The 55662-nt window shown below is 66.4% G+C and carries 54 protein-coding genes and 6 tRNA genes (2 of these 60 only partly in view); 23 read left to right on the top strand and 37 right to left on the bottom strand.

Annotation, left to right across the window (positions count from 1 at the left end; translation table 11 throughout):
• Positions 1 to 695 carry the 3' portion of an exodeoxyribonuclease VII large subunit gene (gene xseA / locus BKE09_RS18680; RefSeq protein ID WP_075677199.1) on the top strand. It extends 637 nt beyond the left edge of the window, so only the last 695 of its 1332 coding nucleotides appear in the window; its start codon lies off the left edge, out of view; the stop codon is at positions 693 to 695.
• A gap of 531 nt (positions 696 to 1226) precedes the next feature.
• Here the strand turns inward: xseA and BKE09_RS18675 are convergent.
• Together BKE09_RS18675 and BKE09_RS18670 are read right to left on the bottom strand one after the other, a co-directional pair.
• The gene (locus tag BKE09_RS18675) at positions 1227 to 2123 is read right to left on the bottom strand and encodes a M48 family metallopeptidase (RefSeq protein ID WP_075677197.1); all 897 of its coding nucleotides are present in this window, start codon (positions 2121 to 2123) and stop codon (positions 1227 to 1229) included.
• An 88-nt stretch (positions 2124 to 2211) separates the two neighbouring features.
• Positions 2212 to 4104 (bottom strand): formylglycine-generating enzyme family protein, encoded by a 1893-nt coding sequence (locus BKE09_RS18670; RefSeq protein WP_075677195.1) that lies wholly within the window; start codon positions 4102 to 4104, stop codon positions 2212 to 2214.
• A gap of 84 nt (positions 4105 to 4188) precedes the next feature.
• Here BKE09_RS18670 and rnd point away from each other — a divergent pair, with 84 nt between their 5' ends.
• Together rnd and BKE09_RS18660 are read left to right on the top strand one after the other, a co-directional pair.
• Positions 4189 to 5268: a ribonuclease D gene (gene rnd, locus BKE09_RS18665; protein WP_075677193.1), complete on the top strand. Its 1080-nt coding sequence runs from the start codon at positions 4189 to 4191 to the stop codon at positions 5266 to 5268.
• Positions 5269 to 5390: 122 nt separating this feature from the next.
• On the top strand, positions 5391 to 7463 hold the full coding sequence (locus tag BKE09_RS18660; RefSeq protein WP_075677191.1) for a DUF4034 domain-containing protein: 2073 nt from the start codon (positions 5391 to 5393) through the stop codon (positions 7461 to 7463).
• Positions 7464 to 7551: 88 nt separating this feature from the next.
• Here the strand turns inward: BKE09_RS18660 and BKE09_RS18655 are convergent, their stop codons facing one another.
• Entirely contained in the window at positions 7552 to 9882 is a 2331-nt protein-coding gene (locus tag BKE09_RS18655) for a TonB-dependent receptor (protein WP_075677189.1), read from the bottom strand.
• A gap of 231 nt (positions 9883 to 10113) precedes the next feature.
• Between BKE09_RS18655 and BKE09_RS18650 the strand changes: the two genes are divergently transcribed.
• Positions 10114 to 10189: transfer RNA gene (locus tag BKE09_RS18650), tRNA-Ala, on the top strand.
• A 61-nt stretch (positions 10190 to 10250) separates the two neighbouring features.
• Here BKE09_RS18650 and BKE09_RS23555 read toward each other — a convergent pair.
• Positions 10251 to 10424: a hypothetical protein gene (locus BKE09_RS23555; protein WP_006457496.1), complete on the bottom strand. Its 174-nt coding sequence runs from the start codon at positions 10422 to 10424 to the stop codon at positions 10251 to 10253.
• Between the two features lie 158 nt (positions 10425 to 10582).
• Between BKE09_RS23555 and BKE09_RS18645 the strand changes: the two genes are divergently transcribed.
• A complete protein-coding gene (locus BKE09_RS18645; RefSeq protein WP_075677373.1) occupies positions 10583 to 11068 on the top strand; it encodes a hypothetical protein in 486 nt (161 codons plus the stop codon).
• Between the two features lie 6 nt (positions 11069 to 11074).
• Here BKE09_RS18645 and BKE09_RS18640 read toward each other — a convergent pair whose 3' ends face one another.
• On the bottom strand, positions 11075 to 11836 hold the full coding sequence (locus BKE09_RS18640) for an SDR family oxidoreductase (protein WP_075677187.1): 762 nt from the start codon (positions 11834 to 11836) through the stop codon (positions 11075 to 11077).
• Positions 11837 to 11968: 132 nt separating this feature from the next.
• Here BKE09_RS18640 and BKE09_RS18635 point away from each other — a divergent pair, with 132 nt between their 5' ends.
• A complete protein-coding gene (locus BKE09_RS18635; protein ID WP_075677185.1) occupies positions 11969 to 12811 on the top strand; it encodes a methylated-DNA--[protein]-cysteine S-methyltransferase in 843 nt (280 codons plus the stop codon).
• Between the two features lie 37 nt (positions 12812 to 12848).
• Here the strand turns inward: BKE09_RS18635 and BKE09_RS18630 are convergent, their stop codons facing one another.
• Positions 12849 to 13874, bottom strand: coding sequence for an NADP-dependent oxidoreductase (locus tag BKE09_RS18630; protein WP_075677183.1), 1026 nt, complete (start codon positions 13872 to 13874; stop codon positions 12849 to 12851).
• 334 nt (positions 13875 to 14208) lie between these two features.
• Here BKE09_RS18630 and BKE09_RS18625 point away from each other — a divergent pair.
• The 7 genes from BKE09_RS18625 to dxs all read left to right on the top strand — a co-directional run bounded on the left by BKE09_RS18625 (position 14209) and on the right by dxs (position 20881).
• A tRNA-Phe gene (locus tag BKE09_RS18625) sits at positions 14209 to 14284 on the top strand.
• A gap of 72 nt (positions 14285 to 14356) precedes the next feature.
• Positions 14357 to 14432, top strand: a tRNA-Phe gene (locus BKE09_RS18620).
• Between the two features lie 141 nt (positions 14433 to 14573).
• Entirely contained in the window at positions 14574 to 15125 is a 552-nt protein-coding gene (locus tag BKE09_RS18615; protein WP_075677181.1) for a lipocalin family protein, read from the top strand.
• 164 nt (positions 15126 to 15289) lie between these two features.
• A complete protein-coding gene (locus BKE09_RS18610; RefSeq protein WP_014037905.1) occupies positions 15290 to 15766 on the top strand; it encodes an LEA type 2 family protein in 477 nt (158 codons plus the stop codon).
• 64 nt (positions 15767 to 15830) lie between these two features.
• Positions 15831 to 17621, top strand: coding sequence for an acyl-CoA dehydrogenase C-terminal domain-containing protein (locus BKE09_RS18605; protein WP_075677179.1), 1791 nt, complete (start codon positions 15831 to 15833; stop codon positions 17619 to 17621).
• Positions 17622 to 18202: 581 nt separating this feature from the next.
• On the top strand, positions 18203 to 18868 hold the full coding sequence (locus tag BKE09_RS18595; RefSeq protein WP_032956174.1) for an HNH endonuclease: 666 nt from the start codon (positions 18203 to 18205) through the stop codon (positions 18866 to 18868).
• 105 nt (positions 18869 to 18973) lie between these two features.
• A complete protein-coding gene (dxs, locus tag BKE09_RS18590; protein ID WP_075677371.1) occupies positions 18974 to 20881 on the top strand; it encodes a 1-deoxy-D-xylulose-5-phosphate synthase in 1908 nt (635 codons plus the stop codon).
• 139 nt (positions 20882 to 21020) lie between these two features.
• Here dxs and BKE09_RS18585 read toward each other — a convergent pair whose 3' ends face one another.
• The 3 genes from BKE09_RS18585 to BKE09_RS18575 form a co-directional block, all read right to left on the bottom strand.
• A complete protein-coding gene (locus BKE09_RS18585) occupies positions 21021 to 21224 on the bottom strand; it encodes a hypothetical protein (protein ID WP_005417823.1) in 204 nt (67 codons plus the stop codon).
• 177 nt (positions 21225 to 21401) lie between these two features.
• The gene (locus BKE09_RS18580; RefSeq protein ID WP_032956176.1) at positions 21402 to 21965 is read right to left on the bottom strand and encodes a DUF3011 domain-containing protein; all 564 of its coding nucleotides are present in this window, start codon (positions 21963 to 21965) and stop codon (positions 21402 to 21404) included.
• Between the two features lie 131 nt (positions 21966 to 22096).
• Positions 22097 to 22303, bottom strand: coding sequence for a hypothetical protein (locus BKE09_RS18575; RefSeq protein ID WP_075677175.1), 207 nt, complete (start codon positions 22301 to 22303; stop codon positions 22097 to 22099).
• Positions 22304 to 22706: 403 nt separating this feature from the next.
• On the opposite strand from BKE09_RS18575, the gene BKE09_RS18570 reads away from it, so the two are divergent.
• The 4 genes from BKE09_RS18570 (at position 22707) to BKE09_RS18555 (ending at position 24243) form a co-directional block, all read left to right on the top strand.
• Positions 22707 to 22994, top strand: a complete 288-nt coding sequence (locus tag BKE09_RS18570; RefSeq protein WP_075677173.1) for a hypothetical protein — start codon at positions 22707 to 22709, stop codon at positions 22992 to 22994.
• Between the two features lie 12 nt (positions 22995 to 23006).
• Positions 23007 to 23240, top strand: a complete 234-nt coding sequence (locus BKE09_RS18565; protein WP_014037922.1) for a DUF1653 domain-containing protein — start codon at positions 23007 to 23009, stop codon at positions 23238 to 23240.
• 87 nt (positions 23241 to 23327) lie between these two features.
• A complete protein-coding gene (locus BKE09_RS18560; RefSeq protein WP_075677171.1) occupies positions 23328 to 23897 on the top strand; it encodes a TetR/AcrR family transcriptional regulator in 570 nt (189 codons plus the stop codon).
• A 13-nt stretch (positions 23898 to 23910) separates the two neighbouring features.
• Positions 23911 to 24243 carry an SMR family transporter gene (locus BKE09_RS18555; protein ID WP_075677169.1) on the top strand — a complete coding sequence of 111 codons (333 nt, stop codon included), beginning with the start codon at positions 23911 to 23913 and terminating at the stop codon, positions 24241 to 24243.
• Positions 24244 to 24265: 22 nt separating this feature from the next.
• Here the strand turns inward: BKE09_RS18555 and BKE09_RS18550 are convergent, their stop codons facing one another.
• Together BKE09_RS18550 and BKE09_RS18545 are read right to left on the bottom strand one after the other, a co-directional pair.
• Positions 24266 to 24439, bottom strand: a complete 174-nt coding sequence (locus tag BKE09_RS18550) for a DUF1328 domain-containing protein (RefSeq protein ID WP_005417836.1) — start codon at positions 24437 to 24439, stop codon at positions 24266 to 24268.
• 94 nt (positions 24440 to 24533) lie between these two features.
• Complete coding sequence (locus BKE09_RS18545) at positions 24534 to 25175, bottom strand: LysE family translocator (protein WP_075677369.1); 642 nt, start codon at positions 25173 to 25175, stop codon at positions 24534 to 24536.
• Between the two features lie 161 nt (positions 25176 to 25336).
• Here BKE09_RS18545 and BKE09_RS18540 point away from each other — a divergent pair, with 161 nt between their 5' ends.
• Entirely contained in the window at positions 25337 to 26029 is a 693-nt protein-coding gene (locus BKE09_RS18540; protein ID WP_075677167.1) for an aspartate/glutamate racemase family protein, read from the top strand.
• Between the two features lie 12 nt (positions 26030 to 26041).
• Here the strand turns inward: BKE09_RS18540 and BKE09_RS18535 are convergent, their stop codons facing one another.
• A complete protein-coding gene (locus BKE09_RS18535) occupies positions 26042 to 26404 on the bottom strand; it encodes a hypothetical protein (protein WP_170871775.1) in 363 nt (120 codons plus the stop codon).
• A gap of 274 nt (positions 26405 to 26678) precedes the next feature.
• Here BKE09_RS18535 and BKE09_RS18530 point away from each other — a divergent pair, with 274 nt between their 5' ends.
• Both BKE09_RS18530 and BKE09_RS18525 read left to right on the top strand, forming a co-directional pair.
• Entirely contained in the window at positions 26679 to 27194 is a 516-nt protein-coding gene (locus BKE09_RS18530) for a DUF3011 domain-containing protein (RefSeq protein WP_075677165.1), read from the top strand.
• Between the two features lie 86 nt (positions 27195 to 27280).
• A complete protein-coding gene (locus tag BKE09_RS18525) occupies positions 27281 to 27730 on the top strand; it encodes a GNAT family N-acetyltransferase (RefSeq protein WP_075677163.1) in 450 nt (149 codons plus the stop codon).
• Here the strand turns inward: BKE09_RS18525 and BKE09_RS18520 are convergent.
• From BKE09_RS18520 to thrS, 11 genes are all read right to left on the bottom strand, one after another.
• Complete coding sequence (locus BKE09_RS18520) at positions 27709 to 28050, bottom strand: phosphotyrosine protein phosphatase (protein WP_075677161.1); 342 nt, start codon at positions 28048 to 28050, stop codon at positions 27709 to 27711. The two genes, BKE09_RS18525 and BKE09_RS18520, sit on opposite strands and share 22 nt — an antisense overlap.
• Complete coding sequence (locus BKE09_RS18515) at positions 28047 to 28247, bottom strand: hypothetical protein (protein ID WP_075677159.1); 201 nt, start codon at positions 28245 to 28247, stop codon at positions 28047 to 28049. The genes BKE09_RS18520 and BKE09_RS18515 overlap by 4 nt, the downstream gene beginning before the upstream one ends.
• Positions 28248 to 28364: 117 nt before the next feature.
• Positions 28365 to 28441: transfer RNA gene (locus BKE09_RS18510), tRNA-Pro, on the bottom strand.
• A gap of 68 nt (positions 28442 to 28509) precedes the next feature.
• Positions 28510 to 28866 carry a MerR family transcriptional regulator gene (locus BKE09_RS18505; RefSeq protein WP_005410431.1) on the bottom strand — a complete coding sequence of 119 codons (357 nt, stop codon included), beginning with the start codon at positions 28864 to 28866 and terminating at the stop codon, positions 28510 to 28512.
• On the bottom strand, positions 28847 to 29146 hold the full coding sequence (locus tag BKE09_RS18500) for an integration host factor subunit alpha (RefSeq protein ID WP_005410432.1): 300 nt from the start codon (positions 29144 to 29146) through the stop codon (positions 28847 to 28849). Before BKE09_RS18500 ends, BKE09_RS18505 begins: the two co-directional genes overlap by 20 nt.
• A gap of 27 nt (positions 29147 to 29173) precedes the next feature.
• On the bottom strand, positions 29174 to 31555 hold the full coding sequence (pheT, locus tag BKE09_RS18495) for a phenylalanine--tRNA ligase subunit beta (RefSeq protein WP_075677157.1): 2382 nt from the start codon (positions 31553 to 31555) through the stop codon (positions 29174 to 29176).
• A gap of 121 nt (positions 31556 to 31676) precedes the next feature.
• Positions 31677 to 32672, bottom strand: a complete 996-nt coding sequence (locus tag BKE09_RS18490) for a phenylalanine--tRNA ligase subunit alpha (protein ID WP_014037935.1) — start codon at positions 32670 to 32672, stop codon at positions 31677 to 31679.
• Positions 32673 to 32865: 193 nt separating this feature from the next.
• The gene (gene rplT, locus BKE09_RS18485) at positions 32866 to 33225 is read right to left on the bottom strand and encodes a 50S ribosomal protein L20 (RefSeq protein WP_005410435.1); all 360 of its coding nucleotides are present in this window, start codon (positions 33223 to 33225) and stop codon (positions 32866 to 32868) included.
• 11 nt (positions 33226 to 33236) lie between these two features.
• Positions 33237 to 33434, bottom strand: a complete 198-nt coding sequence (gene rpmI / locus BKE09_RS18480; RefSeq protein WP_005410436.1) for a 50S ribosomal protein L35 — start codon at positions 33432 to 33434, stop codon at positions 33237 to 33239.
• 266 nt (positions 33435 to 33700) lie between these two features.
• Positions 33701 to 34228 (bottom strand): translation initiation factor IF-3, encoded by a 528-nt coding sequence (gene infC, locus BKE09_RS18475; RefSeq protein WP_074725076.1) that lies wholly within the window; start codon positions 34226 to 34228, stop codon positions 33701 to 33703.
• Between the two features lie 63 nt (positions 34229 to 34291).
• On the bottom strand, positions 34292 to 36193 hold the full coding sequence (gene thrS, locus BKE09_RS18470; RefSeq protein WP_075677155.1) for a threonine--tRNA ligase: 1902 nt from the start codon (positions 36191 to 36193) through the stop codon (positions 34292 to 34294).
• Between the two features lie 429 nt (positions 36194 to 36622).
• On the opposite strand from thrS, the gene BKE09_RS18465 reads away from it, so the two are divergent.
• From BKE09_RS18465 to BKE09_RS18455, 3 genes are read left to right on the top strand one after another with little or no spacing between them, the layout of a single operon-like run.
• A complete protein-coding gene (locus tag BKE09_RS18465) occupies positions 36623 to 36919 on the top strand; it encodes a hypothetical protein (RefSeq protein WP_014037937.1) in 297 nt (98 codons plus the stop codon).
• Entirely contained in the window at positions 36919 to 37182 is a 264-nt protein-coding gene (locus tag BKE09_RS18460; protein WP_075677153.1) for a hypothetical protein, read from the top strand. Before BKE09_RS18465 ends, BKE09_RS18460 begins: the two co-directional genes overlap by 1 nt.
• A gap of 10 nt (positions 37183 to 37192) precedes the next feature.
• Positions 37193 to 38752: a PepSY-associated TM helix domain-containing protein gene (locus BKE09_RS18455; RefSeq protein WP_075677151.1), complete on the top strand. Its 1560-nt coding sequence runs from the start codon at positions 37193 to 37195 to the stop codon at positions 38750 to 38752.
• 24 nt (positions 38753 to 38776) lie between these two features.
• On the opposite strand, the gene BKE09_RS18450 is transcribed toward BKE09_RS18455, so the two are convergent.
• The 14 genes from BKE09_RS18450 to nuoL form a co-directional block, all read right to left on the bottom strand.
• A complete protein-coding gene (locus BKE09_RS18450; RefSeq protein WP_075677149.1) occupies positions 38777 to 39181 on the bottom strand; it encodes a VOC family protein in 405 nt (134 codons plus the stop codon).
• A 90-nt stretch (positions 39182 to 39271) separates the two neighbouring features.
• Complete coding sequence (locus tag BKE09_RS18445; protein ID WP_075677147.1) at positions 39272 to 40462, bottom strand: glycoside hydrolase family 18 protein; 1191 nt, start codon at positions 40460 to 40462, stop codon at positions 39272 to 39274.
• A gap of 280 nt (positions 40463 to 40742) precedes the next feature.
• Entirely contained in the window at positions 40743 to 42851 is a 2109-nt protein-coding gene (gene pnp, locus BKE09_RS18440) for a polyribonucleotide nucleotidyltransferase (protein WP_014037942.1), read from the bottom strand.
• A gap of 151 nt (positions 42852 to 43002) precedes the next feature.
• Positions 43003 to 43263 (bottom strand): 30S ribosomal protein S15, encoded by a 261-nt coding sequence (gene rpsO / locus BKE09_RS18435; RefSeq protein ID WP_005410445.1) that lies wholly within the window; start codon positions 43261 to 43263, stop codon positions 43003 to 43005.
• Between the two features lie 173 nt (positions 43264 to 43436).
• Positions 43437 to 44345, bottom strand: a complete 909-nt coding sequence (truB, locus tag BKE09_RS18430) for a tRNA pseudouridine(55) synthase TruB (RefSeq protein ID WP_075677145.1) — start codon at positions 44343 to 44345, stop codon at positions 43437 to 43439.
• Positions 44346 to 44450: 105 nt separating this feature from the next.
• Positions 44451 to 44834: a 30S ribosome-binding factor RbfA gene (rbfA, locus tag BKE09_RS18425; protein ID WP_005410447.1), complete on the bottom strand. Its 384-nt coding sequence runs from the start codon at positions 44832 to 44834 to the stop codon at positions 44451 to 44453.
• A 147-nt stretch (positions 44835 to 44981) separates the two neighbouring features.
• Positions 44982 to 47627: a translation initiation factor IF-2 gene (gene infB, locus BKE09_RS18420; RefSeq protein ID WP_075677143.1), complete on the bottom strand. Its 2646-nt coding sequence runs from the start codon at positions 47625 to 47627 to the stop codon at positions 44982 to 44984.
• 92 nt (positions 47628 to 47719) lie between these two features.
• A complete protein-coding gene (gene nusA, locus BKE09_RS18415; RefSeq protein ID WP_005410449.1) occupies positions 47720 to 49231 on the bottom strand; it encodes a transcription termination factor NusA in 1512 nt (503 codons plus the stop codon).
• Between the two features lie 4 nt (positions 49232 to 49235).
• Positions 49236 to 49826 (bottom strand): ribosome maturation factor RimP, encoded by a 591-nt coding sequence (gene rimP / locus BKE09_RS18410; RefSeq protein WP_014037945.1) that lies wholly within the window; start codon positions 49824 to 49826, stop codon positions 49236 to 49238.
• Between the two features lie 367 nt (positions 49827 to 50193).
• Positions 50194 to 50270: transfer RNA gene (locus BKE09_RS18405), tRNA-Met, on the bottom strand.
• A gap of 82 nt (positions 50271 to 50352) precedes the next feature.
• Positions 50353 to 50429: transfer RNA gene (locus tag BKE09_RS18400), tRNA-Met, on the bottom strand.
• Positions 50430 to 50556: 127 nt separating this feature from the next.
• Positions 50557 to 52017 (bottom strand): NADH-quinone oxidoreductase subunit NuoN, encoded by a 1461-nt coding sequence (gene nuoN / locus BKE09_RS18395; protein ID WP_075677141.1) that lies wholly within the window; start codon positions 52015 to 52017, stop codon positions 50557 to 50559.
• Between the two features lie 15 nt (positions 52018 to 52032).
• Entirely contained in the window at positions 52033 to 53541 is a 1509-nt protein-coding gene (locus tag BKE09_RS18390) for an NADH-quinone oxidoreductase subunit M (RefSeq protein ID WP_075677139.1), read from the bottom strand.
• A gap of 23 nt (positions 53542 to 53564) precedes the next feature.
• A protein-coding gene (nuoL, locus tag BKE09_RS18385) for an NADH-quinone oxidoreductase subunit L (protein ID WP_075677137.1) crosses the window boundary here: on the bottom strand, positions 53565 to 55662 show its 3' portion. 65 nt of this gene lie beyond the right edge of the window; only the last 2098 of its 2163 coding nucleotides appear in the window; its start codon lies beyond the right edge, outside the window — the gene reads right to left on this strand; its stop codon occupies positions 53565 to 53567.

Below are 55662 nucleotides of genomic sequence, written 5' to 3'. Positions count from 1 at the left end.
GGGCCTTCAACGACGAAGCCCTGGCCCGTGCGATCGCCGCCAGCCGCACCCCGGTGGTCTCGGCGGTCGGCCACGAAACCGACTTCAGCCTCAGCGACTTCGCCGCCGACCTGCGCGCGCCGACGCCGTCGGTGGCCGCTGAACTGCTGGTGCCCGACCAGCGCGAACTGGCGCTGCGCCTGCGCCGCACGGCCGCGCGCATGGTGCAGCTGCAACGGCATGCGATGCAGCAGGCCATGCAGCGTGCCGACCGCGCCCTGCTGCGCCTGAACGCCCAGAGCCCGCAGGCGCGGCTGGACCTGCTGCGCCGACGCCAGCTGGACCTGGGCCGGCGCCTGCATGCCGCGTTCAACCAGCAACAGGAACGCCGTGCCGCGCGCCTGCGCCATGCCGCGGCGGTGCTGCGCGGGCACCATCCGCAGCGCCAGCTCGATGCGATGCAGCGTCGTCTGGCTGCCCTACGCGGGCGGCCGCAGGCAGCGATGCAGCGCCTGCTGGAGCGCGATGCACTGCGCCTGCGAGGGCTGGCGCGTTCACTTGAAGCAGTCAGCCCGCTGGCGACCGTGGCGCGTGGCTACAGCATCCTGACCCGCAGCGATGACGGTACGCTGGTGCGGAAGCTCGATCAGGTACAACCGGGTGACGCCCTGCAGGCCCGCGTCGGCGACGGCGTGATCGACGTGCAGGTCAAGTAAAGGGGTGTTCGGCAGGGCTGCGCCCTGCACCCGCTGAGGCCTCAAGCCAAGGCAACGTCAACGTCAAAAGCAGGCATTCCGTGAGATGGCGGGGCGGTGTCGGAGTGCGGGGACGCCGTGAACCCGTCCATGGGGGCTTGGCAGCCGCATCCATGCGGCTGACACTCCGCACTCCGACACCGCCCCACCTCTGACAGTTTTCCGCGATCGGGTAGATCCACGCCATGCGTGGATGAATCTCCATCGAAATCGAATATTTCGAATCGAGATCGAAAAGCATCCACGCATGGCGTGGATCTACCGTGTCGACCAAGGTCGACACCTACCAACAGCAGCAGAAATCTGTCGAAGGCGGGGTGGGTCCGGTTGCGGGGGCGTGAGCCGCATGGATGCGGCGACCGAGCTTACATGGACGTACTTGCAGCGCCCCCCGCAACCGGACCCACCCCGCCATCCCGCGGAATGCACGCTGTTGCTGTTGCTGTTGCTCTGGCTTCGGCAGGTGCAGGGCGCAGCCCTGCCGAACACCCCCTACTTTGCCTGCTCGCAGAATTTCTGCCGGTACTCGAGCGCCTTCGGCATCAGCGCCTGCAGGTTCTGGATGCGGGTGCCCGGGTTCGGATGGGTGGAGGCGAACTCCGGCGGCGACTGCCCCCCACTGGCCTGGCCCATGCGCTGCCACAGCGGCACCGCCTCGCGGGGATCGAAGCACGCCGCTGCGGCCAGCATCAGTCCCACTTCATCGGCCTGCGTCTCGTGGCTGCGCGCGTAGGGCAGCAGGTAGCCGTAACCCATCGCCGACATCATCATCTGTTGCTGCTGCGCGTCCATGCCGCTGGCGGCGCCGGCCATCTGCCCGATCTGGGTCAGCTTCTGCTGCGCCATCCGCTGTGCACCATGGCGCAGCAGTGCATGGGCGATCTCGTGGCCCATCACCACCGCCATCGCATCACGCGTACGCGCCACCGGCACCAGGCCGGTGTAGACCGCCATCTTGCCCCCCGGCAGACAGAACGCATTGGCCTGTTCGGACGGAATCACGTTCACTTCCCACTGGAAATCCCGTGCGAAATGCGCCGGCTGCACGCCGTGCTCCTGCGCCAGCGCGGTCTCCACCACGTCAACCTTGGCAATCAGCCGCTGGGCGATATCGCGCACATCGCGCGCGATCGGTGCATTCGGATCCATCGGCCGTTCCTGCGACAGGATCTGCTGGTAGGCCTGCAGCCCCAGCGCGGTTTCCTGGCGCGCATCCAGGCTGCTGTCGATCATCACCTTCTCGCCGGTATACGGATCGACCGTGCGGTTGGAAAACCAGTAGAACACCGCATAGCCGGCCGCCAGCAGCAGCACCCACCAACGGATGTTGCCGAACAGGCCGCGCCGTTGCGGGCCTTGCGACGAGCGGGAGAAGGGATCGTTGCGCATCAGGCGGTCTTCCGGCAGGTCCCGCCGGCTGGCGGGCACGGCGCAATCTTAGTGCGCCGATGCCCGCAGCGGGTGAAGCCGGGGCCGCTCAGATGCCGCGCACCAAGCGGAAGCCGATGCGTGCGTTGGTGGTGTCCGAATCCTGCGATTGCCTCCAGGCCGCACGGGTCTGCTCGGGCGCGTTGGCCCAGTTGCCACCCCGGATCACCCGTGACCGGCAGCCCGGGTTGAACCAGGCGACACCATCGGAGGGCGCACGCCGGTAGCTGGCATGCCAGCAGTCGGCCACCCATTCGCTGAGATTGCCGGCCATGTCGTGCAGGCCGAAGGCATTGGCCTGGAAACTGGCCACCGGTGCCGGTCCCCACCAGCCATCGCCATAGCCGATGAAGGCGTTGTGCCAGTGCCGTCCCGAAGGCGAAACATCCTTGCTGCCGGTGAAGTTGCCGGTGCCGGGCGGCGGCGTGCCGGCGTCGCCCCATGGATAGCGGCCACTGCTGCCAGCGCGCAGCGCATATTCGAATTCGGCCTCACTGGGCAGCCGGTAGCTGCGTCCTGTCTGCTCGGACAGCCACGCCGCGTAGTTTTCGGCATCACGCACACTCACATGCATCACCGGCGCATTGCCCAGTGCGCGCGCGCCATCGTAATCGGAACGCCAGTCCACACCGCTGCGGCGGATGAAATTGCCGCTGCGCTCGTCATACACCACCGAGTGGCCGCGCCGGGTTGCCCGCGGCCGCGCATTGGTCGACTTCACATAGCGCTCGAAATCGCCGACGGTGACCTCGGTGATCGCCATCGCAAACCCGCGGTCGAAGCGCACGTAATGCGAGGGCCGCTCGGCGTCGGTGGCACCGGGCTCGGCATCACCCGCGCCCATCTGGAAGCCGCCATGCGGCACCACCACCATCTGCGGACCGCGCCCACCATCGCGCATGGCGTCGCTGAACACCTGCCCGGGACGGAAGCTGCCGTAATGGGTGGCCAGGTCGATGCGTTCGCGCAACTGGGCCACCACCGCATCCCCTGGCAAGGCGATGCGCAGGGCCTCGGCCAGCTTCTCGCGCGCCGGCTTCAGGCCCTGCGGCGTCGCCAGCTCGCGAAGGCCATCATCGCGCAGCTGCAGCAGCGCGGCCGCGCGGATCTGTTCGATGCGTTCGAAGGCATCGGCAATGGTCGGTGACGAGTCACGGACCTTGCTGGCTTCGGCCAGCCAGGTGCCGGCGCTGGTGAAGTCACGCGCCCGCGCTGCGTCCTCGGCACGGCGGATCAGGCCACTCTCGGCCGCCGCCAGGCCCTGCCGTGCCCGGCTGTTGTGTTCATCCAGGGCCAGCGCTTCACGGAAGTTGCCGATCGCACCGTCACCGTCTTCACCGATCCGCCCCGAACGCAGGTCTTCCTCGCCGGCACGGTTGTAGGCCACCACGCGCTGGGCGAGCTCCACCCGGCCCTGCAGCGCGCGCACCTTCTCATCCTTCGGCGCCAGGGTCAGCAGCACCAGTGCCTGGCGGCTGGCCTCGGCCAGCGCCTCGCGCTGCTGCAGCGGCCGGACCAGCAGGGCGTCGGCCTGCTGCTGCAGGCGCTGGCGTGCGCGCTGCAGGCCGTTGCGGGCCTGGCGGTCATCCGGGTCTTCCTCCTGCACCGCCAGCCACAGCGGAACCGCCGCGTCGGCGTCTTCGTACAGGTGCCCTTCGCTGAATGCCTTCTCGGCCGCGCGACGCAGCTGGGCCAGGCTGCGCCCCTGCCGATCGACCCGCGGTGGCGTCCACCGCTGCACATCCTCGGCGGCATCCTCACCGGCAATGGTGACGCTGCCCTGCCCCGCCTCCGGCGTCGCGTCCGCCTGCGAACCTTCCTGCGGCCGTGCGTCTTCGCCAGCAGCCGGGCCCGGCTCCGGCGTCGCCGAGGGCGACGGCGTGCAGCCGGCCAGGGCCACGGCCAGGGCGGTGCACAGCGCGGACGACAGCGGAAAACGCAAGCAGGATCTCCTTCAGCACGGATGCGGACCGACGTTAGGCTATTCTCCCCTGCCTGAGCAAACCCGAGTAGTAGGCCCTGACCCGTGGCAACCTGGATCACCACCCCCGCCGAGCTGGATGCATACTTCCAGCAGCGCCCGGCCCGCATCGGCCTGGACACCGAATTCATCCGTGAACGCACCTTCTGGCCGCAGCTGGCCCTGGTGCAGATGGCGGTCGGGCAGGACATCTTGCTGATCGATCCGCTGATTCCCGGCATGACCGAGGCCCTGGCGCCCTGGCTGGCCGATGAATCGATCATCAAGGTGATGCACAGCGCCAGCGAAGACCTGGTCGCCTTCAAGTGGGCCTGCGGCGTGCTGCCACGGCCGCTGTTCGACACCCAGATCGGCGCGTCGCTGGCCGGCATCGGCGGCGGCATGGGCTACCAGAAGCTGGTCGCGGAAATCACCGGCGTGGCACTGGCCAAGGGCGAAACCCGCTCGGACTGGATGCGCCGCCCGCTGTCCGAGTCGCAGCTGCAGTACGCCGCCGACGACGTCGAGCACCTGTTCGCGCTGCACGACGCCATCGATGCCAGGCTGCAGGCGCTGGGCCGCCAGCAGTGGCTGCACGACGACGGCGAGCGCCTGCTGGCCAGCGTTGCCAACGACGAAGACCGTTGGCCGCACCTGGCGATGCGCTCGGCGCAGTTCCTCGACGCCGCCGCACAGCACCGCCTGCTGCGCCTGCTGCGTTGGCGCGATGTGCAGGCGCGCAGCAGCGACCGCCCGCGCAGCTGGATCCTGGACAACGAACTGGCCGCCACGTTGGCACGCACGCCACCGGCCGATGCCGCCGCACTGGGCAAGCTGTTCGAACAGTTCCCGAAGGCTCCGCGCAAGCTCGCGGGCGCTGTGTGGCAGGCGCTGGATACGCCGCTGGCCGATGAGGCCGAGGCACCGCTGGCGCTGCCGGCCAACGACAGCAGCAAGCAGGCACTGAAGAAACTGCAGGATGCGGTCGCCGAGCGCAGCCGCGAACTGGGCCTGCCGGATGGCGTGCTGGCCTCGCGCAAGCATCTGGAAAGTTATCTGGAACGCCGCCAGTGGCCGGCCGCACTGGCCGGCTGGCGCCAGCAGGAGCTGGAGTCGCGGTTGCAGGCCCTGCTGCCCGCGGCCTGATATCACAGCGCGCCGGGGCGTTGCCGCGGCGCCTGCGAACATCGGAATGAGCATCTGCCACGCTTGCCGACACGGGCGCGGGCCTGTCCAATAGCGGCCCCGCTACTGTTGGATGGCATCAGATGACAAATGGAATTGCGAAGGACGGCCTCTCCGTCGAGGACCTGGCCTGGCGCACGCGGGCGCGCACCGCGCTGCAGGAACACGACCATGCAGCGCTGGATGCACTGCTGGCGCCCCACGAACAAGCCTGGCTGGACGGGGCGCGGGCGCTGCCCGGCATCCGCTGGCGCCTGCGCAACCTGCAGGACAAGGTCCTGACGCTGGATGAGCGCCTGCAGCAGGCACAGTGCTGGGTCGCCGCCGCACCGCACAGCTACTACGCCTGGCTGCGCCTGGGTGCGTGCTGGCAGGACGCCGCCGGCGAACTGCGCAGCGCCGACGTGGCCGCGCTGGTGGAGGACAGCCAATGGCTGGCCGCGCAGCTGGCCAGCGACCACGCCGTGTACGCCTACCTGCAGGCCATCCCGCTGTCGCCGCGGCCGGCGTTGGCACTGGATGGCATCAAGCGCATCACCAGCTACCTGCGCGAGCCGAACTGGCTGCTCGCCCTGCAGGCCGGGCAGCCAGCGCAGTCCGACGATGCCGCATTGGCTGAACACTATCCGCAGGCGTGGCCGCAGGCACTGCAGCTTCTGTCGCGCTTCGGTGCACCGCTGCAGGACCTGCCCGACAGCCTGCCGCCGCTGCTGCGCGGTCGCAGCCAGGACGACTTCGACGCGCCGCTGGCCTACTGGATGCGCCTGGTGCTGGAACAGCGCCCCGACGACCTGAGCACGCTGGAAGACACTCTGTACTTCCTGTACCCGCGCTGGGGCGGCAGCCACGAGGCGATGGAAGACTTCATCGAAGGCAGCTGGTGCCGCGGCCTCGATCTGGCGCAGAGCAATGCGCTGCGCTGGCGCAAGGCACAGGACTGGCTGGCCGAGTCGCCACAGCGCGATGACAACGAAACCGTAGCCGCGCACGAGCGCGCATACGCACAGATTCTCGACTGGCACCTGGACCGCAACCTGCGCGCGGAGGTGCTGACCCAGCGTGCCGGACTGCGCTATCGGCTCGGCCGCATCGAAGAGGTCGAAGACGATGTGCAGTGGGATGCGCAGCACATGCAGGCGCTGTTCGAGGACCTGCAGCAGGCCTGGGCGCTGGACCGCGACATGGTCCTGCACGAAGGCCTCAGCAATCTCGAGGCCTGCACCTGGTTTGCCCACGTCGATGGTGCCGAAGCGCTGTTCGCCCAGGTGGTGGACTACGCCGCGCGCGAGGGCGATTCGGCGATCGGCCTGCTCTGGGCCGCGACGGCCATCGAGCATGGGCTGCTTGGCCAGAAAGCCGATCCGGTACGCGCTGCGCCCTTGCTGCAGCGCGCATTGAAGCTTGCGCAGCAGGACAACACCTCTGCGGTCACCTTCGCGGCCAACCTGTTCTGTGATGTCTCGCAGGCTGCCGGCCTGTCGCTGCTGCAGCGCATGGCTGAAGCGGGCGATGCAGGCGCAATGTCCGCACTGTGCGACCTGTACAAGGGCCGCCTCGGTGGCCGTGACCAGCCGCAGTTCGTTGATGCAGGGAAGGCCGCGTACTGGCAGGAGCGTGCGGTGGAGGGCGGCGACCTGATCGCCACCTACAACCTCGGCGTACGCCTGGTCGCTGCCGGTGGCGCAGAGAATGAAGCACGTGCGCGCGAGCTGTACCTGCGCTGCCTGGATGAAGCCGAGGCCGGTGAGCGCGTATGGGGTCCGACCTGCCGCAACCTGGCCTGCCTGGCACTGGATGGCCAGAACGATGCGCACAAGCGCGAAGCGGTCGAGCGCGCGTTGATCCCACTGTGGTGGCGCGGCGATGACGACGACAAGGTGTGGGCCGCCGGCTACCTGGCCGACATCTACCACGTCGGCAACGGCGTGCCGGCCAATGCATTCCTCGCCCTGACCTGGCTGCAGCGTGCCAGCGAGATCGATCCGGAGTACGTGGACGTGGTGCGCATGGCGCCGCTGATCAACGGCGAGGGTCGCTGGTTCGGTGCCAGTCGCGCACGCAAGCAGCAGGAACAGGACCGCCAGCAGGTGGACAGTGCGACCTGGGCCCTGACCTTCGGCCAGCGCAGCCAGGACAGCGACCTCACCGCGGTCTGAAGCAACGAAAAGGGCGGCCCGTTAATCCGGGCCGCCCTTTGCATTCCAGCAGCGCGATGGCGGGACGACCCGCCACCGCGTCAGCGCATTACCAGTTCATGTTCAGCGAGACACCGACGGTGCGCGGCTCGTTGTAGACCGCGGCCATGTAGTTCTCGATCACACCCTTGAGGTTCTTCTCGTTGGTGATGTTGCGCGCGAACAGCGCCACTTCGTAGGCACCGTAGTTGCCCGAGTAACCGATCTTCAGGCCGCCCTCGAAGTCACCCTTGGAGTTGAACTCCTTGCTGTCGTACAGCACGAAGCTGGTGTAGCCCTGCTTGTTCCAGTCGGTGGAGACGAACATGGTGCCGGCATCGCTGACCGGGAAGTCGTAGCGTGCTGCGAGGTTGACGTTGTACTTCGGCGCGTTCGGCAGCGGGTTGCCGTCGATCTGCGCGAAGGTGTTGGCACCGACCTTGATGGTCGGGTCATTCACGGTGCACACCACCTGGCCGTTGAGGCCGCAGACCTGCGCGTAGACGCGCTTGTCCTTGATCTCGCTGTGCAGCAGGCTCAGGCCGGCGCTCAGGGTCAGGTTCGGGATCGGGCGCAGTTCCATGTCCGCTTCGAAACCGTAGGCCTTGGCCTTGTCAGCGTTGAACAGCACGCCGTTGCCGTCCGAATCGTTGCCGTTGAGCTGGATGTCGTTGACGGTGTAGGTGAACGCGGTGGCGTTCAGGCGCAGGCGGTTGTCCCACAGGCTGCTCTTCACGCCTGCTTCCCAGGACAGGATGGTCTCGGAATCAGCGGTGGTGAAGTCGGCATTGAACACCGCCGAACGGCCCTGGATGGTCGGCCCACGGAAGCCGCGTGCGACCTTGGCGTAGACGCTCACGTCCGGCGTGATCTGATACATCGCGCTCAGATCCCAGCTCGGGGTGGTGTCGGACATCTTGACGTCGGTGCGGCCCTTGTAGGTGACCACGCCGGCGGCAGTGTCAGCCGTCTTCAGCAGGCGGGTGTGCTTCTCGTCCTTGGTCTGGCGCAGGCCAGCAGTAACGGTGAACTTGTCGGTGAAGGCGTAGCTGATCTGGCCGAAACCGGCCCACGAGGTGTTCTTGTTGCGCAGGCGCACCCAGTTGTTCGGGTTGCGGGCCGCGCCCTGCAGGAACCATGCGCGCTGGTAGAAGTCGGTGGTGTCGCTGCCGTTGAAGTAGAACGCACCGGCCTGCCACTGCAGGGCGCTGTCGTCATGGCTGGCCAGGCGGAATTCCTGGGTCCACTGGTCCAGATCACGGATGCGGCCCATCGACTGGCCGTAGCCATTCGGCACGCCGTTCACCGGGAAGTTCACCGCTGCACCACCGTCGGTGTCGCCGCGGCTGTAGCCGGAGGTGGTTTCGTAGGCGGTGATCGAGGTGAAGTCGATCGCACCGAAGTCGTAACGCGCCTTCACCGAACCGCCGTAGGTCTTGTAGGCCTGCGGGTTGTTGTCGGCTTCGTCGTAGGCGACCTTGTCGCGCGGCACGTCGGTCTTGTTCGAGCCCTTGGTCAGCGCACCGCGCAGGAACAGGGTCGAGGTGCCTTCGTAGTCACGGGCATGGGCCGAGGCCAGGATCGAGAACTGGTCGCTCGGGGTCAGCAGCAGCTGCGCGCGCACGTTGCGGTCATCGAAGCCGCCCATGGCGTTCTTCTTCGGGCTGACCGTGCCGTCGGCACTCGGGCCCTTGTAGGTGTTGTCTACATAGTCGTCGCGGTGCTGGTACAGGGCCGACACGCGGAACGAGGCGATGTCGTTGATCGGGCCGCCAAAGCCGCCGTCGATCGACACGCTGTTGTAGGTCGCGTAGCTGGCGCTGACGCGGCCGGTGTAGTCCTGGGTCGGCTTCAGGGTGTCGAACTTGATGATGCCGGCGGTGGTGTTGCGGCCGAACAGCGAGCCCTGCGGGCCGCGCAGCACTTCCACCTGGTCCACGTCATAGACCGGGTTGGACTTCAGCACCACGTGTTCCAGCACCACGTCGTCCTGGATGATCGACACCGGCTGCGAGGCACCCAGGTAGAAGTCGATGTTGCCCAGGCCGCGGATGTAGAAGCGCGGGAAGATGCGGCCGGTGGTGGTTTCCGCATACAGGCTCGGCACGCGGCCGGACAGCGCCAGCAGGGTGTCGTCGCCGCCGGCGGTGAAGTCGCGCATGCGCCCGCCCTGCACCACGCCGACCGAGACCGGCACTTCCTGCAGGTTCTGCTCGCGGTGCTCGGCGGTCACGGTGATGGTGTCCAGCCCGGTCGGGGTCGGCGCGCTGTCCTGCGCGGCGGCGCCGAAGCTGCCGACCAGGGCCAGGCCAGCACAGGCCAGGGCCAGCGGGTGGCGGCGGAAGGAAACGAAGGAAGACGACATACCCGACAGGCGGCGGGAATCGGAATGGGAGGGCATGGAATGCTCTGAGGAGGCGTCCGTGCGGCCTGCGCGAGCCGGGCGGCAAATAGGAGGAATACTGCGCAAGCCGCCATTATCCCCCAAATTGTTACGATTTCGTTGCGCGGCATCCGGGCCCGACAAACCGGACGGTTTCGGCACAGTGCACGCCTTCATGCCACGCCGTCCGGCACATCCTGGGTCGGCTTGGCAAGGCGCAGCCAGTTGGCTACACTGAAGCCCTGCCGTGGGGCCATAGCTCAGCTGGGAGAGCGCGTCGTTCGCAATGACGAGGTCAGGAGTTCGATCCTCCTTGGCTCCACCACTCATAAAGAAGACCCGCCGATCGTCGCGATCTGCGGGTTTTTTCTTGCATCGATCACGAGTCAGGCAGGTTCCTGATCCCCGTCCTTGCGGCGTGGACCACGCGAATGCGTATCACGCACCTGCTGATCGCGCTGCCCCGGCCGCTGCTTTGCCACGTCCTCCTGCGCCCTGTCCTGACGGCTTTCCTGTACGCCCTGTTTCGGATCGCCAGGGTCTTTGTCGCGCTCGCTCATCGAAGTCTCCTGTGCCGGCGAAGGCCGATCAGGACTTCACGCTAGAGGCTGCGCAGTGATCCGCAGGTCAGGCCCGCGCGAACAGCGTGTGCAGTTCCGCTTGCCGCCGCAGCTCACGGCTCTGCAGAATCCGGACCAACATGCCCAGCCAGTCCGCGATGTCACCTCCCGCCCAGCACGCCGCGCGCACGCTGCCAATGCGCCTCGATCCAGCGGACGGCAGCATCCAGCTCGGCCACCTGCCGACGCTGATCGGCCCCACCCTGTCTCGGGATGAAGCGCGTGTCGCCTTTGCCGCGCTGGTGCGTGACGAGCGCGATGTCGGCACCGGCTACCGCTGGCTGAGCCTGCACCGGCTCAGCCTGGGCGGTGCGCCCGCTGGCATCAGCCTGTGCTTCCACGGGCAACGGCTCGACATGGTGACGATGAACGTCGATCTGCCCGGTGCAACACTGGAAGACGGCTGGCCGACCCAGGCAGCAATCGATGCCGAAGTCGCTTTCATGCGCCGCACCTTGGCTACGGCACTCGGGCGCAAACTGGCCGGCGGCCACGCCCGCTTCGGCTGGGGCGAGGCCTGGGCCCGGTTCGACCCGAAAGGCTTCATGGCCAGCAGCGGCATCCGCTACTCGCCACGCACGTGACCGCACTCAGGTACGGGTGATCGACACCCCACCCTCCACGCGCATCGCGCTGCCGGTAACGAAACTGCTTTCATCGCTGGCCAGGAACAACGCCGCATTGGCGATCTCCTCCGGCTCGGCGAGGCGCTTGAGCGCATGCAGCGAGCGCACGAAGTCGCGGGCATCGCCGGTCGGTGCCGCTTGCCGGCCCATCTCGGTATCGGTACCACCGGGCAGCAGCACGTTGCTGCGCACGCCACGCGCCCCGTATTCGGCGGCGATCACCTGGCTCAGGCCGATCAGCCCGGCCTTGCTCGACGCATAGGCCGCCATGCCCGGGAATCCCACGGTATGGCCGACGAAGGTGCCGACGAACACCAGCGAGCCACCGCCGCGTGCCAGCAATGCCGGCAACTGCGCGCGTGCGGCATGGAAGGCGGCATCCAGATTGGTGGCCATCACTTCGCGCCAGGCGTCCACCGGGAACTCCGCTGTCGGCACGCCCGGGCCGAGCATGCCGGCGTTGTTGAGCGCGATGTCCAGGCCACCGAAGGACTGCTGGGCAAGATCGACCAGCACGTGCGCCGTGCCCGGGTCGGCCACGTCGGCGGCATGCACCACGGCTTCGCCACCGGCGGCGCGAATCTGCTCGGCCAGCGCCTGCAGCGGCTCCAGCCGCCGCGCGTTGAGCACCAGTTTTGCGCCTTCGGCGGCAAAGCGCAGCGCGCTGGCGCGGCCAATGCCGGCGCTGGCACCGGTGATGAGAGCAATCTTGTTATTCAGGCGCATGGTCGCGGTGCCGGTTGTGAAGTGGCCGCCACGATGCCGCGCCTTCGGCCCGCCAACACTCCGTTTCCGGGCCTCACAGATGGGTGCAGGAAACGGAGTTTCCGCAGCACCGGCACGTGCCAGAATCCGGCCATGGACAGTACCGCCACCACCGCCCTCGATGCCCGCGTCGAACGCGTCTGCCGCCACCTTCAGACCAGCCTCGACGAACCCTCGCTACAGGATCTGGCCGACATCGCCGGCTGCAGCCCGACGCGCCTGCATCGCCTGTTCAAGCAGGCGACCGGACTGACCCCAAAGCAGTACGCCGCCGCGCTGCGCGCCGACCGCCTGCGCACCGGCCTGGAACAACAGGAGCGCATCACCGATGCCTTCCACGATGCTGGCTTCGGTTCCAGCGGGCGCTTCTACGAGAACGCACCGAAGCTGCTGGGCATGACGCCCAAGCAATGGCGCGCAGGTGGCCGCGGCGAAGTCATCCACTTCGCCATCGCCGAAAGTTCACTGGGCAGCGTGCTGGTGGCCAGCAGCGAGACCGGCGTGGTCGCGATCCTGCTCGGCGATGATCCGGAGACGCTGTTGCAGTCACTTCAGCAGCGCTTCCGCCAGGCCGAACTGGTCGGCGCTGACCACGGCTATGAGCAACTGGTGGCACAGGTGGTGGGCCTGGTCGAGGATCCCTCGCGAGGCGCCACGCTCCCGCTGGATATCCGCGGCACCGCCTTCCAGCAACGGGTATGGCAGGCGCTGCAGCAGATTCCGCGCGGCCAGACGGCCTCGTATGCCGATATCGCCGCGCATATCGGCGCGCCGCGATCGAGCCGCGCGGTGGCACGCGCCTGTGCAAGCAATCCGCTGGCCGTGGCGGTGCCCTGCCACCGGGTGGTGCGCCGCGATGGCGACCTGTCCGGCTATGCGTGGGGCGTGGCACGCAAGCGCGAACTGCTGCGCCGGGAAAAGGCCTCGACTGCCTGACGTGGGTGCCGACCTTGGTCGGCACACCGCCAGGCCCTCAATCCAGCTTCACCACCAGCTTGCCGAAGTTGTGCCCCTTCAGCAGCCCGAAGAACGCCTCCGGCGCCTTCTCCAGCCCTTCCACCACATCCTCGCGGTACTGGATGCGGCCTTCGCGCAGCCATTGCGGCATCTCGCGTTCGAAGTCCGGCCACAGGTGGTTGAAGTCGTGCACGATGAAACCACGCACGGTCAGGCGCTGGCGCAGGATCTGGCTGAACAGTGCCGGCAACCGGTCCGGGCCAGGCTGCTCGACGCCGCGCTCGTTGTAGGTGGCGATGGTGCCGCACACCGGAATGCGGGCGAAGTCGTTGAGCAGCGGCAGCACTGCATCCAGCACGTGCCCGCCCACGTTCTCGAAATACACGTCGATACCCGTGGGCACCGCCGCGCGCAGCTGGGCGGCGAAATCAGCGGCGCGATGATCCAGCGCCACGTCCACGCCCAGCGTCTGCAGATAGGCACGCTTGGCCTCGCCACCGGCGATGGCGACCACGCGCGCGCCCTGCAGCTTGGCCAGTTGGGCCACGGTCGCGCCCACCGGCCCAGTCGCGGCAGCCACCACCAGCGTCTCGCCCGGCTTCAGGCGTGCGATTTCATGCAGGCTGGAATAGGCGGTGAAACCCGGCATGCCATACACCCCCAGCGCCGTACTCAGCGGCAGTCCGGCCGCATCCAGACGACGCCCCAGCGCCTTGGCCGGCAGCACCGCGTGGGTCTGCCAGCCACCCGGCGCCAGCACCAGCTCTCCCACCGTCACACCGTCGGCGTTGGATCGCAGCACTTCGGCCACGGTCTGGCCTTCCATCACCGCCCCTACCGCCACCGGCGCGGCATACGACGGGCCCTCGTCCATGCGTCCACGCATGTACGGGTCCAGCGACAGGTAGCGGTTGCGCAGCAGCACTTCGCCATCCGCCAATGCCGGCAACGCAACCTGCTCCAGGCGGAAGTTGGCTGCACTTGGCGCCCCCTGCGGACGCGACGCAAGCACGATGCGTGAGGTGGTGGAGGGATCGGACATGGCCAGGTCTCTGCTGTTGCCAGCATCAGGAAAGGACTGCCGACACTACGCCGCAGCCATCCCCGATGGCGGCCACGAAAACAGCGTTCCATTGCCCGGACCCGCGCGGGTCCGGCGCAACCGTTGCCCTTGCAGCTTTGCCGCTCACGATGGCCTGCTGTTTTCCGCCGCAGACGATGATCGACTGGCCACGCCCCGCCCCACAACGGAGGATCAAGCACTTGCGAGCGCGCAGACGGCAATGTGAAGAAATCTTGGCAAAACGCTTGCCGAAGGCAGCCGACCTCCGTAATATACGCGTCCTTGGCAGCGACCTCGCTGCAACGAAACATGTGGCCGAGTAGCTCAGTTGGTAGAGCAGGGGATTGAAAATCCCCGTGTCGGCGGTTCGATTCCGTCTTCGGCCACCATTTTCGAAGGCCTGCAGAAATGCGGGTCTTTTTTTTCCGGAAACCGCATTCACCGCGGTAGCCACACAATTTGGCCGAGTAGCTCAGTTGGTAGAGCAGGGGATTGAAAATCCCCGTGTCGGCGGTTCGATTCCGTCTTCGGCCACCATCTTCAGAGACCTGCAGAAATGCAGGTCTTTTTTTATTCGCGCTCCGCGCAAGCGGCGGCCACCGCCGCCCGGTTGACGAAACATTTACACCGGCATGCGCGGCGGCACCTACGCTCCAGACTCCTGCCTGGAGCCTGCCGATGCCTCTGCGCCCCGCCCTGCTCGCCTGCCTGCTGCTGGCCGCCTCCCCGGTGATCGCCGCCGAACCGGTGCGCGCAGTCGACACGCTGGACATCGACCGCTACGCAGGCCAGTGGCACGAAATCGCGCACCTGCCGGTGTCGTTCCAGAAGCAGTGCGTTGGCGAGATCACCGCCAACTACGGGCTGCGCCGCGACGGCCGCATCAGCGTCACCAATGCCTGCCGCAATGGCGAGGGCGAACGCGTGGTCGCCGAAGGCGTGGCACGCCCGGTGGCCGGACACCCCGGGCAGCTGCAGGTGCGCTTCGTGCCCGACTGGCTGAGCTGGGTCCCCCTGGTCTGGGCCGACTACTGGGTGCTGGCGCTGGACCCGGACTATCAATGGGCGCTGGTTGGTGAACCGGACCGCAAGTACCTGTGGATCCTCTCGCGGCTGCCGGAAATGGATCGCGCCCGGTTCGAACAGCTGAAAGCCAAGGCCGAGGCCATGGGCTACGACCTCGGCCCGCTGCGGCTGATGGCACCGTTGCGCGATACGCCCGCCGACTGAACCGCCCCGCATCGGGGGCATCCGGCGTGCCCGATCCAGCGTTGCGCACGCCCGGCCGCCATCTTCACGCGCTACCCTCTGCGACGGGTCGCCACAGGCGATCCACAAAACCATACGCCGTAGTATGCTTACCCCAACGCACCCCCTCCAGAGGACTTGCGCCCATGCTCCACCGTTTCCGCACCGCCTTGATCGTCCTGTGCACCCTCGCCCTTGTTGCCTGCAACAACGGCATCGTCAAGCGTGTTTCGGAACCGGCCGCCAGCCTGCAGCAGCTGACCGTGCGCGCCGACGGCAACTGGACCGTGGCCCTGCGCCTGCAGAACTTCAGCTCGATGCCGATGACCTTCGATGACGTCTCGCTGGCGCTGACCGTCGGCGACAACGACGCCGGCACCCTGCAGGTCAAGCCCGGCATCTCCATCGGCGGCACCTCCGCCGATGTCATCAATGTCGACCTCGTGCCCAGCTCGGCCGCGCGCCTGGTGGTGGCCGACGCACTGGCCAGCAACCGCACCCTGGCCTATGGCCTGAAGGGAACGGTGGCGGCCACGCCGCAGGAAAAGAAGCAGCGCAGCTTCGACATCAGCAGCCGCAGCACCCTCAACCAGGCCCCCGGCCTGCCCGGCGTGCTGCGCTGAACCCGCCTTTCGTCGCGGCGCCCGGCGCCGCTCTCCCCTGCCCTGATCAAATCGAGACGTACCGATGAGCAGCTACACCGCCCCGCTTTCCGACCTCCGTTTCGCCCTGCACGACGTGCTCAAGGTCGAACCCCTGTTCGCCCGCCTGGGCTTCACCGACGCCACCGCCGACGTGGTCGATGCCGTGCTGGAAGAAGCCGGCCGCTTCAGCGCCACCGTGCTGGCCCCGCTCAACAGCGTCGGCGACGAGATCGGCTGCGTGCTCGACCAGGCCACCGGTGAAGTGACCACCCCGCCCGGCTTCAAGCAGGCCTACGACCAGTTCGTCGATGGTGGCTGGACCGGCCTGACCGCCTCACCGGAGCTGGGCGGCCAGGGCCTGCCGCACACCCTGGGCGTGCCGCTCAACGAAATGATCAACGCCGCCAACCTGGCGTGGGGCAACTTCCCGCTACTCTCGCATGGCGCCATCGAAGCGCTGAAGCAGCACGGCGAGGCCTGGCAGCACGAGGCCTTCCTGAAGCCGCTGATCGAAGGCCGGTGGACCGGCACCATGTGCCTGACCGAACCGCACTGCGGCACCGACCTGGGCCTGCTCAAGACCAAGGCCGAGCCGAACGCCGATGGCAGCTATTCGATCACCGGCACCAAGATCTTCATCACCGCCGGCGAGCATGACCTGACCGGCAACATCGTGCACCTGGTGCTGGCCAAGCTGCCCGACGCCCCTCCGGGCGCCAAGGGCATCTCGCTGTTCGTCACCCCCAAGTTCAAGGTCGACCGCGAGGGCAACGTCGGCGAGCGCAACGCACTGCGCTGCGGCTCGATCGAGCACAAGATGGGCATCAAGGGGTCGGTCACCTGCGTGATGAACTTCGATGGTGCGCAGGGCTACCTCGTCGGCCAGCCGCACAAGGGCCTGCAGGCGATGTTCACCATGATGAACACCGCGCGCCTGGGCGTCGGCCTGCAGGGCATCGGCCTGTCCGAGCGCGCCTACCAGAACGCACTGAAGTACAGCCGTGAGCGCCTGCAGTCGCGCGCCCTGAGCGGCGCCAAGTTCCCGGACAAGCCGGCCGATCCGATCCTGGTCCACCCGGATGTGCGCCGCATGCTGCTGACGGTGAAGTCGCTGGTCGAAGGCAGCCGCCTGCTGGCCCTGCACGCGGCCACCCTGATCGACGTCGCCCACCACGCCGAGGATGCCGCCGAGCGCGAGCGCGCCGACACCCTGGTGAGCTTCCTGACCCCGATCTCCAAGGCCTGCCAGACCGAATGGGGCATCGAGAACACCTACAACGCCTTGCAGTGCTTCGGTGGCCACGGCTACATCCGCGAGCACGGCATGGAGCAGCTGGCCCGCGATGCACGCATCACCACGCTGTATGAAGGCACCACCGGCATCCAGGCGCTGGACCTGATCGGCCGCAAGACCGCGTCCAGCCAGGGCGCCGGCCTGAAGCTGATGCTGGCCGAGATCGAAGCCTTCGCCAAGGAACACGAGGGCAATGAAGCGCTGGCCGAGTTCATCGGCCCGCTGCGCGCCAAGGCCGCCGAATGGGGCAAGCTGACCCTGGACGTGCTGCAGCGCGCGGCCGGCAATCCGGACGAACTGGGCGCAGCCAGCTACGACTACCTGTTCTATTCGGGTTACGTGGTGCTGGCCTACTGGTGGGCCCGCAGCGTGGCCGCCGCCGACGCCAGCGCGCACGGTGCCGCCTTCGCCCAGGGCAAGCGCGAAACCGCACGCTTCTACTTCGCCCGTGTGCTGCCGCGCACGCTCAGCCACGCCGCCGCGATCCAGTCCGGTGCCGCCCCGCTGATGACGATGGACGACGAGCGCTTCGGCGCCTGAGCCGGGCTGCGGCCGGCACCCGCGGTAGTGCCGGCCGCTGGCCGGCAACCGCAACAGCCGGCTTCCTGCGGGATGGCGAGGTGGGTCCAATTGCGGGGGACGGCGCAAGTACGTCCCTGTAGCCTCGGTCGCCGCTTGCTCGTGTGCGCTGTCCTGCGCACACGGCAGGACCGGGGTTGGGCGTCCTGCCCAACCCGCCCGAGGCATGCCTCGAGCCCATGCGGCTCACGCCCCCGCAACCGGCCCCACCCCGCCTTCGACAGATTTCTGCTGCTGTTGGTAGGTGTCGACCTTGGTCGACACAGTAGATCCACGCCACGCGTGGATAAGGGGTCAGAGCCCTTTCCTGCGGAAAGGGATCCGACCCCGGCCTGACAGCCTCGATCACCTCTCTGGAGAAAAGCCCCCTTTTGTTAAAGGGGGCGCGCCGAAGGCGCGGGGAATAGGAAGAATGCGTGGGCATCCCAGCCCGCCGACGGCGGGCTGGGATGCCGAATGCGCGGACCTGAATGTTGACGATTTGTGTATCGCCTGTCGGCGATACACAAATCGTCAACATTCAGGTATAAGCTGTTCTCCCGATGGAGACAGACACTACACGCTTGGGTCTGATCGAAGCCGGAGCTCCGTTTTCTGCTCCGGGCGCCGAAGCATCGCCCAACGCCACGACGCTGCATCGCCCCGGTTCGGTCCGGCTGCTCTCGCTTGATGCCCACGGACGCGTACTGGACTGGATCACCTGGCAGGATGCGGCCTGCCTCTACGCCCGCGAGGCGGTGGCCTGGACGCTCGGCGATCCCTGCCTGCACATCCACGGCGGCACCAACCGCTTCAGCGGCCTGCAGAGCGGCATGGACCTGCACCCGATCATCGCCGCCCGCGGCCACGCCCGCTCCCGCGCGATCGACCCGACGCCGAACCTGACCAACCAGGCCCTGTTCGCCCGCGACGCCCATCTGTGCATGTATTGCGGCCAGCAGTTCAGCCGCCCCACGCTCACCCGCGACCACGTCATGCCGCTGTCCAAGGGCGGCCTGGACTGCTGGGAAAACGTGGTCACCGCCTGCTTCCACTGCAATTCGCGCAAGAGCGACCGCACCCCGCAGCAGGCCGGCATGCCCCTGCTGGCGGTGCCCTACCGACCCAGCTGGATCGAGCACCTGATCCTGTCCAACCGCAACATCCTGGCCGACCAGATGGCCTTCCTGAAGGCGCAATTGCCCAAGCGCTCGAAACTGAGCACCTGAACGCCCGAAAATGCAACCCTCACCGTCCTGTCACGGACGGCGGCGTTTGCTTGCCCCACCCCCGTTTGAGGGCGAAAATGGGCGTTCAGAAAAAGTGCGAACATGATGATCGACTCTGCCCGCTATCCCCGCCTCGCGCGCATCCAGACACCGGATGACCTGCGCACGTTCGACGAATCCGAATTGAGGGCGGTTGTCGACGAACTGCGCGCCTACCTGATCGAATCGGTGGGCAAGAGCGGCGGCCACTTCGCCGCCGGCCTGGGCGTGATCGAACTCACCGTGGCCCTGCACTACCTGTACCAGACGCCGCACGACCAGCTGGTCTGGGACGTCGGCCATCAGACCTACCCGCACAAGATCCTCACCGGCCGCCGCGACGAGATCCACACCGTCAAGCAGAAGGACGGCGTCGCGCCGTTCCCGAAGCGCGAGGAAAGCGAGTACGACACCTTCGGCGTCGGCCACTCCTCGACCTCGATCTCGGCCGCACTCGGCATGGCCATCGCCCGCCAGTCCGAAGGCGACGACCGCAAGGTCGTGGCGGTGATCGGCGACGGCGCGATGACCGCCGGCATGGCGTTCGAAGCACTGATGCATGCCGGCGGCATGGAGCCGGAACCGAACCTGCTGGTGATCCTCAACGACAACAACATGTCGATCTCCGAGGCCGTGGGCGGCCTGACCAAGATGCTGGGACGCGCCACCGGCAGCCGCACGCTCAACGCACTGCGCGAAGGCGGCAAGAAGATCCTCGGTGACAAGAAGAACAACCCCGCGCGCTTCGTAAAGCGCTGGGAAGAACACTGGAAGGGCATGTTCGTGCCCTCCACGATGTTCGAGGAAATGGGCTTCCACTACACCGGCCCGATCGACGGCCACGACATGCCTGCCCTGCTGTCCACGTTGAAGACGCTGCGCGCCTCCAAGGGCCCGAAGCTGCTGCATGTGATGACCACCAAGGGCAAGGGCTACGAGCCGGCCGAAGGCGACCAGATCGGTTACCACGCCGTGGGCCCGTTCGATCCGGACAAGGGCCTGGTGGCCAAGGCCGGGGCCAAGAAGCCGACCTATACCGATGTATTCAGCGACTGGCTGTGCGATGCCGCCGCCGCCGAGCCGCGCCTGTACGGCATCACCCCGGCAATGCGCGAAGGCTCCGGCCTGGTGCGCTTCAGCAAGGAATACCCGCAGCGTTACTTCGACGTGGCGATCGCCGAGCAGCACGCGGTCACCCTCGCCGCCGGCATGGCCACCCAGGGCGGCAAGCCGGTGGTGGCGATCTATTCCACCTTCCTGCAGCGCGCGTACGACCAGCTGGTGCACGACGTGGCGATCCAGGACCTGGACGTGCTGTTTGCGATCGATCGCGCCGGCGTGGTCGGCCCGGACGGCGCAACCCACGCCGGCAACCTCGACCTGAGCTTCCTGCGCTGCGTGCCGAACCTGGTGGTGATGGCACCGTCCAATGAAGCCGAGTGCCGGCAAATGCTCAGCACCGGCCTGCAGCACCCGGGCCCGGCCGCCGTGCGCTACCCGCGTGGCACCGGCACCGGCGTTGCGGCCGGTACCGACCTGTCGACCCTGCCGATCGGAAAGGGCGAGCTGCGCCTGCAGGGCAGCCGCATCGCCCTGCTCGCCTTCGGCAGCACCGTGGCCGCCGCTGAGCAGGTCGGCCGCGAACTGGGCCTGAGCGTGGTCAACATGCGCTTCATCAAGCCACTGGATCGCGAGCTGGTGCTGGCCATGGCCGCCCAGCACGAGGGCCTGGTGACGATCGAAGACAACGTGGTGGCCGGTGGTGCCGGGTCCGGTGTTGGTGAACTGCTCAATGCCGAAGGCGTGCTGCGCCCGATCCTGCACCTTGGGCTGCCCGACAGCTACCAGCACCACGCCAGCCGCGAGGACCTGCTGGCCGAAGCCGGCATCGACGCGGCCGGCATCCGCGCCGCTGTGCTCAAGCGCTGGCCGCAGCTGGCCGCGGGCACCCCGCCGCTCAGCGCGGCAGGCTGAGGCCGATCACCACCCGGTAGATCCACACAGGGCGCAATGGGTGCGGACAGGGTCCGCACCCTTCAGGATCGAAACGCGTAGATCCACGCCATGCGTGGATGGCGGAACTCCGGAGACCTGCCTCGGCAGGCACCCGCCCTCAGCCGTAACTTACCGCTTCGACGAATGCGCCGCTGGCTTCCACGCGCACGGCCGCACGCTGACCGGTGTCGACAAAGTGCAGGCGGGCCAGCGTCTCGGCGAAGTCATAGGCACGGGCGCCATCGCGGAACTCGATCGGCTCCGGCCGGTCCGGATGCAGCACGCGCCACTGGCGCTGTTCGCATTGCAGGCGGATCAACATGCAGCTCACTCCTTGAGGCAGCGTATCGATGGCGGCGGCGCGATGCGCATGCCGGCTAGGGCACACGACACCGCTGGGATTCAGGGCACGCAACGTGCCCTGATCGCAGACGATACGGCGTTCAAAATGTGAGCTGTATCAGATTATTCTGATTTTCACGGGTCAGACCCGTAATGCTCAGTTCACCTGGAACTGCGCCCGGCAGCCATCGCTGACCCAGATGCCACGGCGATCCCAGCCCCAGCTCTGGCCTTCGATGCAGGCGCTGCGCGAGTCCTGGCGGATCAGGCGGACACCCCGGCGGATGCGGGCATCGCAGTACTCCTGGCGATGACCATTGGAATGGCAGGTGACCACGTCGCCGCCGCCCCACCCATTGCCATTGCCATTGCCCCAGCCGCCGCCATTGCCGCCCCAGCCGCCACCGCGGCGGTACTCACCCACGAATTCGGCACGGCACCCCTGTGTGACCCAGACGCCATTGCGTGACTGGCCCCAGGTTTCGCCTTCCACACAGGGCGAACCGGACAGCTGGCGGATCAACCGCGCACGGCCGTCCAGGCGGCACTCATTGCTGCGGTTCTTGACCGACTCGCAGCGCACGATGCCACTGCCATCGCGGCCACCATAGCGGTCGTCGTCATAGCCGTAGCCATAGCTCTGCGCCTGAGCGCCACCGGCAGCCGCCAGCATCGGCAACAGGGTGCAGGCCAGGGTGCGCCAGGTGAGTGCCTTGCCCATCGAGATCTCCAGATGAATACGATGGCGCAAGCATCCGGGATTCACGGCCCGCCGCACAGAGGGGGGCGCAACGGCAGTTTTTCCCCATTCAAACAACGCAACCGTGGCTGACTGCGCCACGGCTGGTGGCGTCACTCTCCGACGTGGAGCGCGTCTACCGTGTTGCCAAGCGCCTCGACACGCACCGTACTACGCTGGCCAGTGCGGCGGTGATGCTCCACGGCGAGCGCTGCGGCGGCGTCAAAGGCGTCGGCACCACGGGCATAGCCAGCGGCGGCGCTCGCCTGCGGATGCAGCACGGACCAGCGCTGGGCAACGCATTGGACGGTAATGATCATCAGGAGGCTCCTGCAGATGGAAGGATGCAGTGGCAGGCAGACGGGCCGCTTGCCGGTACACCATCAGGCTAGCGACCGCCTCCGGGTTGGCCCATCAGACTTGTACGAAAATGCCGCGCCTTCGGGTCGGCTCTTTGCTCCCTCACATCCCTGAGTCCGTTTAGCCCGTTCATTCCGTGATCCTTGTCACGGAGTCAGCCTGGCTTCACACTATCGTCATCAACAGGGGCCCCTTCCACATGCGCACCTTCTTCTCACAGCAGCGCTGGACGTTGCTGAAGTTCTATTTCGTGGCCAGCTATCTGATCCTGATCGAAGAGCTGGTCCGCGCCGCCGTGCACTGAGCGCTTGCCGTCGGGAGGGCTGCGGCGGACACTGTTGCTTTAGGCACGGAGCCCGCCCGATGAAAGCGCTATTTCTGATTCCCGCCCTGCTGGTGCTGTCCGCCTGTGCCAGCCCGGACACGGCGGCGACCGCGCGTGCCGATGCCAGCGCGACGTCGACAGCCACACCCGTAGTCGGTGGTGATCGCGATGCGCATGGCTGCATTGGTTCGGCCGGCTACCAGTGGTGCGAGCACAGCCAGCGCTGCGAACGCCCATGGGAACTTGCACAGGCACAGGGCCTGGCCAACACCGCCGAGGCCATCGACGCATACTGCGCCACGCCGGCCAGCCCGGCGCGCAAGTGAGTCGCGCGCATCATGACTGAGCTGAGCCCGCTCCCCGTACTCGCCCTGGGGCGCTACCGCCATTTCAAGGGGGGCGAGTACGAAGTGATCGACATCGTCCGCAGCAGCGAGACGCTGGAACCGCTGGTGCTGTATCGCGCCCTGTATGGCGAAGGTGGCCTGTGGGTACGCCCTTACCCGATGTTCATCGAACAGGTGCCCGGCGAGCACGGCCCACAACCCCGCTTCGCACGCATCGACGGTTGAATCCGTGCTGCCGGCCCGGGTCGGCAGCCACGGCGCGGCGGCAGGCCTGCGCTACAATCGTACCGTCCAGTCGGTTTCTTCCCGCCCATGTCCGCTTCAACTTCCCGTTCGCGCCGCAAGGCGCCCGACAGCGTGCGCCAGTCATTGCTGCAGGCCACCATCACAGTGATCGGCCAGCATGGACTGGCGGCACTGACCGTACAGGATGTCGCGCGCGCGGCCGGGGTCAGCAAAGGCGCGTTGTTCCACCATTTCAGCAGCAAGCAGGCGCTGGTCGATGAAGCCATCGCCACACTCATCGCCGACTTCGAAGCGCAGGTGCGCGGCCTGATGGAAGGCAGCCCCCGCCATGGCTGCTTCAGCCGCGCCTACGTACGCGCCAACTTCGATCACCTGCTGCAGCAGGAGCGGGACAACGACATCGGCCTGACCCTGGGCAACATGCTCGAACCTGCCCTGCTTGCCCAGTGGGGCGCATGGCTGCGAGGCATGCTGGCCGAATTCCCGGACGAAGCCTCCGACCCGCGCCTGTATGCAGCGCGCTGCGTAGCCGACGGCTACTGGGCCACCGCCTACGGTCGTCCGCTGGATGAAGAAGAACGCCTCAATGCACTGGCCATGGCCGAGCAGGCCCTCAAGCTGTGCGACCCGCAGTGACCCGGAGCCCGCGATGAACCCCTATATCTACTTGGCTGCGGCCATCGTGCTGGAAGTGATTGCCACGTCGCTGCTGAAAGCCTCAGACGGCATGAGCCGGCTGTGGCCGACACTGGGCGCGCTGGTCGGCTACGGACTGTGCTTCTACCTGCTGTCAGTCACCATGAAATCGATACCGACCGGCATTGCCTACGCCATCTGGTCCGGCGTCGGCATCGTGTTGATTTCGCTGATCGGCTTGGTGGTATTCAAGCAGCGCCTGGATGCACCGGCGCTGATCGGCATCGGCCTGATCTGTGCCGGCGTGCTGGTGATCAACCTGTTCTCGCGCAGCAGCGCGCACTGAACCCGCTGCTGCGCGACAGGCGCTAGCTGACCTTCTTGGCCACGCTCATGCCGATCAGGAACAGCACCACGGCGATGATGATGCCGGCCCAGAACAGGAACTTGGCGATGCCCACGGCGGCACCGGCGATGCCGCCGAAGCCCAGCACGCCCGCGATGATGCCGATGATGGCAAAGATGATGGCCCACTTGATCATGTCAGTCCTTTCCCCGCAGGGAATGCAAACGGTGTGATCAGGCTAGGCCGCCGCCGATGCGGCAGTCGTGAACAGGCCGCGTGCGCGGCGTGAATCAGCGCGGCCGGAAGCGCAGCAGGGCCACCGCGAAGGCCAGGAACACGCTCCCCACCAGCCGCTCGAACCAGCGCCGTGCGAAGGGTTTGGCCAACCAACGGCGCAGGCCGTGGCCACCGGCCGCATACATCACGTACCAGAACAGTTCGCAGGTCGCGAAGGTCGCCACCAGCACGCTGTACTGCACGGCCTGGCTGCGCGACGGGTCGACGAACTGCGGCAGGAACGCTGCGGCGAACAACAACAACTTGGGGTTGCTCAAGCCAACCCACAGGCCGCCGCGGAACACCGTGCCCGCGCCGTGCACCGGCGCCAGCACGACCTCTGCATCGTTGGCCACCGGCGGTGCCGGCCGGGTGCTGTCACGCCACGCCTTGATGCCGAGCCAGGCCAGGTAGGCCACGCCGAGATAGCGCAGCACCTCGAACAGCATCGGCGAAGAATGCAGCAACGCGCTCAGGCCTGCAGCGGAAGCGGCCAGCACCAGCAGCATCGCCAGCAGGCAGCCGGCCATGGCCGGCACGCTGCCACGAAACCCCAACCCGACGCTGCGGCCAAGGATATGCAGCATGTTCGGCCCGGGCGTCCCGCACAGCACGAAGACCGTGGCCAGGAACCACCACCAGGTATGCAGGGCCATGCCGGTTTCCACTTCAGAAGACGGCACCAGCATACGGCGCTCGCCCGCGATGCGGCACATACAGCATGCGGTGGATGCGACGGTTACAGATGCCGGCAGCCGTGCACGGCATTGCCATGGCCATCTGTGCTGCAATGGCCCCCTCTGGCATGGAGCAGTGCATGAAGACCCTCGGCCTGATCGGCGGCATGAGCTGGGAAAGCTCGGCGCAGTACTACCGGCTCATCAACGAGGCGGTGCGGCATCGCCTCGGTGGCGCGCACTCGGCGCAGCTGCTGCTGTGGTCGGTGAACTTCGCCCCGATCAAGCAGTTGCAGCACGACGGCGACTGGGGTGCGCTGGGCGACCACATGCTCGATGGCGCACGTCGGCTGCAGGCCGGTGGCGCTGAGCTGCTGGTGATCTGCACCAACACCATGCACACGCTGGCCGCTCGGATCGAAGCCGAGTGCCCGTTGCCTCTGCTGCATATCGCCGACCCGACCGCCGCTGCGATCCTCCAGGCTGGCATCCGCAAGGTGGGGCTGCTCGGCACCGCCTTCACCATGGAACAGGACTTCTACCGCGATCGGCTGCAGGATCGCTTCGGATTGGAGGTACTGGTTCCCGAAGCCGATGATCGCCGTAGCGTGCACGACATCATCTACCAGGAACTGATCGCCGGCGTGGTCAGCGAACACTCACGACAGGTCTACGCCGGCGTGATCGCGAGACTGGTGGCGCGCGGTGCCGAGGCGATCATCCTCGGCTGTACCGAGATCATGCTGCTGGTGCGCCCCGAAGACAGTGCGGTGCCGCTGTTCGACACCACCACCCTGCACGCGCTTGCGGCGGTGGACGCAGCGCTGGCCTGACCCTGCGCGCGGTCAGCCCTCGCCCTGCACTTCCAGTGCGGTGATCAGCCAATCGACCACCGCCTGTGAATCACACAGGAAGAAGATGGCATCGCCCGAGCGCGCTTCGGTCAGCAGCCGATAGACGGTGATCGCCACCGCCGACTGGTTGGCGATGAACACTTCCGGGCTGCGCGGCCCCTCGCTGTGGCCGGCCACGGCATGCAGCGCCTTGCGCGCAGCCACGGTGGCGGCCGGGTCTGCGCTGCGGGTCAGTTCCGGCCCGCGCAGGCCCCACGCAATGAACACATGCTTGCCCTTGAACGTGGTGTCTAGGACACGCACCTGCCCGGCCTCTGCGCCAGCCGAGCGATGAATGACGGTACTGCTGATCAACGCAACCCCCTGTGGTCGTCGTGGTCCGCGCATCCTCCTCCACAAGCCGGCTGCACGCCAGTGACGGCAACCACAGGCGGTGCCGGCAAGCGTGGGAGACATGTAAGAAGGTGTAAGCCGATGCGATCGGATGTGCAGCGATGATAAGGGATGTAAGGCCCTGCATGGGCCTGTGCGCACTACTAAATCCCCACTGAGCCAGCGCCGGAACGATCCGTTCCGACAGCCTCGGGCTGGTCCATTCTTGCGGCCCGTTCCCCTGCCGAGGCTCTCCATGACCCATCGCCTGCTGCTGCCGATCGCCGCCTCTTCCCTGGCCCTGCTGCTGGCCGCCACCACGGTGGCCGCCCAGGATTACGACAGCGATCACATTCCGCCGCTGCGCTGCGAGTCGCAGTTCAACAAGACCCAGCAGTGCCCGATCGAAGGCCGCATGCGCCTGGCCAAGCAGCTGTCGGTCACCCGCTGCGTCGAGGACAGGAACTGGGGCCAGAGCCGCCGCATGCTCTGGGTCACCGACGGCTGTCGCGCCGAGTTCGTGGCCGACGAACATGGACGCGGCCGCTGGCCAGGGCGCGGCCGGGATCGTGACCGGGAGGACGACGGCGAGCGCCTGGTCTGCGAGTCCTACGAGCAGAAGGACAAGGAATGCCGCATCCGCGTGCGTCGCGAGGTGCGCCTGGTCAAGCAGAAATCGGTGACCCCCTGCATCGAGGACCGCAACTGGGGCTGGGACCGACGCGGCGTGTGGGTCAGCGATGGATGCCGCGCAGAGTTCCGTGTGTATTGACTGCCGTCCACACGCTGGCTGCGGCGGATCGGCAGGCGCCGCCGAGGTGATCGATAGACTGGGCGCACCCAGCCCAGGAGCCTTCGATGGTGCCGCCCGATCCCTCCGCGACAATGCTGCACATCCGCAAGGCAATGCTTGCCGACGTTCCGGCGTTGATCGCGCTCGACAGCGTTGCGGCCCGTGATCCACAACGCGCACGGCAGATCAGCGACTGGCAGGCCAACGGTGGCATGCACGTGGCCGAACGGGCCGGCCAGCTGGCCGGTTACCTGGTCATCCATCGTCACTTCTTCGGCGAAGCCTTCGTCGAGATGCTGATGGTGGCGCGCGAGCAACGCAGCCAGGGCGTCGGCGCCGCGCTGCTGCGCCATGCCATCGCGCTGCAGGGCCAGAGCAAGCTGTTCACTTCGACCAATGCCTCCAATACCGGCATGCAACGCCTGCTCGCCGCCTCGGGTTTCATCGACAGCGGCATCGTGCATGGCCTGGACGAAGGGGATCCGGAGCTGATCTACCGCTTTGCCGGCAGCTGATCCAGATACGTAGTTACCTTGGCATCCAGCAGGTCCATCAACAGCGGATCCATGCAGCGATAGTTGTCGGGGATGTCCAGGCAATGCAGGCGCTTGTGTTCCAGCAGGCGCGCGTACGCGGCCTGCAGGCGATGCTGGTGCTTGGCCTCCATCACGAAGATGACATCGGCCCAGCGGATGTCCGCCGGGCCGATGGGGCGTCGTGCATGCGGGCTGGTGCCGGCCGACAGCGCAGTGAAGCCGGGCCGCCGTCGCCACATGGCTTCGGCGGTCGGGCTGCGCAGCTGGTTGCGGCTGCAGACGAACAGCAGGTTGATCATTCCTGTTCCTGCAGTTGGCGGGCGCTGAGGACCGGATAGGTGAAGCCCAGCTGGCGTGCACGCGAGAGCTTGGCATCGCGCGTATACAACAGCTTCCAGTTCTTTTCAGGCTTGTAGCTGTAGGCGGTCGTGGCGCGGTCGCCACCGCGGGTGCGAGCCTGGCTGCGACGCCTGGCACGGTTTCTTGCAGATTCCATGATGTGTTCTCGTGAGTACCGGGTTCAGCAGCCGCGGTAGTACGAGTGGCGCGCAGCATACACCGCACGCACAAAAAAGCCCACGCATCGCTGCGCAGGCTTCTTGATTCATCACAGTGGTCGGGACGGCCGGATTCGAACCGACGACCCTCTGCCCCCCAGGCAGATGCGCTACCAGGCTGCGCTACGCCCCGACTGATGCTGCGATGTGCCCGCCAGTGCGGCGGGCCGTGAAGTATAGCGGATTACGATGGAAATGGGATCAGCGGCGCAGCAACTGCAGCACTTCTTCCAGCTCCATGCGCACCTGCTTGATGATCTGGTTGCTCAGCGCCGATTCCTCGCGGGCATCGGGACCGTCCAGACGCAGGCGTGCACCACCGATGGTGTAGCCCTGTTCGTACAGCAGGCTGCGGATCTGCCGCACCATCAGCACGTCATGGCGCTGGTAGTAGCGGCGGTTGCCTCGGCGCTTGGCCGGCTCAAGGCTGGGAAACTCGGTTTCCCAGTAGCGCAGGACGTGCGGCTTGACGTCGCACAGCTCGCTGACCTCACCAATGGTGAAGTAGCGCTTGGCCGGGATCGGCGGTAGTTCGCGGTTACTGCCCGGATCCAGCATAAGCTTCCACCCTCTCCTTGAGCTTCTGGCCCGGACGGAAGGTGACCACCGTACGGGCGGAAATCGGAATTTCCTCGCCGGTCTTGGGGTTGCGACCCGGGCGCTGGTTCTTGCGCCGCAGATCGAAATTACCGAAGCCCGACAGCTTCACCTGACGTCCCTGTTCCAATGCTTCACGCAGCACATCGAAAAACGCGTCGACGAATTCCTTGGCTTCCCGCTTGTTCAGACCGACTTCGTCGAACAGCTTTTCCGCCATCTCCGCCTTGGTCAATGCCATTGCCTGCTACCCCCGAGTGCTGCCCGCTCAGCCGCGGATCCGGGCGTGGTGTTCACGCTCGATGGCAGTGACCGCCTCGGCCACCACCGCATCCACGTCGCGGTCCGTCAGAGTGCGCGACTTGTCCTGCAAAATCAAGCCCATAGCGAGACTCTTGAATCCCGGCTCGACGCCCTGGCCGACATAGCGGTCGAACAGGTTCAGGTCGCGCAGCAGCGGGCCGGCGGCCTGGCGGACGGTGGCCGCCAGATCGGCCCAGGCCACCTGTTCAGGCACCAGGAACGCCAGGTCGCGGCGCACCGCCGGGAAGCGCGACAGTTCGCCGGCACGCGGCAGGCGGCGGGCGTTCAGCGGCTCCAGGTCCAGCTCGAAGGCATAGACGTCGGCTTCGATCTCCATCGCCTTGGCCAGGCGCGGGTGGATCTGGCCGATCCAGCCGATCGACACACCATCGCGGAACACTTCGGCCGAACGCGCCGGATGGCCGTAGGCACGGACCGACGGGCGGAACTCCAGCTGCGCGCCACTGGCTGCGGCCAGTGATTCCAGGTCGCCCTTCAGGTCATGGAAATCGACCTTGCGGGTCGGCAGGCCCCACTGCACCGCCTGCGCGTCACCGCAGACCGCAGCGGCCACGCGCGGGGTTTCCAGCGGCGCCGGTTGGCCGTCTCCGGCCTGCTGGGCGAACACGCGGCCCAGCTCGAACAGGCGCACGCGGCCGAGCTGGCGGGCGGCGTTGCGGCCCAACGTGGCAACCAGGCCCGGCAGCAGCGACGGGCGCATCACCGCCAGTTCGGCCGACAGCGGGTTGGCCAGCGGCACCAGGCCGTCGCGCAGCTGCCACTGGGTCAGCAGCGCGTCGTCGACGAAGGCGAAATTCACGGTTTCCTGCTGGTCACGGGCGATCAGCTGGCGACGCACGCTCAGCGCGTCCAGCTGGGTTTCGCTCGGCATCGCCACACGCGAGGCGCCGCCCGGCAGCGTGGTCGGGATCTGCTCGTAACCGTGGATGCGGGCCAGCTCCTCGATCAGGTCTTCTTCGATGGCGATGTCGAAGCGGCGGCTCGGCGCGGCCACCTGCCAGCCATCGGCGGTGGCAACCACGTCCATGCCCAGCGCGCGCAGGATGCGCTCGACTTCCGCATCATCGATGGTGATGCCGAGCACGCGGGTGATGCGGGCGCGCCGCAGCACGATGGTTGCAGGCTGCGGCAGATCGGCTTCACGCACGGCCTCGGTAACCGGCGCCGGGGTACCGCCGGCCAGGTCCAGCACCAGGCGGGTGGCGTACTCGATCGCGGTACGCGGCAGCGCCGGATCGACGCCGCGCTCGAAGCGGTGGCCGGCATCGGTGTGCAGGCCCAGCTTGCGGCCACGGCCCATGATCGCGGCCGGCGCGAAATGCGCGGCTTCCAGGAACACGGCAGTAGTGGCGTCGGTAACACGGGTGTCGAAGCCGCCCATCAGGCCGGCCAGGCCGACCGCACGATCGGCGTCGGTGACCACCAGGAAGCTGTCGTCCAGCGCGGCATCGCGGCCGTCCAGCAGCTTCAGGCTCTCGCCAGCGCGCGAACGGCGCACGGCGATGCTGCCCTGCAGGGTGCCGAGGTCGTAGGCGTGCATCGGCTGGCCCAGTTCCAACATCACATACTGGGTGATGTCGACCAGCAGCGAGACCGGGCGCACGCCGCTGCGGCGCAGACGTTCGGCCATCCACAACGGGGTCCTGGCAGCGGCGTTGACGCCTTCGATGACACGGCCCAGGTAACGCGGCGCTTCGGCGCCGGCGTCGAGCTGGATGCTCAGCTCACGGCTGCCGGCCGCCGGAATGGCGTCGGCGGCGAACGCCAGCACTTCGCTGCGGGTGGCGGCGGCGACGTCGTAGGCGATGCCGCGCAGGCTGAAGCAGTCGGCGCGGTTCGGGGTCAGCTTGATCTCGATGCTGGCGTCCGGCAGGCCCAGGCAGTCGACCAGGGCCTGGCCGACCGGGGCGTCATCGGGCAGTTCCAGCAGGCCGGAGGCATCGTTGTCCAGGCCCAGCTCCTTGGCCGAGCACAGCATGCCGTTGGACTCGACGCCGCGCAGCTTGGCCGGCTTGATCTTCAGTTCGCCAATCTGCGCACCGACCATCGCCAGCGGCGCCACCAGGCCCGGGCGCGCGTTCGGGGCGCCGCAGACGATCTGCAGCAGTTCGCCCTGCCCGGCATCGACCCTGCATACCTGCAGGCGGTCGGCTTCCGGATGGCGTACAGCTTCGACGATGCGTGCCACGACCACGTGCTCGAGGCCCTCGCCCAGCGCGGTCACTTCTTCCACTTCCAGGCCAATGGCGGTCAGCACCGCACTCAGTTCATCGCGCGAGGCGCCGGTCGGGACGTGGCTGCGCAGCCAGTTTTCGGAGAATTTCATGGTGTCACCCTGGTGGGAGGCGCGCCTCCCGTTGCGGTTTTTGTGGTCGCCCAGCGCATGCGCAAGGAGGCGTCCATCCAGAAAAGCAGCCGAGCATGGCTCGGCTCTACACGGTTGCGGCTTACGCGAACTGTTTCAGGAACCGCACGTCGTTCTCGAAGAACGCGCGCAGGTCGTTGACGCCGTAGCGCAGCATCGCGAAGCGCTCCACGCCCATGCCGAAGGCGAAGCCGGTGTAGCGCTCCGGATCGATGCCGACGTTGCGCAGCACGTTCGGATGGACCATGCCGCAGCCGAGCACTTCCAGCCAGCGGGTGCTGCCATCGGGCTGCTGCCAGGCGATGTCCACTTCCGCGCCCGGTTCAACGAACGGGAAATAGCTGGGGCGGAAGCGCATCTCGAAGTCGCGCTCGAAGAACGCACGCACGAACTCGGCCAGCGTGCCCTTCAGGTCGGCGAAGGTCGAATGCTCGTCCACCAGCAGGCCTTCCACCTGGTGGAACATCGGCGAATGGGTCTGGTCGCTGTCGCTGCGGTACACCTTGCCGGCGGCGATCATGCGCAGCGGCGGCGCGTGGTCGCCCATGTAGCGCACCTGCACGCCCGAGGTGTGCGTGCGCAGCAGGCGGCCGTCGCCGAAGTAGAAGGTATCGTGCATGGCGCGCGCCGGATGGTGCGGCGGGAAGTTCAGCGCCTCGAAGTTGTGCCAGTCGTCCTCGATCTCCGGACCTTCCGACAGCTCGTAGCCCAGCCGGCCGAAGATGCCGGTGATGCGCTCCAGGGTGCGCGTGATCGGATGCAGGCCGGCACGATCGCCATTGCGGCCCGGCAGGGTGATGTCGATGGTTTCGGCGGCCAGGCGTGCATCCAGTGCCGCATCTTCCAGCAGCGCCTTGCGCTCGCCCAGCGCGCGGGTCAGCGCGTCGCGGGCCTGGTTGATCGCTTCACCGGCAGCCTTGCGCTCGTCGGCCGGCAGGGCGCCGAGCTGCTTGAGCTGCGAGGTGATGCTGCCACTCTTGCCAAGCAGGGCCACGCGCAGCTGTTCCAGCACGTCGGGGCTCTGTGCGGCGGCCACATCGGCCAGCGCCTGGGTGGTGAGGGATTGGATGTCGCTCATGGGGGGCCGGAACTCCAGTCGATCTGCCATCGCGATGCGCGAAGGGCCGACCCCTGTCGCCACCGCCGTCCCCGCGCTGCCGCTGTGGCCGCGCCGGGACCCAAAAAAGAATGGGGAAGGACTTGCGCCCTTCCCCATGCATTGCCTTGACCTGACACCGTTCCGAGTGAACGGTTACGGCATCGGGAAGGACTTATGCCGCCAGCGCGCCCTTGGCCTTTTCGGCCAGCGCAGCAAAACCAGCTGCGTCGTGCACGGCGATGTCAGCCAGGACCTTGCGATCCAGGGTGATGCCGGCCTTCAGCAGACCGTTCATGAAGCGGCTGTAGCTCAGGCCGTTGATGCGGGCAGCCGCATTGATACGGGTGATCCACAGCGAACGGAAGTTGCGCTTCTTCTGCTTACGGCCGATGTAGGCGTACTGCTGTGCCTTGATGACCGCCTGCTTGGCGACGCGGAAGACCTTGCGACGGGCGTTGTAATAGCCCTTGGCGAGATCCAGAATTTTCTTGTGGCGGCGACGCGCCTGTACGCCACGCTTAACTCGTGCCATTTTTCAGTTCCTCAGAGGTAAGGGAGCATGCGGTCCAGACGGCCTGCGTCTTCTGCACGGACATGGCCCGTCTGACGCAGATTACGCTTACGCTTGGTCGCTTTCTTCGTGAGGATGTGGCTACGGTTGGCGTGGCCGCACTTGTACTTGCCCGAGGCGGTCTTGCGGAAACGCTTGGCCGCTGCCCGGTTGGTCTTGATCTTGGGCATTGCAATGTCCTTGATGGGATATGACCCTGGTTTCTGACTGATCTGGCGGCGGCCTGGGCCGCTCTTTCCGTCCTGCCATGATCGGCGTACGACCCGTCCTGGGTGGGTCGAGCCGGGCATGATACAGGCAAAACCGCCCTGCCACCAGCCCCTGCAACCCTTTCGCCGGCAATTCACCGGCTTCCTGCAAAAGCAAAGGGACGCCCACGGCGTCCCTTTACCCTGAACCATTCAGCCAGGCGCCCCGGAAGGCGGCCCGTCAGGCCTCAGGTCTTCTTCTTCGGCGCGATCATCATGACCATCTGACGCCCTTCCAGGCGCGGACGGGATTCAATGACGATGTCCTCGCCCAGATCGGTCTCGATCCGGTTGGCCATTTCGCGGCCCAGTTCCTGGTGGCTCATTTCACGGCCACGGAAACGGATGTTGACCTTGATCTTGTCACCATCTTCGAGGAACCCGCGCATCTTGCGCAGCTTGATCTGGTAGTCGCCCTCGTCCGTGACCGGACGGAACTTCACTTCCTTGATCTCGACCTGCTTGGTCTTCTTCTTGGCCTCGCTGGCCTTCTTCTGCGCTTCGAACTTGAACTTGCCGAAGTCCATGATCTTGCAGACCGGCGGATCGGCCTGCGGCTGGATTTCGACCAGGTCCAGGCCTTCATCTTCGGCCATGGACAGCGCTTCGTCGCGCGACAACACGCCGATCATTTCTCCGTCACTGCCGATCACGCGGACGCGCGGCACACGGATTTCCTGATTCTTGCGGTTCTGTTTGTTGTCAGGGGTGCTGATATTACGTTCTCCCAAGGGTATCGAACCGGTCCGGGTGCCTGTGCCCCCGGACCGGACCTTTGCTTACGCGCCCTCGGCGTGGAGCCGCTCGATGAAGGCCTGCAGGCTCATGCTGCCCAGGTCTTCGCCAGAACGCGTACGCACCGCCACAGCCCCATTTTCCTTCTCGCGGTCACCAATGACCAGCAGGTAGGGCACGCGCTGCAACGTATGCTCGCGGATTTTATAGCCGATCTTCTCGTTACGCAAATCCGAGCTGACGCGGAAGCCTTGCTCCGCAAGGGTTTTGGTCACGCCCGAGACGTAGTCGGCCTGGGCGTCGGTGATGTTGGCCACCACCACCTGGGTCGGCGCCAGCCAGGCCGGGAACTGGCCGGCATGGTGCTCGATCAGGATGCCCAGGAAGCGCTCCATCGAGCCGACGATGGCGCGGTGCAGCATGACCGGGTGCTTCTTCTGGCTGTTCTCATCCACGTACTCGGCGCCCAGACGGCCCGGCATCATGAAGTCGACCTGCATGGTGCCCAGCTGCCAGGTACGGCCGATCGCGTCCTTCAGGTGGTACTCGATCTTCGGGCCATAGAAGGCGCCCTCGCCCGGCAGCTCCTGCCACTCCACCCCATTGCTGGACAGTGCCGAGCGCAGCGCGCCCTCGGCCTTGTCCCAGGTGGCGTCGTCGCCCAGGCGCGATTCCGGACGCAGCGCGATCTTGACCTGGATCTCATCGAAGCCGAAGTGCTGGTAAACCGCCAGCGCCTGCTGGTGGAACGCGGTCACTTCCGCCTCGACCTGGTTTTCGGTGCAGAACACGTGGCCGTCGTCCTGGGTGAAACCACGCACGCGCAGGATGCCGTGCAGCGCGCCGGACGGCTCGTTGCGGTGGCAGGCACCGAACTCACCGTAGCGGATCGGCAGGTCGCGGTAGCTGTGCAGGCCCTGGTTGAACACCTGCACGTGGCCCGGGCAGTTCATCGGCTTGAGCGCGTAGGTGCGCTTCTCCGATTCGGTGAAGAACATCGCGTCCTGGTAGTTGTCCCAGTGGCCGGATTTCTGCCACAGGCTCACGTCCAGGATCTGCGGGCAGCGCACTTCGCCGTAGCCGGTCTTGCGGTACACCTTGCGCATGTACTGCTCGACCACCTGCCACAGCGCCCAGCCCTTGGGGTGCCAGAACACCAGGCCCGGGGCCTCTTCCTGCAGGTGGAACAGGTCCTGCTGCTTGCCGATGCGGCGGTGGTCGCGCATCTCGGCTTCCTCGATGCGCTTGATGTACGCCTCGAGCTGCTTCTTGTCGGCCCAGGCGGTGCCGTAGATGCGCTGCAGCTGCTCGTTCTGCGCGTCGCCGCGCCAGTAGGCGCCGGAGATGCGGGTCAGCTTGAAGGCCTTCAGGAAGCGCGTGTTCGGCACGTGCGGGCCGCGGCACATGTCCACGTATTCCTGGTGGTAATACATGCCCATCGCCTGGATGTCGTCGGACATGTCTTCGATCAGGCGCAGCTTGTAGTCCTCGCCACGGGCCTTGAAGATCTCGATCACTTCGGCACGCGGCGTCACCTTCTTGATGACGTCGTAATCCTGGGCGATCAGCTCGCCCATGCGCTTCTCGATCGCGGCCATGTCATCCGGGGTGAACGGGCGCTCGGAGTAGATGTCGTAGTAGAAGCCCTCGGCGATCACCGGGCCGATCACCATCTTGACGTCCGGGTACAGCTGCTTGACGGCGTGGCCGACCAGGTGGGCGCAGGAGTGGCGGATGATCTCCACGCCCTCCTCGTCCTTGGCGGTGATGATGCGCAGGCTGGCATCGTGGTCGATGACGTCACTGGCATCGACCAGCACGCCATCGACCGAACCGGCGATGGTGGCCTTGGCCAGGCCGGCACCGATCGACTGGGCGACGTCCATGACGCTGACGGGGTTTTCGAACTCGCGGCGGCTGCCGTCGGGAAGGGTAATGTTGATCATCGCATTGGTTTCGTGCGGGGCCCGCGGGGCGGGCTGGAAAGCATTCCCGGGCCATTGCCCGGGCAATAAAAAAGCGCCGCGAGGGCGCCTGGAACACAGGGCCTTCGGGGGCAGGTCAACAGTGGGCGGTGGTAGTGCTCATGTCGCACGCTCGGCCGGCGCTGGGCGCGGGCCACCTTGTTCCAGTCAGGGTTCTGCGATGATCTTAAACCAGCGCACCGGAAAGCCCAAGGGCTACCGTACGGTCCGCTGAATGGCCAGCGCTGGCGGCGTGAAAACGCAATGATTACCATGTCCGCGCAGCCCGCCCCGTGCCAGCCTGCCCGCTTTCCCCCAGGACCTCGTGATGCGCCACCCGCTCCGACCGGCTCCCGCCGGCCCCGCCCGTGCCCCGCGTTCGCCGGCCCGCTGCCAAGGCGGCCGCCCGCAATGATCACCGTCGGCCTTTCCACGCTGGGCTTCTGCAGCCTGGGCATGCTGGCGGCGATGTTCTCGGTGCTGGCGTTCTATGCCGCCTCGCCGCACTGCCGCTGGCCGCGCCTGCGCCGCGCCGGCCGCCTCGGCCGCCAGATCGGCCTGGTCGCCGCCGCTGCCGCGTTGTGGCTGTGGATGGCCGAACTCGGCTTTGCTGCTGGCCTGGTGGCGATGCTGTGCACCTGGATGCTGGCCGCGATGCTGCTGCCAGCCCTGGCCGCCTGGCATCGCCCGGGCACGGAGTCGCCCTGATGTGGCCGCGCGCCTTCGCCGGCATCGTGGCCGGCTTCTTCCTGGCCGCTGCCGTGACCGGGCTGGTGACCTGGCTGCCGCCAGGACCCTGGCAGAACGCGCTGGTGCCCAGCCTGATCACGTTCATCCCGCTGTGGATGCTGGCTGCCCTGTGGGCGTTCAGCTTCCGCAGCGCACTGCGCGCCTGGGTGACACTGGCCGGCAGCGCTGCGGCAGGCTTCGCCGTGCTGACGCTGCTGCGCCTGACCGGCGCGGTGCAATGAGACCCACCCCATGAAGTTCAGCTCGCAGACCCTGCGTACGTTCACCACCCTGCACACCTGGGTCGGCCTGGTTGCCGGCTTCGGCCTGTTCGTGGCCTTCTACGCGGGTGCGCTGACCCTGTTCCACCACGACCTGCCGCTGTGGCAGACCCCGGGTGCAGCCACCGCATTGCCGGCGGGCCTGGACGACGCGCAGTACCTGCTGGAAGACGTGCTGGCGACACACCCGGAAGCCCGCCGCCACGTCGGCATGACCTTCCCCGGCGCCGAACATCCACAACCACTGGCCTACTGGCAGGCCGATGACGGCAGCTGGCGCTATGCCTGGCCGGGCCAGATCGCCGGCAGCCCGACGCCGCCACAGACCGGGCTGGCCGAACTGGTCAACGAACTGCATTACAGCCTCGGCCTGCCGGTGGCCGGCATCTACGTGATGGGCATCGTCAGCCTGCTGTATGGCATGGCGCTGCTGAGCGGCCTGGTGATCCACCTGCCAAAGCTGTTCGGCGACCTGTTCGCGCTGCGCCCGGGCCGCAACCTGAAGCAACTGTGGCAGGACGCGCACAACGTGATCGGCGTGCTCAGCCTGCCCTTCCACCTCATGTTCGCGGTCACTGGCGCCCTGCTCTGCCTGGTATTCGTGCAGATGGCCCTGCTCAATCCGTTGATCTACGACGGCAAGGCCCTGCAGGCGGTACCGACTGCAATGGACACCGCGCCGGTGCGCGACGCCAGCGGCATCCCGGCACCGCCGGGCAGCCTGCGCCTGCTGCATGCGCGTGCGCTTGAAGTGGCCCGCGCACAGGGCGTGGCCAACTTCGAGCCGGCCTACCTGAAGCTGGCCAACGCCGGCGATGCCAACGCCACGATCGAGATCACTGGTGAATCCACCGGCACACTCGGCCCGCTCGGCTCGGTGGCCCTGGACGTGGCCACCGGCAGCGTCCTGGCCTCCCAGCTGCCGGGCCAGCGCGATGCCAACCACGCCACGCTCAGCGCCGCCTATGCCCTGCACTTCGGCGAGTTCGGCAACGGCGTGGTGGTGTGGCTGTACTTCCTGCTCGGCCTCGGCGGTGCGTTCCTGTTCTACTCCGGCAACCTGTTGTGGATCGAGTCGCGACGCAAGCGTCGCCAGCCGCAACAGCCGCGTGCCGGGGTGAACATGGCGCGCGCCACGGTCGGCGTGTGCATCGGCCTGTGCGTGGCGATCTCGGTCGCGTTCGTCACCGCACTGGTGCTGGAGCGGCTGGCACCGTCGGCGGTCGACCACGGCATCCGCTGGGCCTGCTTCGGCAGCTGGGCAGCCTGTGCGCTGTGGGCTGCACTGCGCCGACCCGCGCAGGCCGCGCGCGAGCTGCTTTGGGCCGCAGCAATCAGCACTGCACTGGTGCCGGTCCTGCACGGTGCACTCAATGGTGACTGGCTGTGGCGCGCGGCGGCGCGTGGCCACTGGCCGCTGTTCTGGGTCGATGCCATCGCGCTGGCCATGGCCTTCGGCTTCGCCCGCCTGGCCGTCGCCAGCCAGCGCCGCGCCCGCAACGGGGATCCCAACAGCGTCTGGGCCGATTGAGCGTTCGCCGGGCATCGCCCGGCGCTACCGCTGCGGGTGTTCCTCGCCCGGGTAACGACTCACTTCGATCAGGTTGCCATCCGGGTCGCGGAAGTACACCGATTCGATCGGCCCCAGCGCACCGGTGCGTGCCACCGGCCCCTCCTCCACCGCAATGGCCTGCGCCTGCAGGTGCGCCAGCACATCGACCGTTGCCGTTCGCGTGACCAGGCACAGGTCGGCACTGCCCGGCGTGGGTCGCAGCGCATGCGGCTGCAGTGGCGCGCTGGCCGGATGCAGATTGATCTTCTGCTGGCCGAACTGCAGCGCGGTACGGCCCGCGCCGAAGCGCACGACCTGCATGCCGAGCACGCGCTGGTAGAAATCACAGCTGCGTTCGATGTCGGCGACGGTGAGGACTAGGTGGTCCAGGCGTTCGAGATGGATCATGCCCGCAGCGTAACGCTGCGGGCGTGGACATGCTGTACGGGGTTCGGCCGATGGCGTTGCGGCATTGCGCCGGACATCGCCTGATGCCGCTCAATCGCCGATGCGCGCCTTCTGCCACGGGCCGAGCATCGCGTTGAGCAGGCTGGCCTGCTCGTCGTCGCCGGTCAGCTCCCACATGAACACCCCGGCCAGGCCCTGCTCGCGGGCGAACTGCGCACGCAGGCCGATCGAGCGCGGGTCTTCATAGCTGATGAAAACCTTCTGCCCGGCGTTGTACAGCCACGGGCTCTGCGCCTGTGGTTGCCAGTGCTTCGTCCAACCCGGCTGGTCCAGATAGCGCGCCTTGATCACCCGCCAGTCGCCGGCGTCTGCCGGTGCGCTGTAGGGCTGATACAGGCCATCCGGTGCATTACCGGTGACCTTGAAGCCGCGCCCGTAGAACGGCACGCCCAGCACCAGCTTGCTGGCCGGCACCCCGTGCTCGCGGTAGTACTGCACTGCGCCGGCCACATTGTTCCAGCGTCGCAGCTCCGGTGCCAGCGGATCGGTCGATACTTCATGCAGGGGCGCATTGAAGGTCGATACCGATGAGAAGCCGGTGCCCATGTCGTAGCTCATCAGGTTGATGAAATCGAACACCTTGGCCAGCGCCGGCAGGTCGTAGCTCGCCGCCGGATCATAGGGACCGTCGGTCTGCAGGCGACCGGCGGCCAGCGCGGCGGTCAGCAGCATCGGCTGTCGCGCCTTGCGCCCGTGCGCGTCGAGCGCCACGCGGAACGCCTGTGCGAGCCTGGTCAGATTGGCGCGATCCTGCGGGCGATGCGCCAACTCCTTCGGGCCGCCACTGACCGGGAATTCCCAGTCGATATCCACGCCATCGAAGCTGCCGGCATGGCGATCGAAGAACAGTGCCATGCATGAGTCCACCAGGCGCTTGCGGCTGGCCTCGGTCAACGCTGCATCGGAGAACCCACCCGCACCCCAGCCACCGATCGAAATCAGCGTGCGCAGGTGCGGGTGCGCCTTCTTCAGCTCGGCCAGCGCCGCGAAATTCTTCGGCGCTTCCGCGCCGATCGTGCAGCGCCCGTCCTCGATGGTGGAGAACGCATAGAACAGATGGGTCAGGCGCTCGGCAGGAATGCTCGAGACTGGATAGCGCTCGGCCGAACCACCAGGGTAATAGGCGCCGAAGATCGGCGGCTGCGCGGGCGCGGCATGCGCGGCAATGGGCAAGGCACCGGCAATCAGCACGGCAAGGACGGCCACGGTCTGGCGGAACATGGGATCTCCCGGTTCGAAGGCGCAGCCACGTTAGCAAACCGATGTGCCTGTGGTACGGATGTCGCGGCATGTCGTCCCGTGGACAGGCGCGATCCGCGCAACCGTGACAGAACGATGGCCACCTGCTGGCGCTCACGCACTGCAGCAGGACATGCAGCGACCTGTATGAGCGGCTCCTGGTTGCGTCGAGGCAAAGAAAAAGCGGGCCGAAGCCCGCTTTTTCATTTGCGAAAGCGTGAGGACCAACGGTCCCCACCCACCGCACAATCAGCAGTACCGATTACTCGGCGCTGACGGCGTCGCCTTCTTCCACGGCCTTCATCGACAGGCGGATACGGCCCTGCTTGTCGACTTCCAGCACCTTGACCTTGACCACATCGCCTTCCTTCAGCACGTCGCCGACCTTCTCGACGCGATCGCTGGAGATCTGCGACACGTGGACCAGACCGTCCTTGCCCGGCAGGATGGTGACGAACGCACCGAAGTCCATGATCTTGGCGACCTTGCCTTCGTAGATGCGGCCCGGCTCGACGTCCGAGGTGATCTGCTCGATGCGGGCCTTGGCGGCCTGGGCAGCGATGGCATTGACCGAAGCGATGACGATGGTGCCGTCGTCCTGGATGTCGATCTGGGTGCCGGTTTCCTTGGTGATGGCCTGGATGGTCGAGCCACCCTTGCCGATCACTTCGCGGATCTTGTCCGGGTGGATCTTGATGGTCAGCAGGCGCGGCGCGTAGTCGGACAGCTCTTCACGCGGAGCGGTCAGGCCGTGGGCCATTTCGCCCAGGATGTGCAGACGGCCAGCCTTGGCCTGCTGCAGAGCCTGCTTCATGATCTCTTCGGTGATGCCTTCGATCTTGATGTCCATCTGCAGGGCGGAAATGCCCTCAGCGGTACCGGCCACCTTGAAGTCCATGTCGCCCAGGTGATCTTCATCACCCAGGATGTCGGACAGGACGACGAAGCGCTCGCCTTCCTTGACCAGACCCATGGCGATACCGGCCACCGGCGCCTTCACCGGCACGCCGGCGTCCATCAGGGCCAGCGACGAACCGCAGACCGAGGCCATCGACGAGGAACCGTTCGACTCGGTGATTTCCGAGACGACGCGGATGGTGTACGGGAAGGATTCCAGCGACGGCATGACAGCCAGCACGCCGCGCTTGGCCAGGCGACCGTGGCCGATTTCGCGGCGCTTCGGGCCCATCATGCGGCCGCACTCACCCACCGAGAACGGAGGGAAGTTGTAGTGGAACAGGAAGTTTTCCTTGTACTCACCGGCAACGGCATCGATGACCTGGCCATCACGGGCGGTGCCCAGGGTGATGGTCACGATGGCCTGGGTTTCGCCACGGGTGAACAGCGAGGAACCGTGGGTGCGCGGCAGCACGCCGGTCTTCACGGCGATCGGGCGGACGGTGTCCAGCGCACGGCCGTCGATGCGGACCTTGGTGTCCAGCACGGAGTCACGCATGGTGCGGTACTCCAGCTCGCCGAATTCCTTCGACAGCTCGGCCGGGTTCCAGCCTTCAGCGGCCACGCGGCCAGCCAGGGTTTCAACCACGTCCTTCTTGATCGCCGAGATGGCATCGCGGCGCTGCAGCTTGTCACGCACCTGGAAGGCTTCGCCCAGGCGCGGGCCGATGGCTTCCTTCAGGGCGGAGATCAGCGCGTCGTTCTTGGCCGGGGCTTCCCAGGTCGACGGCTTGGTACCGGCTTCGACGGTCAGCTCGTTGATCGCGTTGATGACCTTCTGCATTTCGCGGTGACCGAAGGTCACGGCGCCCAGCATCACTTCTTCGGACAGCAGCGCGGCTTCGGATTCAACCATCAGCACGGCGTTGGAGGTACCGGCGACGACCAGCTCCAGCTGCGAGTCAGCCAGTTCGCTGACGGTCGGGTTCAGGATGTACTCGCCGTTCTTGTAGCCGACCTTGGCCGCGCCGATCGGACCCATGAACGGGGTGCCAGCCAGGGCCAGGGCAGCCGAAGCACCGATCAGGGCCGGGATGTCACCGTCCACATCCGGGTTCAGCGACATCACCGTGGCGATGATCTGCACTTCGTTCTTGTAGTCTTCCGGGAACAGCGGGCGGATCGGACGGTCGATCAGACGCGAGATCAGGGTTTCCTTCTCGGTCGCACGGCCTTCGCGCTTGAAGAAACCACCCGGGATGCGGCCGCCGGCGTAGAACTTTTCCTGATAATCGACGGTCAGCGGGAAGAAGTCCTGGCCTTCGCGCGCGCTCTTGGCGGCGACGGCGGTGACCAGCAGTACGGTGTCGTCCATCTTGACGATGACGGCGCCGCTGGCCTGACGGGCGACTTCGCCGGTCTCAAGCGTGACGGTGTGCTTGCCGTACTGGAAGGTTTTGGTGATTTTTGCCACGGAGGGTGTCCTTGGGGATGCTGTCTGCGAATTTGGACCGTCGGCGACCCTTGCCGCCAGCGGGTGGCCGGATCGTTCCGGCCTGAATCGGGGATTGCGGTGCTACAAAACAAAACCGCGGCGCATCGCTGCGCCGCGGGGGATTCGTTGCTTAGCGACGCAGGCCAAGCTTCTCGATCAGGGCCTTGTAACGCTCGACGTCCTTCTTCTTCAGGTAGTCGAGCAGGCTGCGACGGCGGTTGACCATCTGCAGCAGGCCGCGGCGGCTGTGGTGGTCCTTCTTGTGGGTCTTGAAGTGGCCGGTCAGCAGTTCGATGCGGGCGGTCAGCAGTGCAACCTGGACTTCCGGGGAGCCGGTGTCAGCCGAGCTGCGCTTGTTGTCTTCAATGACCTTCTGGGTGTCGATCGACATTTCTTTTTTCTCTGTGATGCGTGGCCGGCAGGAACGCGCTTCGCGCACCGCCAGGCTCGCCGTGGACTACGAGGATGAAACCTGCGCGAGGCAGGCTGCCGGAAAACGGCCGCGAAATTGTAACGGTCGGGGGCTTCCGGGACAAGGACCGGGGCTGAACCGGCAGGCCCCGGTCAGAGGTTGAAACGGCGCTGCGGGGCCAGCAGGCCACTGTCGTCGACCTGGCCGAGGCCCTGGACAGCATCGTCCGGACCGAACACGGCCACCAGGCCGCGCGGCCAGGACAGGTCGCGCTGGCGCTGGCCGACACAGAACCGATGGGCCTGGTCGGCGTCCAGGTCGACCCTCGGGTATTCAGCCAGGCCGGCCGCCAACGGCAGCAGCAACGCATCCATGCCGGCCTCGTCACCGGCCTCGACCATCGCCCGCAGCTGGTCCAGCGTGACCATGGCAGGCTCGCGGAACGGCTCGACCCAGAGCCGGCGCAGCGCGCTGATGTGGGCGCCACAGCCCAGGCTTTCGCCGAGGTCGCGGGCCAGGCTGCGGATATAGGTGCCGGAACCACAGGTCACGCGCAACCGCAGCCGTTCCGGCTGCTGCTCCAGCACCTCGATGGCGTGCACCTGCACCTCGCGTTCGGGCGCTTCGATGGCGTCACCGCGGCGAGCCTTCACATACAGCGGTTCACCGCCCTGCTTCAGCGCCGAATAGATCGGGGCACGTTGGCGGATGTTGCCGGTCAGCGGCGCCAGCGCAGCCTGCAGGGCCTCGGTACTGATCGCCGGCACCGGGCGCTGCAGCAGCACCTGGCCTTCGGCATCGTCGGTATCCGTGGTCTGGCCGAGCACGATCTCGGCGTCGTAGGCCTTGGCCGAACCCAGCAGCAGGCCGGCGATCTTGGTCGCCTCGCCGAAACACAGCGGCAGCAGGCCGGTGGCCAGCGGGTCGAGGCTGCCGGTATGCCCCCCCTTCTCGGCGCGGAACAGGCGGCGCGCCACCTGCAGGGCAGCGTTGGAGCTCATGCCGGTCGACTTGTCGAGCAGCAGGATGCCATCCAGGCGGCGGAACTGAATTCGGGTCATGACAGGAGTGTGTAGAGCCGGGCCGTGCTCGGCTGCCGCAGCGCGGCCCGCAGGGGCTTCGCGTTGCCGGAATGGAAAGACGCCGGGCATGGGCCCGGCGCTACCTTATTCTTCGTCGCTCTCGCGACGCTTCTCGGCGGCCAGCGTATCGGGCAGGTCGCGCAGGATGTTGTCGATGTGCTCACCACGGTCGACCGAGTCGTCGTAGTGGAAATGCAGCTCCGGCACGTGGCGCAGCTTCATCGCGCGGGCCAGGTCCATGCGCAGGCGGTAGCCCAGTTCCTTCAGGCCGGCCACGGCTTCAGCCGAACGTTCCGGCATCAGCGCGGTGACGAACACCTTGGCATGGGCCATGTCGCGGGTGATTTCCACGTCGGACACGCTCACCGAGGGCAACCCGTGCTCGCGCACGGCGTTGTGCACCAGGGTGCCGAGTTCACGGCGCAGCTGGGCGGAGACACGGTCGGTTCGATGGAAAGTCTTGGGCACGAGGAGCTCTTGGTTCAGTTGTCGCCCGACCAACGGTCGGGCGCTGCATCTACATGGTACCCGACCGTTGGCCGGGTTCTACAGCATGGCAGGGCCCGACCGGGCTCTACCATGGTAGGGCCCGACCGTTGGTCGGGCCACATCACATTACAGGGTGCGCGGCACTTCGATACGCTCGAAGCACTCGATCTGGTCACCCGGCTTGACGTCGTTGTAGGCCTTCACGGCGATACCGCATTCGGTACCGTTGCGGACTTCCTCGACGTTCTCCTTGAAGCGACGCAGCGATTCCAGTTCGCCCTCGAAGATCACCACGCTGTCGCGCAGCACGCGGATCGGCTTGTTGCGCTTGACCACGCCCTCGATGACCATCGAGCCGGCGACGGCGCCCAGCTTGGAGCTGCGGAAGACGTCGCGGACCTCGGCGATACCGATGATCTCTTCGCGGATCTCCACGCCCAGCAGACCGGAGGCCACCTGCTTCACCTGGTCGATCACGTCATAGATGATCGAGAAGTAGCGCAGGTCGACGCCGTTGGATTCAATGATGCGACGGGCCGAAGCATCCGCACGCACGTTGAAGCCGATGACGGTGGCCTTCGAAGCGGCCGCCGAGTTGGCGTCAGACTCGGTGATGCCGCCCACGCCGGAGTGGATCACGTTGATGCGGATGTCTTCGTTGGACAGCGCGACCAGTGCCTGGCTCAGCGCCTGCACCGAACCCTGCACGTCGGCCTTGATGACCAGGTTGAGGACCTGCTGGCCCTCGCCCTTGCCCAGGGTCGCCATGATGTCTTCCATGCGGCTGCCCGCAGTGGCGACCAGGCGCGATTCACGACGCTTGGTCTCACGCTGCTGGGCAACGTCCTTGGCCAGGCGCTCGTCCTCGACCACCACGAAGTCGTCACCGGCTTCCGGCACGCCGGACAGGCCCAGGACCTGCACCGGGATGGACGGGCCAGCGAACTCCGGCTGCTTGCCGGTCTCGTCGAACAGCGCACGCACGCGGCCGTACTGGATGCCGCACACCAGGTAGTCGCCCTTCTTCAGGCGGCCCTGCTGCACCAGCACGGTCGCGACCGGGCCGCGGCCCTTGTCCAGCGACGACTCGATCACCACGCCCGAGGCGCGGCCTTCGTCGACGGCCTTCAGTTCCAGCAGTTCGGCCTGGATCGAGATGGCGTCCAGCAGGTCGTCGATGCCCAGGCCGGTCTTGGCCGAGATCTCCACCATCTGGGTGTCACCACCGAAGTCTTCGGCCACGACCTGCTCGGACAGCAGTTCGTTCTTGACCCGCATCGGATCGGCATCGGACTTGTCGATCTTGTTGATCGCCACGATCAGCGGCACACCCGCCGAACGGGCGTGCTGGATCGCTTCCTTGGTCTGCGGCATGACGCCGTCATCGGCGGCCACGACCAGCACCACGATGTCGGTCAGCTTGGCACCGCGCGCACGCATCGAGGTGAACGCGGCGTGGCCCGGGGTATCCAGGAAGCTGATCACGCCCTTCGGCGTATCGACGTGGTAAGCGCCGATGTGCTGGGTGATGCCGCCAGCTTCGCCGGTGGCGACCTTGGTACGGCGGATGTAATCCAGCAGCGAGGTCTTGCCGTGGTCGACGTGACCCATGATGGTGACCACCGGCGGACGCTGGGTGGCTTCGCCCTGGTTTTCACCGGTCGAGGCCAGCAGTGCGTCTTCGGCGTCGTTGTCGTTGGCACGGATCGCCTTGTGGCCGAGTTCTTCGGTCACCAGCGCGGCGGTGTCATGGTCGATGGACTGGGTGATGGTGGCCATCACGCCCATCTTGAACAGCGCCTTGACCACCTCGCCACCCTTCAGCGCAAGCTTCTGCGCCAGGTCGGCCACGGTGATCGTGTCGCCGATCGCCACTTCACGCACCACCGGTGCGGTCGGACGCTCGAAGGCGTGCGGACCGGCATTGTTGCCACCACGCGACATGTCGCGACGGCCACCGGACTGGTTGCGACCACCCGGACGTCCACGGGAATTGCTGTTGTTGCTGTTGCCACGACGCGCACGGTCGGCAGCCGACAGGTGCATCTGGCCGGCGAAGCGATCGCCCGGGCCACGCTCGTTGCGCGGCGCGCTGCGGTTGTTGCGGTCGTCGCTGCGCGGCGGCGGCGGCGCACCACGCGGCGCAGCCGGGGCTGCGGCCGGGGCGCGCGGCGGGCGCGGCGCGGTTTCGTCGATCGGAGCACGCTTGGGCTTGCTGGCAGCCAGCGCCTCGGCCGCCTTGGCGGCAGCCGCAGCTTCCTCGGCCGCCTTCTTCTCGGCTTCGGCGCGCTCCTTGGCGGCAACCTCTTCCTCACGGGCGCGGACGATGGCCTCGTCGCGCAGACGATCCTTCTCGGCCAGGGCCTGCTGTTCGGCAAGGTTGCGGGCACGCGACTCTTCCAGCTTGCGCAGGATGTCGGCGCGCTCTTCGTCCGGGGTCATGGCGCGAGCACCATCCTTGACGTAGGTACGCTTCTGGCGGACCTCGACATTCACGGTCGTCTTGCTGCGACCGGAATTGACCGTCACTTCCTGCTGCTTCCGGCGGTTGAGCGTGATCTTCTTTGCAGACTGATCGGTCTCTTCCGGGGCCTGCTCGGGCTTGCCGTGCGAACGACGAAGGAAGCCCAGGAGCTTAACCTTCTCGGAGCTGGTCACGACCTGGTCGGGACCGCTGAACTTCATGCCGGCACCGGCCAGCTGTTCCAGCAGTTTTTCGACCGGCGTGTTGACCAGTTCGGCAAGCTTGCGGATGGTGGTTTGCTGCGACATTCGGATCCTATGATCTTGTGGGCGCCCCCCCGCATCTGGAGGTGGCGCGGATTCTACGCCCTGAGCGGCTCAGGGCCCTGTTCATTGCCGGCTCATTCGCCGCGTTCCAGTCGGGCGATCTCCTCGGCACGGGCGGCCAGGATCAGCGCAGCGGCGCGCGCCTGATCCAGTCCTTCGATGCCGAAGTCCATGACCTCGTCGGCGGCCAGGTCGGACAGGTCCTCGCTGGTACGCACGCCGTGGCCGGCCAGCGCATATGCGGTGGCTTCGTCCATGCCCTTCAGGGACAGCAGGTCCTGCGCCGGCTGGCCGTCTTCAAGGCCTTCCTCGACTGCCAGGGCCTCATTGAGCAGCGCATCGCGGGCACGGGCGCGCAGCTCTTCGACGATGTCTTCGTCGAAACCTTCCACGGCCAGCAGTTCGCCGACCGGGACATATGCGATTTCCTCGACGGTGCCGAAGCCTTCGCTGACCAGGATGCCGGCGATTTCCTCGTCCACTTCCAGCTTGTCCATGAACAGCTGGCGGGCCGACGCCTGCTCGGCTTCCGACTTGGCGGTGACCTGGTCCTGGGTCATCACGTTGAGCTGCCAGCCGGTCAGGCGACTGGCCAGGCGCACGTTCTGGCCGCCCTTGCCGATCGCCTGGGCCAGGCGGTCTTCAGCAACAGCAAGGTCCATCGAATGCTTGTCTTCATCGACGATGATCGACTGCACTTCGGCCGGCGCCATCGCGTTGATGACGAAGTTGGCCGGGTTGTCGTTCCACAGCACGATGTCCACGCGCTCGCCATTGAGCTCGTTGGACACGGCCTGCACGCGCGAACCGCGCATGCCGATGCAGGCACCGATCGGATCGGTGCGCTGGTCGTGGGCCAGCACGGCGATCTTGGCGCGGTCGCCCGGATCGCGGGCGCAGGCCTTGATTTCCACCAGGCCCTGGCCGACTTCCGGCACTTCCAGCTTGAACAGCTCGATCATGAATTCCGGGGCGGCACGGCTGATGAACAGCTGCGGGCCACGCGGCTCCGAGCGCACTTCGGCCAGGTAGCCGCGCACGCGGTCACCGGCACGCAGCACGTCGCGCGGAATGCCCTTGTCCTTCGGGATGAAGCCTTCGGCGTTGCCACCGAGGTCGACATAGATGTTGCCGCGCTCGGCGCGCTTGACCACGCCGGTGATCAGCTCACCCACGCGATCCTTCCACGCATCCACGACCTGCTGGCGCTCGGCTTCGCGCACCCGCTGGACGATGACCTGCTTGGCGGCCTGGGCAGCAATGCGGCCGAAGTCCGGGTTCTCGATCTGCTCTTCGATGTAGTCGCCGACGTCCACGCCTTCGGCTTCATCGACGGCGTCCATCAGGCGGATCTGGCGGTCCGGCGATTCCATGACCACGTCATCGGCCACCACTTCCCAGCGGCGGAAGGTTTCGTAGCTGCCGTCCTTGTGGTCGATGACCACGCGGGTCAGCACTTCCTCGTCGGGATAGCGCTTCTTCGCTGCCGAGGCCAGGGCGGCCTCGATGGCATCGAAGATCACTTCACGCGGCACGCCCTTCTCGTTGGCGACTGCGTCGACTACCAGCAACAGTTCCTTGCTCATTGGCTCACTCCGCGCGCGGCTTCTTTGCCGCCGGCTCGTTGGAAGAAGAATTCTTGTTCGGCTTCGGACGCTTCGGTGCCGGACCGGTCGGCTTGCTCGGGGCCAGCCCCAGCGCCACCCAGTCGGGCATGATCCGTGCCTTGTCGATGTTGTCGGCCGACACGACCACTTCGGCCTTGTCGACGATGAAGGTGATGGTATCCGCGGCCTCGTCGGTCGCTTCGATGCGGCCCTGCAGGCGACGACGGTTGTCCTGCGGCAGCTTCAGCGTGACCTTGGCCATTTCGCCGAGGTGACGGCCGAACTGCTCCAGGTTGAACAGCGGACGGTCGACGCCCGGCGAAGACACTTCCAGCGTGTAGTTGCCGCTGATCGGGTCTTCGACGTCCATCTGCGCCGACACTTCACGGCTGACGCGCTCGCAGTCGTCGACATTGATGATGCGCTCGGGCTGTTCAGCCAGCGGCACGTCGATGTAAAGGCGCAGGGTCGCACCGCCGGGGGCCGGCAGATACTCAACGCCCAGCAGCTCCAGGCCCAGCGACACAACGGTCGGGGCGAGCAGATTCGCGATGTCGGTTGCCTTGTCGCTCACAGCCTGCCTTGATCTCTATGGTTGGGTGCCGGCCTTGGCCGGCGTGGAAACATGACGCCCCGGAAACGACAAAGGGCCCGTTGGGCCCCTTTTCCGGAAAGACTCCGGTGACTGGATTCCGGTTGCAACCTGCATTGCCTGCCGGTTGCGGCCCTCCTTCCGGGTCCGGACTCCCGCTGGGAGGCCGCCTTCAGGGGTACTGCTAGGCCGCTGATGATAGCGACTGCACCGCGCTGGTGCAAGGTGCGGACCCGGGGTCAGTTTCCTTTTCCACGGGAAAAGGGATCTGACCCCGATCACGCGGAAACGACGCAGACCCCAAAGAAAAACGCCTTCGAAGCAGGACTTCGAAGGCGATCTCTTTACTTGGTAGCGGGGGCAGGATTTGAACCTGCGACCTTCGGGTTATGAGCCCGACGAGCTGCCAGACTGCTCCACCCCGCATCAGAAGCGGAATTATGAGCGAATGCTTCAAAACATGCAAGCTTTCCCTCATTCATCAAACCGGTTGGCGCCGATATGAAGTTGGTAGCGGGGGCAGGATTTGAACCTGCGACCTTCGGGTTATGAGCCCGACGAGCTGCCAGACTGCTCCACCCCGCACCGGAAGTGTTTGAACTGCTGCCCTGCTCTTTCGAGGTGGGCTACCGCAACGATGTTCTGGCTGAACCGCTGCAGTGACAACTCAGGCTGCGCATATTACACGAATCGCGCAGCTTTGTGTCAACTTTTATGCAAGATGCGCAAATGCCTGCTGGCACCAGACCATGATCGGGTTCCAGGCCAGGCCCAGGGCCAGCAGTGCCAGCGCGTTCACGCCCAGCACCACGCCCAGCACGCGGTCGTTGCTGCGCGGCATGGCCTCGCCCACCGGCTCATCGAAGTACATGACCTTGATGACGCGCAGGTAGTAGAAGCAGCCGACCACGGCGCACAGCACGCCGAGGATGGCCAGCCACAGCAGGCCGCCGTTGACGGCCGCGCCCAGCACCGCCAGCTTGGTCCAGAAGCCCAGGAACGGCGGGATGCCGGCCAGCGACGCCATGATGCACAGCACCAGGCCGGCCATCCACGGGTTGCGGGCGTTCAGGCCCTTGAAGTCTTCGATGTTCTCGGCTTCGAAGCCGGCACGCGACAGCGCGATGATCGCGCCGAAGGCGGCGGTCGACATGATGGCGTAGGCCAGTGCGTAGAACAGTGCGGCGGCATAGCCCTGCGAACCGCCACCAGCGATGCCCATCAGCAGGAAGCCGATGTGCGAGACGGTGGAGAACGCCAGCATGCGCTTGAGGTTGCTCTGCGCGATGGCCATCAGGTTGCCGATGACCAGCGAGACCGCGGCCAGGCCGGCGATCAGCAGCTGCAGTTCGGTCGACAGCGGGCCCACGCCCATTTCCAGCAGGCGGTACGCCATGCCGAAGGCGGCCAGCTTCGGTGCCGAGCTGATGAACAGTGCGATCGGTGCCGGGGCACCCTGGTACACGTCCGGCAGCCACATGTGGAACGGCGCGGCACCCAGCTTGAAGGCGACGCCGGCGATCATGAACACCGCACCGGTGATCAGCAGCACGCGCTCTTCGGAGTGCGGGATGGCCTCGCGGATGACGTCCAGGTGCAGGCTGCCGGTGGCGCCGTAGATCAGCGACATGCCGTACAGCAGCAGGCCAGAGGCCAGCGAACCCAGCACGATGTACTTCATCGCCGCTTCCGAGGCCAGGCCGTTTTCGCGGTTGCTGGCGACCAGGGCATAGGAGCACAGCGCCAGCAGTTCCAGGCCCAGGTAGACCATCAGCAGGCTGCCGGCCGAGACCAGGATCATCATGCCGGCGGTGCCGAACAGGATCAGCACCGGGATCTCGCCCTGGAACAGGTTGCGGTCACGCAGGTAGCGCCAGCCGTAGACCAGGGTCAGGCCGCTGAGCAGCACGATCCCGGTCTTCATCACGTCCGCGGCGGTATCGCGCACGAACATGCCATGGAAGACCTCCCCCTGCCCGCCCACGCCGGTGGCCAGCATGAACAGCACCACGGCCAGCGCAGCGAGCGAGAACAGGTGGGTGACGATCTTGTTCCGGTTGCTGACGAACAGGTCGAGGATCATCAGGGCGAAGGCGCTGCCGATCAGCACCAGCTCGGGAGCGAGCGGTGGCAGGTCAGCGGCGGTCAATGGCAGCAGCGGCGAGGTGGTCATCATCAAATCCTGGAATTACAGCAGCTTGCTGGATGCGATCTGCATCGCCAGCTTCGCGATCGAGGGCTCCATCAGGTCGGTCAGCGGCTTGGGATAGATGCCCAGCGCCAGCACGCCAATGGCGAACACGCCCAGCACCAGCCATTCGCGGCCGTTGATGTCCTTCAGTTCGGCAACATGGCTGTTGGCCACTTCACCGAAGAAGATGCGCTTGTACAGCCACAGGGTGTAGGCGGCGCCGATGATCAGGGTGGTGGCCGCGCCCAGTGCGATCCACGGATTACGCTGGAAGGCCGACAGGATGACCATGAACTCGCCGACGAAACCGCTGGTACCCGGCAGGCCCGCGTTGGCCATGAAGAACAGCATGGCGAAGGTGGCGAACCACGGCATCACGTTGACCACGCCGCCGTAATCGGCGATGCGGCGGCTGTGCATGCGGTCGTACAGCACGCCGACGCAGGAGAACATCGCGCCGGATACGAAGCCGTGCGAGATCATCTGCACCATGGCGCCCTGCAGGCCCAGGCGGGCGGCATCGGCGTTGCCGGCTTCACGCACCAGCCACAGGGCGATGAAAGTACCCAGGGTGACGAAGCCCATGTGCGCGATCGACGAATAGGCGATCAGCTTCTTCATGTCGTCCTGCACCAGGGCGACCAGGCCAACGTAGATCACGGCGATCAGCGACAGCGCGATCACCAGCCAGGCCCATTCCTGCGATGCGTCCGGGACGATCGGCAGGTTGAAGCGCAGGAAGCCGTAGCCACCGATCTTCAGGGCGATGGCGGCCAGGATCACCGAACCGGCGGTCGGTGCTTCCACGTGGGCATCCGGCAGCCAGGTGTGGACCGGGAACATCGGCACCTTGACCGCGAAGGCGATCAGGAAGGCGAAGAAGATCCAGGTCTGTTCCTTGGCCGACAGCGGCAGCGCGTACAGGTCGGCCAGCTGGAAGCTGCCGCCCTTCAGGTACAGGTAGATCAGCGCCACCAGCATCAGCACCGAGCCGAGGAAGGTGTACAGGAAGAACTTCAGCGCGGCGTAGATGCGGCGCGGGCCACCCCAGACACCGATGATCAGGAACATCGGGATCAGCATCGCCTCGAAGAACACGTAGAACAGCATCGCGTCCGTGGCCGAGAAGATACCGACCGTGACGCCTTCCAGGATCAGGAAGGCCGCCACGTACTGGTTCACGCGCTTGTCGATGGCGCTCCAGGCGCCGATCAGGGCAAGCACGCTGACCAGGGTGGTCAGCAGGATCAGCGCCACGGCAATGCCGTCCACGCCCAGGTTGTAGCCGATCTTGTACGCCGGGATCCAGGCATGGGTCTCGACGAACTGCAGACCGTCGATGCCCGCGTTGTAGCCGCTCAGCAGCGAGAGGCTCGCCACGAACGTCGGCACCGCTACGCCCAGCGACGCCCAGCGGGCGGTCTGCGCATCACGGATCGCAAGGATCAGGGCGCCACCGAGGATCGGCAGCCAGATGAGGACACTGAGTAGAGGCCAGTTCGACACGTCTTCTTATTCCGTACAGGTCATCAACGCAGGTAATGCATCAGCACGCCCAGCAGGGCAATCAGGCCGATGATCATCGCGAAGGCGTAGTGATAGAGGAAACCGGATTGGGTACGACGCAGCACGCCGGCTGCGACGTCCACAACACGTGCCGAGAGATTGACCACGCCGTCGACGATGTTGCTGTCGATCCAGCGCGAGACCTTGCCCAGCTTGACGCTGCCACCGGCAAAGCCATCGATCCACAGCTTGTCGAAGCCGTACTTGTTTTCCAGCACCGACACCAGCGGGGCGAAGGTCTTGCGAGCCTTGCCCGACAGGTCCGGCTTCCACAGGTAGAACAGTGCGGCCAGCAGGAAGCCCGCAACGGTCAGCATGAACGCCGGAGCCATCATGCCGTGCAGCGCGAAGGCGACCGGGCCGTGGAACTCTTCACCCAGGAAGCCGATGGTGTTCTTGGCCGGATCGTAGAAGTCGACCACGCCGGTGAAGAACGTATGCGCCTGGCCCTTGATGGCATCGTGCGCATGGTTGCCGGCCCAGTCGGTGCCGTACAGCATCGGGCCGATGCTGAAGAAACCGATGGCGATCGACGGGATGGCCAGCAGGATCAGCGGCAGGGTCACCACCCACGGGGTTTCGTGCGGCTCGTGCGGACCGTGGCCATGGCCGTGGTCGTCGTGATGCGCATCGCCGTGGTGGGCGTCGGCGGCGTGGTGATCGTCATGGCCATGGCCGTGATCATCGTGCGCGTCGCGGAAACGCTCCTTGCCGTGGAAGGTCAGGAACAGCAGGCGGAAGCTGTAGAAGCTGGTGACGATCACGCCACCCAGCACCGCCCAGTAGCCATAGGTGGCCACCCAGTTGTTGGACAGGTGCGCGTGCAGCTCGGCGGCCTCGATGATGGTGTCCTTCGAGTAGAAGCCGGAGAAGAACGGCGTACCGACCAGCGCCAGGGTACCGATCCACATGGTGATGAAGGTGATCGGCATGTACTTGCGCAGGCCGCCCATCTTGCGCATGTCCTGCTCGTGGTGCATCGCGATGATGACCGAGCCGGCGCCCAGGAACAGCAGGGCCTTGAAGAACGCATGCGTCATCAGGTGGAACACGGCGGCCGAATAGGCCGACACGCCCAGGGCGACAGTCATGTAGCCCAGCTGCGACAGGGTCGAGTACGCGACCACGCGCTTGATGTCGTTCTGCACGATGCCGATCAGGCCGGTGAAGAACGCGGTGGTGGCACCGATGAACAGCACGAAGTTCAGCGCGGTCTGCGACAGCTCGAACAGCGGCGACATGCGGGTGACCATGAAGATACCGGCGGTCACCATCGTCGCGGCGTGGATCAGTGCCGAGATCGGGGTCGGGCCTTCCATCGAGTCCGGCAGCCACACGTGCAGCGGGACCTGGGCCGACTTGCCCATGGCACCGATGAACAGGCAGATGCAGATGACGGTGGCGATCGACCAGATCACCGGCTCGTTCAGCAGCTGCATGCCCAGGATCGTGCCGTCCCAGATCTGCAGCTGGGCGCGCGGGTCAGCCAGCATGCCGGCCTGCGAGAACACCTGCGAGTAGTCCAGGGTGCCGAACACCCACAGCACGCCGGCGATGCCCAGCAGGAAGCCGAAGTCACCGACGCGGTTGACCAGGAACGCCTTCATGTTGGCGAAGATCGCGGTCGGGCGCTTGAACCAGAAGCCGATCAGCAGGTACGACACCAGGCCCACCGCTTCCCAGCCGAAGAACAGCTGCAGGAAGTTGTTGCTCATCACCAGGGTGAGCATCGAGAAGGTGAACAGCGAGATGTAGCTGAAGAACCGCTGGTAGCCCGGATCGTCCTGCATGTAGCCGATCGTGTAGATGTGGACCAGCAGCGACACGAAGGTCACCACCACCATCATCATCGCGGTCAGCTTGTCGACCATGAAACCGACGTGGGCCGAGTACTGGCCGACTTCGAAGAACGTGTAGATGTTCTGGTTGAACGGCTGCGCCCCGCCCCACAGCAGCTGGTAGAGCGTGTACATCGACAGGCCGCAGGCAACCGCGACGCCGAGGATGGTGATGGTCTGCGCGCCGACGCGCTTGACCTGGCGACCGAACAGGCCGGCGATG

It is taken from the genome of Stenotrophomonas sp. TD3, from assembly GCF_001939825.1.
Classification (GTDB): domain Bacteria; phylum Pseudomonadota; class Gammaproteobacteria; order Xanthomonadales; family Xanthomonadaceae; genus Stenotrophomonas.
Note: the sequence above shows the minus strand (reverse complement) of the source record. Positions and strands in the feature narration are given on the sequence as shown.

Bases quoted from the DNA above. Each gene is read 5' to 3' on its own strand.
- BKE09_RS18540 (WP_075677167.1), top strand. From the start codon at position 25,337: ATGAAGACCCTCGGCCTGATCGGCGGCATGAGCTGGGAAAGCTCGGCG.
- BKE09_RS23555 (WP_006457496.1), bottom strand. From the start codon at position 10,424: ATGAGCGAGCGCGACAAAGACCCTGGCGATCCGAAACAGGGCGTACAG.
- dxs (WP_075677371.1), top strand. From the start codon at position 18,974: ATGATCGACTCTGCCCGCTATCCCCGCCTCGCGCGCATCCAGACACCG.
- BKE09_RS18615 (WP_075677181.1), top strand. From the start codon at position 14,574: ATGCCTCTGCGCCCCGCCCTGCTCGCCTGCCTGCTGCTGGCCGCCTCC.
- BKE09_RS18595 (WP_032956174.1), top strand. From the start codon at position 18,203: ATGGAGACAGACACTACACGCTTGGGTCTGATCGAAGCCGGAGCTCCG.
- BKE09_RS18500 (WP_005410432.1), bottom strand. From the start codon at position 29,146: ATGGCATTGACCAAGGCGGAGATGGCGGAAAAGCTGTTCGACGAAGTC.
- BKE09_RS18555 (WP_075677169.1), top strand. From the start codon at position 23,911: ATGAACCCCTATATCTACTTGGCTGCGGCCATCGTGCTGGAAGTGATT.
- nuoN (WP_075677141.1), bottom strand. From the start codon at position 52,017: ATGACCACCTCGCCGCTGCTGCCATTGACCGCCGCTGACCTGCCACCG.
- BKE09_RS18635 (WP_075677185.1), top strand. From the start codon at position 11,969: ATGGACAGTACCGCCACCACCGCCCTCGATGCCCGCGTCGAACGCGTC.
- BKE09_RS18630 (WP_075677183.1), bottom strand. From the start codon at position 13,874: ATGTCCGATCCCTCCACCACCTCACGCATCGTGCTTGCGTCGCGTCCG.
- BKE09_RS18560 (WP_075677171.1), top strand. From the start codon at position 23,328: ATGTCCGCTTCAACTTCCCGTTCGCGCCGCAAGGCGCCCGACAGCGTG.
- thrS (WP_075677155.1), bottom strand. From the start codon at position 36,193: ATGATCAACATTACCCTTCCCGACGGCAGCCGCCGCGAGTTCGAAAAC.
- truB (WP_075677145.1), bottom strand. From the start codon at position 44,345: ATGACCCGAATTCAGTTCCGCCGCCTGGATGGCATCCTGCTGCTCGAC.
- BKE09_RS18490 (WP_014037935.1), bottom strand. From the start codon at position 32,672: ATGAGCGACATCCAATCCCTCACCACCCAGGCGCTGGCCGATGTGGCC.
- rpmI (WP_005410436.1), bottom strand. From the start codon at position 33,434: ATGCCCAAGATCAAGACCAACCGGGCAGCGGCCAAGCGTTTCCGCAAG.
- BKE09_RS18645 (WP_075677373.1), top strand. From the start codon at position 10,583: ATGTCACCTCCCGCCCAGCACGCCGCGCGCACGCTGCCAATGCGCCTC.
- BKE09_RS18530 (WP_075677165.1), top strand. From the start codon at position 26,679: ATGACCCATCGCCTGCTGCTGCCGATCGCCGCCTCTTCCCTGGCCCTG.
- BKE09_RS18570 (WP_075677173.1), top strand. From the start codon at position 22,707: ATGAAAGCGCTATTTCTGATTCCCGCCCTGCTGGTGCTGTCCGCCTGT.
- BKE09_RS18465 (WP_014037937.1), top strand. From the start codon at position 36,623: ATGATCACCGTCGGCCTTTCCACGCTGGGCTTCTGCAGCCTGGGCATG.
- BKE09_RS18675 (WP_075677197.1), bottom strand. From the start codon at position 2,123: ATGCGCAACGATCCCTTCTCCCGCTCGTCGCAAGGCCCGCAACGGCGC.
- BKE09_RS18575 (WP_075677175.1), bottom strand. From the start codon at position 22,303: ATGATCATTACCGTCCAATGCGTTGCCCAGCGCTGGTCCGTGCTGCAT.
- BKE09_RS18520 (WP_075677161.1), bottom strand. From the start codon at position 28,050: ATGATCAACCTGCTGTTCGTCTGCAGCCGCAACCAGCTGCGCAGCCCG.
- BKE09_RS18585 (WP_005417823.1), bottom strand. From the start codon at position 21,224: ATGTTGATCCGCCTGCAATGCGAACAGCGCCAGTGGCGCGTGCTGCAT.
- infB (WP_075677143.1), bottom strand. From the start codon at position 47,627: ATGTCGCAGCAAACCACCATCCGCAAGCTTGCCGAACTGGTCAACACG.
- BKE09_RS18445 (WP_075677147.1), bottom strand. From the start codon at position 40,462: ATGTTCCGCCAGACCGTGGCCGTCCTTGCCGTGCTGATTGCCGGTGCC.
- BKE09_RS18460 (WP_075677153.1), top strand. From the start codon at position 36,919: ATGTGGCCGCGCGCCTTCGCCGGCATCGTGGCCGGCTTCTTCCTGGCC.
- rplT (WP_005410435.1), bottom strand. From the start codon at position 33,225: ATGGCACGAGTTAAGCGTGGCGTACAGGCGCGTCGCCGCCACAAGAAA.
- BKE09_RS18580 (WP_032956176.1), bottom strand. From the start codon at position 21,965: ATGGGCAAGGCACTCACCTGGCGCACCCTGGCCTGCACCCTGTTGCCG.
- BKE09_RS18505 (WP_005410431.1), bottom strand. From the start codon at position 28,866: ATGCTGGATCCGGGCAGTAACCGCGAACTACCGCCGATCCCGGCCAAG.
- BKE09_RS18605 (WP_075677179.1), top strand. From the start codon at position 15,831: ATGAGCAGCTACACCGCCCCGCTTTCCGACCTCCGTTTCGCCCTGCAC.
- BKE09_RS18455 (WP_075677151.1), top strand. From the start codon at position 37,193: ATGAAGTTCAGCTCGCAGACCCTGCGTACGTTCACCACCCTGCACACC.
- BKE09_RS18550 (WP_005417836.1), bottom strand. From the start codon at position 24,439: ATGATCAAGTGGGCCATCATCTTTGCCATCATCGGCATCATCGCGGGC.
- BKE09_RS18565 (WP_014037922.1), top strand. From the start codon at position 23,007: ATGACTGAGCTGAGCCCGCTCCCCGTACTCGCCCTGGGGCGCTACCGC.
- BKE09_RS18450 (WP_075677149.1), bottom strand. From the start codon at position 39,181: ATGATCCATCTCGAACGCCTGGACCACCTAGTCCTCACCGTCGCCGAC.
- BKE09_RS18525 (WP_075677163.1), top strand. From the start codon at position 27,281: ATGGTGCCGCCCGATCCCTCCGCGACAATGCTGCACATCCGCAAGGCA.
- BKE09_RS18545 (WP_075677369.1), bottom strand. From the start codon at position 25,175: ATGGCCCTGCATACCTGGTGGTGGTTCCTGGCCACGGTCTTCGTGCTG.
- rpsO (WP_005410445.1), bottom strand. From the start codon at position 43,263: ATGTCGATCGACACCCAGAAGGTCATTGAAGACAACAAGCGCAGCTCG.
- BKE09_RS18610 (WP_014037905.1), top strand. From the start codon at position 15,290: ATGCTCCACCGTTTCCGCACCGCCTTGATCGTCCTGTGCACCCTCGCC.
- pheT (WP_075677157.1), bottom strand. From the start codon at position 31,555: ATGAAATTCTCCGAAAACTGGCTGCGCAGCCACGTCCCGACCGGCGCC.
- nusA (WP_005410449.1), bottom strand. From the start codon at position 49,231: ATGAGCAAGGAACTGTTGCTGGTAGTCGACGCAGTCGCCAACGAGAAG.
- BKE09_RS18515 (WP_075677159.1), bottom strand. From the start codon at position 28,247: ATGGAATCTGCAAGAAACCGTGCCAGGCGTCGCAGCCAGGCTCGCACC.
- BKE09_RS18660 (WP_075677191.1), top strand. From the start codon at position 5,391: ATGACAAATGGAATTGCGAAGGACGGCCTCTCCGTCGAGGACCTGGCC.
- BKE09_RS18640 (WP_075677187.1), bottom strand. From the start codon at position 11,836: ATGCGCCTGAATAACAAGATTGCTCTCATCACCGGTGCCAGCGCCGGC.
- BKE09_RS18655 (WP_075677189.1), bottom strand. From the start codon at position 9,882: ATGCCCTCCCATTCCGATTCCCGCCGCCTGTCGGGTATGTCGTCTTCC.